Here is a 55,269-nt window from a genome sequence, read left to right on the forward strand (position 1 = left end):
CGGAAACCCGCCGTGCTTCTCGTACCGGGACCCGTCCACCGCACTCCGGTCGATAACCCGTTTCACTCGCTCGCTCATACTTGCACGGTAACGCGTAGTTTTACACCGTCAAATCGAAGGTGCGCACAGTCGGCAATCGCCGACCACAGGTCGCCCCGACGACCAGCCCTCCGCCCGCGCACCCGATGCCGTGAACTCGACTACCAACGCACCCGGCGCACCCCAACCCCAGCTTTCGAGCGAAACGAGACCGAGCCTCCGCCATTCACGACCCGGCTCCCAGCAAAGCGACCGACGATTCACCGCTCGACCTACCGATCAACCGCTCCAAACCGCGTGCGCTCTGTTGTGCGCTCGACTACCCACGCGCCCAGCGCACCCCAACCCCAGGTTTCGAGCGAAGCGAGACCGAGCATCCGCCGTTCGCGGCCCGGCTCGCGTCCGAGCGGCCGCCGCGTACGCGACGAAGGAGCAAGCGGCGGTCGCTCGGACGCGAGCCATAAGGGGGCCGCGAACACGCCGCGCGAAGGCGCGGCAATCCCACCCAGCAATAATCACAAGGGTGACGTTCAATCCGAAGCTGTGGCGGCCCGTTCCGGGATTCGAGAATCTGACCGACATCACCTATCACCGGCATGTCGAGCAGGGCACCGTGCGTGTCGCTTTCGATCGGCCGGAGGTGCGCAATGCGTTCCGGCCGCATACGGTCGACGAGCTCTACCGGGCTCTCGACCACGCCCGGATGACCCCGGACGTCGGCGCGGTCCTGCTCACCGGCAACGGTCCCAGCCCCAAGGACGGCGGCTGGGCCTTCTGCTCCGGCGGTGACCAGCGCATCCGTGGCCGCAGCGGCTACCAGTACGCCAGCGGCGACACCGCGGACACGGTCGATCAGGCCCGTGCGGGCCGGCTGCACATTCTCGAGGTGCAGCGGCTGATCCGCTTCATGCCGAAGGTGGTGATCGCGCTGGTGAACGGCTGGGCCGCGGGCGGGGGTCACAGCCTGCATGTGGTCTGCGATCTCACCCTGGCCAGCCGCGAGCACGCCCGCTTCAAGCAGACCGACGCCGACGTGGGCAGCTTCGACGGCGGCTACGGCAGCGCGTACCTGGCCAAGATGGTCGGCCAGAAGTTCGCCCGCGAGATCTTCTTCCTCGGCCGCCCGTATACCGCCGAGCAGATGCACCAGATGGGCGCGGTGAACAAGGTCGTCGACCACGCCGAGTTGGAGGACGTCGCCCTGGAGTGGACCGCCGACATCAACGGCAAGTCCCCGCAGGCCCAGCGGATGCTCAAGTACGCGTTCAATTTGCTGGACGACGGACTGGTCGGCCAGCAACTGTTCGCGGGCGAGGCGACGCGGATGGCCTACATGACCGACGAGGCCGTCGAAGGCCGCGACGCGTTCCTGCAGAAACGCGAGCCGGACTGGACCCCCTACCCCTGGCATTTCTGACATGGACATCCTCAGCAGCCGGATCATCCTGCGGCCCGCCGACTACGAGGTCACGCTCGCGTTCTATCGGGAGGGGCTGGGGCTGGCCATCGCGCGGGAGTATCCCGGCGGGACGGTCTTCTTCGCCGGACAGTCGCTGGTCGAGGTGGCCGCGCACGGCGGTTCGGGAAGATCGTCGTCTTTCGAGGGCGCCATCTGGCTCCAGGTGCGCGATGTGTCCGACGCCGCGGCCGAGCTGGCGCTGAAGGGCATCAGGATCGAACGCGCCCCGGTCGAGGAGCCGTGGGGCCTGCACGAGATGTGGGTGCGCGACCCAGACGGTGTGCCGATCGTGCTCGTCGAGGTGCCGCCGTCACATCCGATCAGGCGAGATTCGCGCTGGTCACCTGCGGAGTGACCGTTCCGTTCGGTAGTTCGGCGAGCCGCGCCGAGTTGCCAACGCGACACCCGGCGAGGACGATAACGCTCGGACGGCCACCCGACCGCCGACGTCCGGGCCGGCTGTGTCCGTGTCCCGTCCGACGAGTGAATCGCAGTCTCGATGCCTGTCGTACTTGAGCCCCGATCCGTCCGGGTGGCCGCTGCGTGGTTGCGCGGCTCCGGCACACCGACCCGTTCCGCGCGCGGCGGCGCGGGCATGACACGATCCCTACCGTGAGGGAGCGCACCGAGCGAGCCATGGGCACAGCGGCTCTGGGCACGACCGAGCCGGGCGAACGGCGAGGCACGGCATGAGTAAGACACTGCGAACGTTGGTGATGCCGACGGGGTCCGGTCTCGGCGACGTCATGCCCCACCTGAGGGGGGCGCTGGAAGGTAACGGGGCCGCCTGGCTGCCCATTCCCGCCAGCGACCGGCGCGAGGCGAGACGACTGAGCGACGCCCTCTCGCCCGGCGAGCCGATCGATGACGAGATCGCTCTGGTGGTGACCACCTCCGGCACCACGGGCGTGCCGAAGGGCGCGATGCTCAGCACGGCGGCCCTGCGCGCGAGCGGCACCGCCACGCACGAGCGGCTCGGCGGCCCCGGCAACTGGTTGCTGGCCCTGCCGACCCATCACATCGCCGGTATCCAGGTGCTGCTGCGCAGCATCCTGGCCGGGACCGAACCCACGGTGCTGGACGTGTCCGGCGGATTCCTGCCCGAGGCCCTGGCGGGCGCCATCACGGGCATGCGCGGTGAACGGCGCTACACGGCCCTGGTGCCGACCCAGTTGATCAAAGCGCTCGAATCGCCGGTCGCCACCACCGCGCTGGCCCAGCTGGACGCCGTGCTGGTCGGCGGCGCGGCCACGCCGCTGCCGGTCTACGAGCGCGCGCGAGCCGCCGGCATCACCGTGGTGCGCACCTATGGCATGAGCGAGACCTGCGGCGGTTGCGTATACGACGGCGTGCCGCTGGAGGGCGCAAAGGTCCGGATCGAAGAGGGCCGGGTCGTGCTGGGCGGTGCGATGATCGCCTCGGGCTACCGCAATCAGCCCGACCATCCCGCTTTCGCCGAACCGGGCTGGTTCCGCACCGAGGACGCGGGCGCCTTCGACGACGGCGTGCTGAGCATCACCGGACGGCTCGATGAGGCGATCACGACCGGCGGCTTGCTGGTGATCCCGCAGGTCGTGGAGGCCGTGCTGATCAACCACCCGGCGATCAGCGAGGTGGTGGTCCTCGGCCTGCCGGACGAACGACTCGGCCAGCGCGTCGCCGTCGCGGTGATCCCCGCCCCCGGCGCGACGCCCGACCTGGCCGAGCTACGCGAATACGTGTCCGCCGAACTGGACTCCATCGCCGCCCCCCGCGAACTCGCCGTCCTGGCCGAGTTCCCCCTCCGCGGCCCGGGCAAGCCCGACCGCGCCAAACTCCGCGAATACCTATTGGCCGAATCGGCCCACTAGCACTAGCCCGGCAGGCGCGATACCTTTCTCCGCCACCACCCCCTGGCCCTGACGCCGCGTATACGCGGCGAAGCAGCGACCACTCGGACGCGAGCCCTGAAGGTGCCGCGAACGCCCGACACTGAGGCGTTGGCCTCCAACACGGCCTGTCTCGCGTCCGAGCGACCATGCGCAGGCCGCGAACACCGGCCGACTCGACCGTCAGCGGCTCCGGGCGACGTGCACTATGCCCGAGCCCGGCTACGACAGGCCCACGCTCACCCCCAACACCAGTTTCCGAGGGAATCAAGACCGAGCCCCGGCCCGGCTCACCTCCGTGCGGCCACCGCGCGGGCCGTAACCACTGACAACCACCGCTCGCCCCGGCAATCAACCTACCGGCTCCGTGGGCGATGCCCTCAGCTCGACTACACCCGACTCACACCCCCAACCCCGGATATTGAGCCGAACAAGACCGAGCATCCGCCGCGGCCCGGCTCACCTCCGAACCGCCGCCGCGCAGGCCGTAACCACCGACAACCGCTCGCTGACGATCGGCCCTCTGCCTGCGTGCCCGATGCCCTGAGCTCACCTACCGACGCGCCCGGCGCACCCCAGCCCAGGTTTCGAGCGAAGCGAGACCGAGCATGCGCCGTTCGCGGCCCGGCTCGCGTCCGAGCGGCCGCCGCGTCCGCGACGAAGGAGCAAGCGGCGGTCGCTCGGACGCGAGCCACAAAGGGGGCCGCGAACACGCCGCGACGAAGTCGCGGCCAAGGACAGAGCTGTGCAAGAGCCGTGCAAGTCCGGGCGACCACAGTTGTCGGCATGACTTCATTCGCACCAACGTCAGCGCTCGCCGTCGAGGCGGACGGCTTGGTCAAGGTGTTCGGGGAACAGCGGGCCGTCGATGGCGTGAGCCTGGCGGTGCCGCAGGGCTCGGTGTACGGCGTGCTCGGTCCGAACGGCGCAGGCAAGACCACGACCATCCGCATGCTGGCGACACTCTTGCGACCGGACGGCGGCAGCGGCCGGATCTTCGGCCACGACGTGGTGGCGGAGCCGACAGCGGTCCGCTCGCTGATCGGCGTCACGGGCCAGTACGCCTCGGTGGACGAGGACCTGACCGCCACCGAGAATCTGATCGTCTTCTCCCGCTTGCTCGGCCTGAGCCGGATCGATGCCCGCCGCAAGGCGGTCGAGCTGCTGGAGGAGTTCGATCTCACCGAGGCGTCGAACAAGCCGCTGCGCAACTTCTCCGGCGGTATGCGCCGCCGCCTCGACCTGGCGGCCAGCCTGATCGCGACGCCGCCGCTGCTGTTCCTGGACGAACCGACCACCGGCCTGGATCCGCGCACCCGCGCGCAGATGTGGGAGACCATCCGCCGCTTGGTGCGTGAGGGCGCGACGGTGCTGCTCACCACGCAGTATCTGGACGAGGCCGACCAGCTGGCCGACCGGATCGCGGTGATCGACCGCGGCAAGGTGATCGCCGACGGCACCGCCGACGAGCTGAAGGCCTCGGTGGGCGGTTCCTCCCTGCATCTGACTCTCGTCGATCGCGAGCAGCTGGCCGAGGCACGCCGCATCATCGGCGATTTCCTCGGTGTCGAAGCGCAGATCACCCCGGAGGCCGGGCGGCTCACCGCACCGTTGGCCGACGCGGGCGTCACCGCCGATCTGCTGATCCGCCTGCGGGAGTGGGAGATCGGCGTGGACGAGATCACCGTGACCAAGCCGAGCCTGGACGAGGTCTTCCTCACCATCACCGGTCACCCGGCCGAAGACACCACCGACGAGTCCGAGCAGAGCGCGGCATGAGCGTCAGGCCCGGAGGCGGCAGCTTGCGTGACCACGGAGGGCCCGCTCATGCCGACAACGAACACAGCATGAGCGTCCGGCCCGCAGGGGGCAGCCCACGTGACCACAAAGGGCCCGAGCAGGCCGACAAGGAACACAGCGTGAGCCTCAGGCCCGCAAGCGGCAGCCCGCATGACCACGAAGGGCCCGCGCAAGCCGAAAGGAACAGAGCATGACCACCATCACCGCGACCGAGGCGCGCCGTGCGACGCCGAAGGCGATTCCCGAAGCGAGCAATCGCATACCGCTCGGCCAGACCGTGTCGAATTCGTTCACCATGGCCTACCGCGGCCTGTTGAAGATCAAGCACAAGCCCGAGCAGCTGTTCGACGTGACGATCCAGCCGATCCTGTTCACCGCTTTGTTCGCCTACATCTTCGGTGGCGCCATCGGCGGCAGCGTGCGAGACTACCTGCCGGTCCTGATTCCCGGCATCCTGGTGCAGACCGTGGTGCTCACGTCGGTCGTCACCGGCACCCAGTTGCGCGAGGACATGGACAAGGGTGTCTTCGACCGATTCAAATCCCTGCCGATCGCGCGGATCTCGGCGCTGGCGGGCGCGCTGCTGGCCGATATGGCGCGCTACGTCATCGCGACCGTGCTGACCATCGTCGTCGGCCTCGCCATCGGCTACCGCCCGGAGGGCGGCGTGCTCGGGGTCGTCGCGGCGGGCCTGGTCATCGTGGTCTGCTCGTTCGCGATCAGCTGGATCTGGGCGCTGGTCGGCGTCACCGGCAAGAGCGCGGCGGGCGTGCAGGGCATCTCGATGATGATCATGTTCCCGCTGACCTTCATGTCCGGCGCCTTCGCGCTGGTGAGCACGATGCCGGGGTGGATGCAGGGGCTCAATCACGTGAATCCCGTGTACTACATGGTGAACTCCTGCCGGGGACTGATGAACGGCACGTCCTTCGGCGGTGACCTGGCCTGGTCACTGATCGGCTCGCTGGTCGTCATCGCGATCTTCGCACCGCTCACGGTCAAGGCTTATATGCGGCGGGCGTGAGGCGCATGCGAAGCGGCGGCACGGCGGGTGACGAGTGGTCACCCGGCGTGCCGCCGTCATGTTCGCGGACCCGAGGAGCCGCGACCGGATCGGTGACTGTCGTCCAGTTCCTGCAGCATTCGCAGGATGCGATCGGCGGAGTCGTTCCGGCGCAGGTGACCGAGGCGGCGGCGGGCTTCGGCGACCTGGCCGGCGCCGAGCTTCGCGACGGCCGCGTCCAGGTGCCGTTGCCAGCGCAGCGAGGGGTAATCCTGACGGCAGAAGACGTTCGCAGCGAGCACCAGCAAGTCGAGACCGAGGCCGGCCCGTCGGTCGACCGCGATGAGATACGAGCCGATCGCGCAGGCCACGCCGCCGATCTGCGGCAGGTCCCGATACTGGGCCATCATCGGCACGGTGAGTTCGGCCAGCTGCGCACACAGTGCCGCGCCGGTGTCGGCGGAGCCGTGGATCACCTGCGCGGCGAGCGCCGCCGCGCCCAGCATCAGGGCTCCCGGGCCGGGGCCTAGCGCGCCGTCCGGCCAGCCGAACAGGTCGAGCGCTCGCTCGTAGCGAGCGAAACCGTCCGCCGCGTCACCCTCCGCGAACGCCAGCTCGGCCGAGCTCTGCATCACGGTGGACAGCAGTCGATTCTGTCCGAAGGACGAGCTGTCCAGGTCCGGCGTGCCGAACGCGAGGTCGAGTTCGCGGCGCGCCTGCTCGAACTCACCGCTGCCGACCAGCGAGGCCACCAGCAGGCTGCGGGTCTCCACGGTGTCCTCGTAAGCGCCGAGACGCTGTAGCACGTCGAGCGCCCGGCGGTAATAGGTCACCGACTCGGCGTAACGGGCGGTCTGTCCACAGGCCTGTCCGAGGTGCCTGGACACCATGGCCCCGCTCCAGACATTCTCGTGCCCGAAAGCCTCCAGCGCCTTGATCGCGTCGATGCTGGAGCCGCGCACGTCGCCGCCGTTCTCCCGGATGTTGGCCCGCAGCAACAGCGCCGCGGCCCTGGTCTCCGGATCGGCCGAATGCGCCGCCTCGGCGAACAGTCTGCTGAGCCCGCGTCCGTCGGCTCTGGTGAGCACGACCCGGCCGACGAACAGGTTTCGCTCACTGATTTCGGCGTGGTGCCGGAGCAATCGGCGCACGCGCAGGCGCAGCTGCGCAAGTTCCCGCATGCTGCCGTTGGTGTAAGCGAGATGCAGGAACATCATCTGGTAGGTGACGAGCACGAGGTCCGGATGCGGGCCGTCCGTGCCGAAGCCGACCGCCGGAATTTCGATGACCCGCTCGGCCCAGGCGATCACTTCCAGGTGCGATCCGCGGATCATCCACAGCGTCGCTACGACCGGGAACACCGTGTACGCCGTCGCGGCGTCCCGTCGTTCGATGCCACAGCGCAGCGCGGCGAGCAAGTTGTCCAGCTCCGCCGCCACGGAGAGCGCGAGGTGGACTTGATCGCCGGTCGCATACCGGCTCGCCGCGTCATCGGCGTAGTTCCTGGCCCACCACATCATCCGGGTGTCGACCGAGTCCGGCTCGCCCGCGACAGCGGCCAGCTGTTCCTCCCCGAATTCCCGCACAGTCTCGAGCATGCGATAGCGGGTGCCGTGCATTTCGTCGTCCAGCACGGTGAGCAGCGATTGGTTGACCAGACCGTCGACGGCGGCGGCGACATCGGTCACGTCGGCTCCACTCGCGACCGCCTCCGCGGCCGACAGCGTGAAACCGGCTGGGAAGCGGCACAACCGGCGCAGTGTCGCCTGCTGCTCGGTGTCCAGCAGGTTCCAGCTCCAGTCGATCACCGCGTGCAGGGTGCGGTGCCGTTCGGGCGAACTGCGATCGCCGTGGCGCAGCAGCGCGAACCGATCGGCCAGCCGCTCGTTGATCTCCTCGACGCTCATCACCCGGACGCGGGCGGCGGCCAGCTCGATGGCCAGCGGCAGCCCGTCGAGCGTGTGGCAGAGCTGGGCGACGACCTCCGGGTCCAGCCGGACCGCGGGGCGAACCGCTCTGGCGCGCGCGGCGAACAACTCGGTGGCGGGTGAGCCTGCCGGATCGACGGTCAGCGGCGGCAAGGGATACACGGTTTCGGCGGTGATCGCCAGCGGCGAGCGGCTCGTGGTGAGCACGGTCAGCCGGTGCGCTACCCCGATCAAGTCGGCGACCACCACGGCGACGGCGTCGATCAGGTGCTCGCAATTGTCCAGGATCAGCAGCATCGAGCGCGCCGACACCGCGTCACGCAACCGCTTGCGCAGGTCGACGGTGTGCCCGGAGCGCAGCGCCGCCGTGTCGAAGGCAACCTCGCTGAGCCCGAGCACCGCGGCGATCGCCGCCTCGATCTCCACTCGGGCGTCGCCGCCCTCCGCACGTACCGACGCCAGCTCGACCAGCGCCACCGGGCGGGTGCCCGCCACCCGCGCGCCGAGTTCGTTGGCGACCCTGGTCTTGCCCGCGCCGCCCGGGCCGAGCACGGTCACCACCCGGGACTCGCGCAGCAGGGCGGTGAGCGCGGCGAGATCGTCCGTCCGGCCGAGCAGCGCGTTGGGCGCGGCACGCAGGCCGATCGCGGCGAGCTGCGGTTCCGCCGCGACGGTGGCACCGGCCGGCGGCGCCGAATCGGCCGCGAACCCGCTCCGCGACCCTCCCTTCGCCAACGGCGGCGCGGCGCCACCCGAGGCGGGTCGCGGCGGCGCGAGGCGCCCGATCGGCTCTCCGCGCAGGATCGCCGTGTGCGCCGCGGTAAGCGCCGGTCCCGGATCGGCGCCGAGCTGGTCAGCCAATCGGGAGCGGAAGGCCGCGAAGGATTCCAGCGCCTCGTTGGGCAGTCCCGCCGCGGCGAGCAGCCGCAGCAGGGCCAGCTGCGCGGGCTCGTCCAAGAAATCGGCGCTGGCACGCCGGCGAGCCAGGCGCAGCGCACCGTCGATATCGCCGCCGTCCTCGCGTGCGGCGAGTTCGAGCTCGTCGAGTTCGGCCAGCCGCCGCCCGGCCGCGGCGCGCAGCTCGTCGGCGAGATCGCCCGGGGGCAGATCGGCGCCGGGGTCGCCGCGCCACAGCGCGCGCGCCCGCGCGATCTCCGCCAGGCACCCGGGAAGGTCGGCCGCGGAGTGCAATCCGCGCGCCCGCGACACCAGCTCGCCTACCCAGGCCAGGTCGACCTGGTCTGCGCCGAGGGTCAGCCGGTAACCCGCCGGGCCGATTTCCAGCGCACCCAGCGGCAGCGCCGAGCGGAGCCGGGAGACCTGGGTATGCAACGCGTTCATCGGCGACCGCGGCGGCTGTTCGCCCCAGACCTCCTCGATCAGGGCGTCCGCGCCACGGCTGCGGCCGGGTCGCAGTGCGAGGGCGGTGAGCAACAGCCGGGAGCGCGCCCCTGGCAGCGGTGTCAGGGCACCCTCGCGGCGCAGCGCGACCTCGCCCAGCAAGGCCACCACGACCGATTCGCCTGCGGGCGTCGTCACTGCTCGACTGTGGCCGTGCGGGCCGTTGTGCTCCGGAAACATCCCGCGGTCATCGTAGGCGAGCAGGCCCGACGAGGCCGACACGATTTCTTTGCCGCGGTCAGGAGCGGTCGGTCGCATAGTCTGACCCCCATGGCTGAGTTCGAGGTGGTCCGGTCGGCCGTAATCACGGCCGCTCCCGCGCGCGTGCACGGGCTGATCAACGATTTCCGCGAGTGGGTCAAGTGGTCGCCGTGGGAGGACCTCGACCCACAGCTGCAACGCAGCTATTCCGGGGCGGACTCCGGTGTCGGCGCGCGCTATGCCTGGAGCGGCAATCGCAAGGCCGGGGCGGGCAGCATGGAGATCATCGGCAGCGCCGACCGCGAGATCGGCGTGCGCCTGGAGTTCCTGAAGCCGATGAAGGCGACCAACATGGTGACCTTCACCCTGGACCCGGTCGAGACCGGCACCGAAGTGACCTGGCAGATGACCGGACAGCAGACCGGCCTGATGGGCTTCATCGGCAAGATCATCCCGATGGACCGATTCATCGGCCGGGATTTCGAGAAGGGGCTCGCGCGGTTGCAGGAGGCGGCGACGGCCTGACCGAACTGAAGACGGACTCCGTCCGACCGCGCCCACTAAGGCGTACCTCCGCCTCCGCTGCGGCCATGCGCGAACTGAAGACGGACTCCGTCCGACTGCGCCCATTAAGCTGCGGGCATGGCTACTGCAGCGCAATGGATCGAGGGCGCGCGACCCCGTACCCTGCCGAACGCGATCGCCCCGGTGCTCGCCGGGACCGGCGCCGCCGCGTCCGTCGACGGTGCGGTGTGGTGGAAAGCGATTCTCGCGCTGCTCGTTTCCCTGGCGCTGATCATCGGCGTGAACTACGCCAACGACTATTCCGACGGCATCCGCGGCACCGATGACGTCCGAGTCGGCCCGTTGCGCTTGGTCGGGCAGAAACTGGCCTCGCCCGCCGCGGTGAAGACCGCCGCGATCGTCAGTCTGGTGATCGCCGCCGTCCTGGGTCTGGTGCTGGTGTTCACCAGCGCGTGGTGGCTGCTGCTCGTCGGCGCGGCCTGCCTGGCCGGGGCCTGGTACTACACCGGCGGCAGCAACCCGTACGGCTACAGCGGATTCGGTGAAGTGGCGGTGTTCGTCTTCTTCGGCCTGGTCGCCGTGCTCGGCACCCAGTTCGTGCAGGCGGGCCGGATCGACTGGGTGGGTGTGCTGCTCGCGGTCTCGGTGGGCGCGTTCTCCAGCGCCGTGCTCGTCGCGAACAACCTGCGCGACATCCCCACCGACACCGACTCCGGGAAGGTCACGCTCGCCGTGAAACTCGGCGACCCGCGCACCCGCACCCTGCACCTGGCGCTGCTGACGGTGCCGTTCCTCGCGACGCTGGTGCTGGTGGCCCGCACGCCGTGGGCGCTGGCCGGGCTGCTGGCGATCCCGCTCGCCGTGCGCGCCAACGCGCCGGTGCGCGGCGGCAAGGGCGGCCTGGAACTGATTCCGGCCCTGCGGGATTCCGGCTTGGCCCTGCTGGTGTGGTCGGCGGTCACCGCGCTGGCGGTCGGGCTGGGTTAACGTAGGCGAGTCCGGCCTTCGACCGACGCGACCGCCTCGGCCCGAACGCGGCTTTCGCGCGAAGCGAGACCGAGCGTGGTCCGCGGCGTGGGGAATCAGTCCGCGTCCGGCACCAGGATGCCCAGCACCCAGTTCACGATCGAGACGATGATGCCGCCGAGCACCGCGGCCCAGAAGCCCTCGACGCGCAGGCCGTAATCGGTGAACGCGTCGGTGATCTCGGCGGTCAGCCACAGCATGAACGCGTTGATCAGCAGCAGGAACAGGCCGAGCGTCACGATCACCAGCGGTAGTGACAGCAACTTCACGATCGGCTTGACCAGCGCGTTCACCACCGTGAACACCGCGGCCACCGCGAGGACGACGGCGATCTTGGCGCCGGTGCCGCCTTCGGGCGCGAGGATGTCGATCTTGTCGACCCAGAAGGCGGCCAGCCAGATGGCCGCCGCGTTGATGATCAACCGAATCACGAGCTGCATGGGCCAATGCTAGGCCCAGAATGCGGGCAGGCGCCGCCGGAAAGACCGACTGGGACAGCGCATGCCCGCTCACTCAGGCCGCGCGGTCGAGCAAAGTGTGCACTTCGGGGCGCAACCGGTCGATCGCGGCGGCTCCGCCGAGCAGGCGCTCGGTGGTCTGGTTGGGCGCCCGCAGGATGCCGAGCAGGATGTGCCCGGATTCGATGGTCTTGTCCTTGCGGCCGAGCGCCTCGCGCAGCGAGAGCTCGAGCACCTTCTTCGCGTCTCTGGTGAACGGGATGTGCCGGTAGTCCCCGGCGCGCCCCCAGCCGAACAGCCCGCGCCGCGGCTCGGGTGCGGCGCGCTCGAGCGCGTCCTCGCCGAAGTGGGCCTCCAGCGACTCCCGCACCGCGTCGAGGTCGATCCCGATGGACCGCAACGCCTCGGCGTCCTCGGCGCCGAGCGGATCACCCTTGCCCTGCTCGGCGAGCGTGCGCAGCACGCCTTCATGGGTGAGTCCCGCGTCGGCGAGCAGTGCCGCGAGCTCCGGCTCGCCCTGCGCGAGCAACCCGAGCAGCACGTGCTCCACATCGATGGTGGACGAGCGCAGTTCCCGCGCGTCCTCCTGGGCGACCACGATCGCCGTGCGCGCCGACCTGGTGAACCGTTCGAACATCAGCGGCTCCTGTCTCTCCGGTTGTATTTCTGGTGGACCGCCTGCTTGCTGACCTCGAGCGCTTCCGCGATCGCCTGCCACGACCAGCCCTGGGCACGGGCGTTGGCGACCTGGATCGCTTCGAGACGTTCGAGCAGCCTGCGCAGCGCGAGCACCGCGCGCAGCCCGACCTTGGGATCGGGGCTGCCCGCGGCCGCCGCCAGAGTGGTTGCTTCCGTCATGACGTCAATTTTGATTGACGCACAGGCCTCGTGTCAACAAAAATTGACGAACGAGGACGCGGCCCAGCGTGATTCCACGATCCGCGAACGAAGAAGACGCGCCTGCGCGCGGCAGGTCAGCCGTCCCAGACGCCGGTCGCCAGGAACTTCTCCAAGATCGCCGTCGGCCCGGCGAGGTCCAGCCCTTGCGAGGCGACCCACTCGTCATCGAAATACGTTCCGGCATACCGATCGCCGCCATCGCACAGCAGCGTGACCACGCTGCCGCTGCGGCCTTCGGCGATCATCTCGGCGATCAGGGCGAACACACCCCACAGGTTGGTTCCGGTCGATCCGCCTACCCGCCGGCCCAGCCGCGTGCTGGCGAACCTGGCGGCGGCGATGGACGCCGCGTCGGGCACCTCGAGCATGCGGTCCACCACCTGGCCGACGAACGACGGCTCCACCCGCGGGCGGCCGATGCCCTCGATCCGGGAGGACATTCCGGTCTGATAGGCCGCGTCCCCCGTCTCGTATCCGCCGAAGAAGGCGGAATTCTCCGGATCGACCACAGCCAGCTTCGTCGCGTGCCTGCGGTAGCGGATATAGCGGCCGATGGTGGCGCTGGTGCCGCCGGTGCCCGCCCCGACCACGATCCACTCCGGCACCGGATCGGTCTCCAACGCCATCTGATGGAAGATCGATTCGGCGATGTTGTTGTTGCCGCGCCAGTCGGTGGCGCGCTCGGCGTGGGTGAACTGGTCCATGTAGTGGCCGCCGCATTCGGCCGCCAGCCGCGCCGCCTCGGTGTACATGTCCGGCGGGCGCCGCACGAAATGACAGCGTCCGCCCTGCGCCTCGATCAGCGCGATCTTCTGCGGGGAGGTGCTCGCCGGCATCACCGCGACGAAGTCGAGGCCGAGCAGGTTCGCGAAATACGCCTCGCTGACCGCGGTGGAACCGGAGGACGCCTCCACCACCGTCGTCCCCTCGGTGACCCAGCCGTTGCAGATCGCGTAGAGGAACAGCGAGCGGGCCAGGCGGTGCTTGAGGCTGCCGGTGATGTGGGTGGACTCGTCCTTGAGATACAGCTGAACGTTCCACTCGGCGGGCAGCGGGTAGCGCAGCAGGTGCGTATCGGCGCTGCGCTGGGCGTCGGCGTCGATCAACCGCACCGCGTTGTCGACCCAGTCGCGCGGGGCGGCGTGATCGCAGGATTTCACGAAGGCGTGCCCGAGCCGGGCGGGGTGGGCGGCTGATCACCACGCAGCCGCGCGCGCAGCTCCGCCTTGTCGCGCCGTCTGCGCTCGTCGACCAGGGCGATGTCCTCGTTGACCTTGACCCGCAGCCGCTTGAACAGGGTCAGCGACAGCGGCATCGCGATGATCAGAGCGAACAGGGCGGCGACCACCAGCGGGATCTCCACCGACACCAGTCGCGCGGCCAGCACGATCACCGCGGTGAGCACCACCACGAGACCCAACCTGGCGACGGTGTACAGCGCTAGATTGCGGGCCAGCCTGCGTCCTGCGCCAGGGGTTTGCTGTCCGGAAGCACCTTTTGGTGGAGTTGCGTCACGCACATCCCTCAGCCTATGCGAAGCTGTTGCCCGCCCCCGGTGCACGCCCATAGCCGGGGGTGGGGCGCACATCCGTTTTGTCTATTACCTCCCCTTTACCAACTGTAGGTGGTTCGAGTACCTAGGGGTTTCAGTGCGACGATGGCGCCATCTGATGAGGGAACTGTCGAGAACGGAGAGGTTTGCTATGACTGCGATCACCGTCGGCGGCCAGGACACCCTGCTGACTCCGGGCCAGGTTGCTGCCCTGTTCCACGTCGACCCCAAGACCGTGACGCGCTGGGCTCATGCCGGGCGCCTCGGGTCGTTGCGCACACCGGGCGGACATCGCCGGTTCCGCGAATCGGAAGTACTCCAGCTGCTCAAGTCGCTGACCACCGAGGCGACCGCACGCTGATCGCAGGCCGCGCGGGCCCGTCGTGCTCGGGTCCGCGCTCGCCCGCAGACCATTTTCGCGTCTGCGGTGTGCTGGAGTCACGTCCGCGACTACCCTCGTAACCAGGAGGTGAGCGACGTGACGTACCTGTTGGCACTCATCGCGGTGGTGGCAATAGCGGTGTTGTGCTGGAAGGCGTTCGGCCCCGAGCGGACTGGACCCACTGCCCCGCAAACGCGTTCACCACAGCGCAAGCGCGTCATCGGACCCGACGACGACCCGGAGTTCCTCTGGCGACTATCTCGCCAGCACCGAGACGGCGAGTCCGGTTCCGCCGAGCGCTGATCGTTCGGCATTACCCGCGCGAAAGCACGCGCCCAGCGGCATCGGGCGCTCGCGCGTTTCTCGCTGCTCAGCACGTTGTGCCGAGCATCAGCCGTGGCGCCGTCCTGGCGGCACGGCGATCGACAACCGGTACGTGTGGGGCAGGCGCGCTGCGGTGCGCCTGCCCCACACGATCCGCGAGCTATCGATCAGGGCTCGCCGTTGACGACCGCCATCAGCGCGTCCATGAACGGCTGCCCGCCCTGGATGGCTCCACCCGCGATACCACCGACGACCAAGCCGATCGGGCCGGTGATGATGCTGAAGAAGCCCAGACCGATCAGAGCGCCCAGCAGACCGCCCAGTAGCGCACCGCCGACCACGCCGACGACGTTCTTGTTCAGTTCGGCGATCAGCCGGTTCATCGAGCTGATCGGCTGCATCTCGCCGATCTCCTTGGCGTCGGCCACCGGAGTGAGCGCGAGACGACGTCCGCTGTCGCTGATTTCGTGCGCGACCGACAGCTTGCTGCCGGAAACCTCGAAGGTCAGCGGCACTTCCGCGACCACGGCTCCGGTGTCGGAAGTCAGCTTGATCTTGGTGCCGTCGTCGACCACCGCGAAGCTGCCGTGCTCGACGGCGGTGCTGATCGCCCCGGTCTCGCGGGAGACCGTGGTGCGGTAGTCGACTCCTTGCTCGACACCAGCTGTGGTGATCTCTCGATCCGGTTCTACGGGTTTCGCGTTCGCGGCGCCCGCGGTGATGCCCACTGCGGCAACCGCACCGAGCGTAATGGCGGCAATAGTGCCGAACTTCATTCTGGAATTCCTTCTCAGCAGACACCCGGCTCCGGAGGCCGGATGGCGTGTGACTGTACAGCGCCCGTGACTTGTTTCCAGACCTGGCGGCCGGCACACATGATCGAGAAGGTTCGTTATCCGATTGTGATCACTCCTGTCGATGGCGGGGCCACGCAGGTGCATTTCCGGGACGGATCACCGGTTCCGGGAAGGAGAACTCGACGCGGACGCGCCCCGTAGTGTATGCATGGCGTGGTCTTCAATCCGCAAGATTCACAACTTCGGGTCGCTAGGTGGGTTCGAAGGGTTACAGCTCTGGAGGACGTGACGTGTCGCGCCAACGTGTCCGTGCCGGTATCACCCTGGCCGCCTTCATGGTCGGGACCGGGCTCGCGGCCGCCCTCGTGGTCTTCGCCGCGGTATCGATGAGCGGTCCCGCCGACGAGCCGGCCAAGGCCGCCCAGACCGCTGACGCGCCACTCGCATCGGCGCCCCCCTCGACCACCGAGGAGCCACTGCCGACCACCACGGAGGCGCTGCCGACCACGTCGGCGATGCGCGGCGCGTCGAACAAGAGCGCCACCAGCCTGCAGGTGAACATCGGCGACTGCGTGTCGTTCGGCGGCGCGGGCGGGATCGACAAAACCGCTTGTGGCAGTGGCAACTCCCTGTACAAGGTCATCGAGAAGGCGCCCGCGAACAGCACGTGTCCCGCCGACGCCGACCGCACCTACAACGACACCTTGCACGGCGCCGTGCAGGCAGCGCTGTGCCTGGATATCGATTGGGTGGTCGGCGGCTGCATGGAGCTGACCCCCGACAATCCCAAGCGACTGGACTGCGCGGCCCCCGCCCCCGGCGCGGTCCGGGTGATCGACGTCAAGCAGAACACGGTCGACGTCAACGCCTGCGGCTCGGCCGACAGCGGGATCGTCTACCAACAGCGCCATTTCGTCGTCTGCGTCGCCCGGCTCTGACCTTGTCGAGGACTCGTTCGCACACGCCGTTTCCAGCCACGGAGGCGAGGTGCCGTACGACGCCCTTAACAGGCTTGCGAAGCCCGCGGCCCGCCGAGGGTCCGCGCGACAGACTCACGGCCGCAGGGTTTTTCGGCGTGTAATCGGCATGCTCATTGCCGTGTCCGATCGCGGCGCGGATCGATGGCACTGTCGCGGCCGAATTCCGAAGCGTAGCCCGATAACGCTCGCGCCGATCACTTTTGACGCCCTTCCACTGATAAAAATCAAATAGTTCCGCCAAATAACGTTCCGCACGTGCCGAGGCGGCATCAGCTGTCCGTTTCCGGTCGTGTCGTCGGGTGGGTTGGTCGATACTGGAAGCGTGCGGAACAAGCTGTGGGGTGGGGTTCTGATCGTTCTCGGCGTCACCGGGATCGGGCTGGGGATCTGGCTGTTCTTGTCGCTCGGCTTGGACGAGGGTGACAAGCTGGCCAGCGTCGTCGGGATGTTCGTCGGGATCGCGGCGCTGGGCATTTCGATCTATGGCGTGGTCCTGGCACGCCGCGATGCCGGCGCAGCGGCAGCCGGTTCGACCGGCGGGACCTCCATCACCGGATCCGTCATCGGGGGCGGCGTTTCCACGATCACCGACGTCGCGGGGCCGGTCACCATCCGCCGCCGCACACCTGCGCCCGGAGCGGTACCGCCGCCTGCTTCCCGCGCGCCAGGCCGCCCGAGGAGGCAACCGGCTACCGATCTGACGATCACCGACAGCACGGTGGCTGGACGGGTCGACCGTATCCGTGGCGCGGGTTCGGTCGAAATAGACGAATGAAGTTGCGCTGGTGGCGCGATCGTCACCCGGGGCCACAGCTCGCCAACAGCAGCGTCGGCGGCAGCGTCATCGCCATCCGGCACGTCGTCGGTGATGTCACCGTCACCGATCGCGCCGTCGACTCCGGTCACCGGTACTGGTGTGAGCCGTTTCCCCGTGCGGAGAAGCTGCCGGTCGACCAGGCGCGGGCCCAGCCGTCGCTGCTGTTGCAGCCACGCTACAGCGTGGTCCGGTTCCTCGGCCGCGACAGCGAACTCACCGAACTCGACCACTGGCTGGCCACAGCCGAGCCCATCGCGGTACATCTGGTGCACGCCGCGGGCGGAGAGGGAAAGTCCCGGCTGGCCGGTCGATTCTGCGAGAACGCCACCGCCACCGGGTGGGCCGCGTGGCGGGCGATCCACACCACCGAGGCGAGCGGCCTGCCCGGCACCATCGCGTTGACCGACCGCAACGCGGTGCTCCTGGTCGTCGATGACGCACACCGCTGGCCGGTCGCCCACCTGGACTCGCTGGTCACCAATCTGCGCGCGGTCACCGCCACCGGCGGTGTGAAGGCGCGGGTGCTGTTGCTGGCACGCGCCACCGGGTACTGGTGGTCGACCCTGTCTTCTCGCTTGCTCGAACTCGGCGTCGCCACCAGCGTGACGGCACTCGCGCCCTTGGGGTTACGGTTCGACCGCGCGTCGGTCTTCGACAGCGCGGTCACCGGATTCTCCCGGGCGTTGCAGCTGCGCGACTTGCCCGCCAATCGCTACCGGGTCGGCATCGATCTCGGTGACCCCCGGTTCGATTCGGTGTTGTCCATCCATATGGCGGGTCTGGCGGCCATCCATTCCCGCATCCGCAACGTCTCCCCCGGCCACGACCCCGCAGCGGTCTCGGCCTACCTGCTGGGTCTTGAATACACCGACTGGGCCGACCGATTCGAGCGGAAACTCATCACCACCAGCCCCGAGGTCATGCGCCGCGTGGTTCATCTGGCGACCATCACCGGCGGTATGTCCCACTCCGACGCCCGCGCCCTGCTCACCTCGGTCGGGCTGGCGGTCGATGAAGCTCACGCCGGGCGGATCGTCGACGACCACAGCCTCTGTTATCCCCCGACCACGACCAGCGTGCTCACCCCGCTGCAACCCGACCGGCTCGGCGAAGACTTCCTCGCGCTCAACACCCCGGGTAAGCCGGACCGCACCGGCGACGCACTACCGGCCGACCCCTGGACCGTCGACGCCGCACACCAGCTCATCCGGCGCGATGGCGGCGCGACAACACCTTGGGTGAGCGCCGGGATCGTCCGTCTGGTCGAAGCCGCGGGCCGCTGGCCCCACCTCGCACCCACACTGCTGTACCCGAGCCTGCACCGCGACCCCACCCTAGCCGCCGTGACCGGAGGCGCGACGCTGACCCGGCTGGCCGACCTCCCCGGCATCACACCCGACATCCTGACCGCCATCCAGCAGTACCTCACCGACAACCCCGGCCTCGACACCACCACCGCCGCACGAGCACTCGACATCGCGCTGCTTCCGCACCGCATCACCTCGACCACCGACCCGGCCGAGCGAGCCGACCTCTACCGCCGGTACTCCTGGCAGCTGCGCGCCGCCCATCGTTACCACGAGGCACTCAGCGCCGCCGAGCAGGCCGCCGAACTCTACCGATCGCTGAACGACACCGACCCCGACCGCTACGCGCCGTCCCTCGCCGCAGCGCTCGCAATTCTCGGGACCCGGCTGGGCGATGTGGGTCGCCAACATCAGGCACTCGGCCCGGCGCAGGAAGCTGTCGCCCTTTACCGGCAACTGGCGGAAACCCGTGCCGAGACCTACCTGCCCGAACTCGGGAACGCGCTCACCCAGCTCGGGATCCGCTTGGGTCGGTTGGGGCGCAACCACCAAGCACTCGGTGCCGCACAGGAAGGCGTCGACCTCTACCGACGCTTGGCCGAGGCCGATCCCGGCCGCCACCTGCCCCACCTCGCCAGTCCGCTGAACAACCTCGCTTCCCGGTTGGGTGCGCTCGGCCGCCACTACGAGGCACTCGACGCGGTTCAGGAAGCCACCACGCTCTACCGGCAACTCGCCGAGGCCGACCCCGACACCCACTTGCTCAATTTCGCCAGGTCGCTGAACAACCTCGGGATCCGGTTGGGCGAACTGGGCCGACATCAGGAGGCACTCGACGCGGCACAAGAATCCGTTTCCCTCTACCGGCAGCTGGTCGAAGCCGATTTCGACGCCCACCTGCCCGGCCTCGCAGAGACGTTGATGCAACTCGGAATCCGGTTGAGCAGGCTGGGCCACCACCACGAGGGGCTCGAAGCCTCGCAGGAAGGCGTCGGTCTGTACCGGCGCCTGGCGAAAGCCAACCCGGACACCCACCTCGCCAAACTCGCGGAAGCCCTGACAGAGCACAGCTTGGGTTTGGGACGGCTGGGCCGCCATCAAGAAGCACTCGAGACCGCGCAGGAAGGGGTCGTCATCTACCGACGCCTCGCGGAATCCAGCCCGGACACCCACCTGGCGGATCTGACCAGCGCGCTCAACAACCTCGGAATCCGGCTGGGCGAACTCGGCCGCCGCCACGAGGCACTCGAAGCCGTCCGGGATGCCGTCGCCCACTACCGACAACTGGCCGCGGCCAACCCCGAGACCTACTCGCAGAATTTCGCCAGGTCACTGAACAATCTCGGAATCCGGTTGGGCGAACTCGGCCACCACCACGAGGCACTCGAAGCCACACAGGAAGCCGTCTCCCTCAACAGGCGCCTGGCCGAAGCCAATCCGGACACTCACCTACTCGAACTGGCCAAGTCGCTGACCAACCTCGGTGTCCGGTTGAGCAGGCTCGGCCGTCACTACGACGCACTCGAGACCGCGCAGGAAGCCGTCTCCATCAACAGGCGCCTGGCCGAGGTCAACCCGGACACTCACCTGCCGGAACTCGCCGAATCACTTCTGTTCTTCGCCGAGAACACGATCAGAGCCAAAGAGCAGCTACAGCACGGGCTCACCGCCGTCCAGGAAGCGGTCACACTGCTCGAGGCTCAGGTCGATCAGGTGCCCGAGGCATACCGATTCCGGCTCGTGCAAGCCCGCCGGGCCCGCAGCGACCTGCTCCAGCAGCTCTCCACCGAATGGCGCGCGCCGTAACCGTCGGAAGACACGCCGCGCGGCCTCGATCGGTTTGTCCTTGATGGACAAAACCGTTGTGGCTCAGCTCATAACGTCTCCCCCGGCCCCGACGCCGGGGTGAGCGGGCCGATTCCTCATTCTCGGCCGCGCCAGCGCAGTACGGACCGCTGGCTGGGGTTGACGCCCTCGGCGTCGGGTGCTTTCCAATCAGATGGCAGGGAGGCGCAGGGGAATGAATGCCGGTAGGGGGCAAGGATTGTATTCGGCGGGGATGTCCGATCTGGAACGGATGGCGGCGTTCCTGAAAGACGAGTCGACACCCTTGCGGGGGGCGTTGACGGACGCGCGAGATCCGCTGGCGATCGGGTTGCGGTGCTCGGCGGTCGCGGATGCCGATGCGGTGGGCAATCAGGCGACGATCGAGACATTGGCGCGGCAGCACGGGTACACCCTGGCTTCTACGTATGTATCTGCCCCGCAAACGGTGCCGTTGGTTGTGATCGCGAGTGTGCTGGAAATGGTGCACGTGGCCCGCGCGGGCGCGGTGATCGTTCCGGGGATGGCGCATCTGGGCGGGTCGGTCCCGGTCGAGTTCACGCGGGTGTGCAGTGTGATCATGCCGGGGCATGTGATGCTCGGCCGAACTTTGTACCCGCCTCCACCAACGTCCGGCGACAACACGGACGCGGAGGCGCAGAGGTGAGCGCGGCAGGCGTAGGGAGCTTCGATCTGACGACCCCGCACGGGCGATGCGCTTTCCACAAGATGGTCTGTCAGCTCCCGGCCGAGATCGAACCCGAAGCCCTCGGCCGAATCGTCGTGCGGGCGGGTTCGATTGTCTGGGGTGTGTCGGCGCCCGAGCCACCAGCAGCCACCCGAATCGCGGTGTCATGAGCGGCCACACCCGATCTCCGCACCCAGAGGAACCCGACGTACACCTGTCGGTTTATCTGCACGACCAGCGAATGGACTTCGCAGCATGCCTGACCGCCGCACTCGTATTCGTCCAAGACTGGAACGCCCGCCACCGCCCCGGCGCGGTAACCGTCCTCCCCGGCAACCCGACCGGCCTCCCCCGCCTCCCCAACGAACGGCTGTACCTCGAATCCTGACCAGCCCAGTCCGAGGCGGCCCTCGGTTCATCCCATTCGTCTCATCGCGGCCTTGCGCCTTTGGTGCCCACAGCGGCGGAGCGAAGTGGCCGGAGTCACTCGAGAAAGCCGATCGAGGTGGAACCGAAATCGTGACCGATCCGTCGAAGGATGTTGAGAAGCAATGAAGTTGGGCTCGAGGGTCGCACACTTCCACTCCGAGCCGCATAGGGCGCTGATGCGCCGTAACTGGGGAAGCAACAGAGTTGCAAGTAGGCACCGATCCGGTGCGGCGACGTGGGGAGTCGAGTTGAAGATACGCGCATTGGTAATCACCACGGCAGCGGTGGTCACCCTGATCGTTGGTGTGGTCCAGGGTCCGCTCGCTTACGCCTCTTTTCCCTGGGGAGCGTGCGGAGTCAGCTCGCCCGCGGACAAGGTGGTCACAACCTTCGGCAATTGGAAACTGTTGTGTGGGGACGAAGGCTCAGGTTATCGGCACATCCAGCAGAGGCACATGAGCGAGTGGGAAGGCCTCGCGGCGATCGAAGGTCGCAATTGGAGGGACATCGCCGACATGGCTATCGCCAAATCCCATGACGCACCTGACTGGCATGGCCCGGTCGGCGGCGGCAAGTACTGTTACACGGGGCAGATCTATCTCGTCAACCGCACCACCGGTGCGATAGCCAAGACGGTTCAGCCCACTGTGGTCGTGAACGAGGAAGGCAGGGTCATCACCGCCTACCCTGGAGGAGCCTGTGGTGGAAAAGCCTGAGCCCAGCTTGGATGAACTCACCGATTCGGTGATTCGTGCCGGTACCGAGTGGGGATACCAGTTCGGCCGCGACGATGCCGGTCGGTTGCAACTTACGTCTGTCGGCGAATCGCCGGTGGTGCCCCCTATCGAGTTCCGGTTCACCGACCAGGAACTCCGCGGCTACTACTCGCGCCTCGCGGCGAAGGCGGGCACCCCCAATGGCGAGAGCACACCGTGGAAGACGTGGATGGTCCTGATGTCGACTCACCTCAGCGAGGCCGTCTACAAGGCGGGGGTACTGGACCAGCCGTGCGCCATCGTGATCGATAAGGCTGGATTTTGGGCCGAACCAGCGTAGCCGGACGGGTGTCACGCTTTTCGCCGATCACCCGCATGCGCCGCGGCTGTTGGCTTCCGATCCTGATGTGCCTGGCCGTGCTCGGCACCAGCGGATGTCTCGGCGCGGTTGATCGTGCGGACTTCGAGAAGCAGATACGCACACGCGGCGGTGGACTCGTCAACACACTGCCACGCGATGCCATCGCCGCACTCACCAAGCGGCTGGGCACCGCCGATCCGCAAGCGAACGTCGTCCTCCTCACCGCACCGAACTCGACCCAGTTCCGGCTGGTCGCGCAATACTCAAGATGAGGAAAGGCCCACCAGCACGGGTTCGGGCATGAACATCGGCGACGATAGGCCCCTACGGCGGAGTAGGGCGGCGTCCTGCTCGCGATTCGGCTTCACTTCGATCGCACGCACGTGTCCATAGCGACCGCTGGTCTCGTCGCGGAACTGGTAGGTCGGCACTACCTGGAGATCATCCGCGGTTGCGAATGTCGTACCGCCCCAGCTCAGAACGACGAGATCGGTTTCCCCGACGGTTCCCTCGACCCGGTACAGCGGCGCGAACCTGTGGGCGAACATACCCCGCCGAACGGACACCGACGTGATTTCGAACAGGCCGGCGGCCCGACCGCTGTCGATGGTGGATAGCGCGGCGGGCCACGGCTCAGTAGCGCCGATGGGCGTGAAGTCGTGGTTCTGCCGGAAATCATGCCTGTGGTCGAACTCCGCGAGGGACGCCTGCCTATCGACCACGCCACAAATCTGCGTCAGGTCGGGACGGGTGAATCCACGTGCGGCCATGTAGAAACCGATCAGGTTCGACGGTAGATCCTCCTGGGCATACGACGACTGTCCCAGCAGGTCGGTCCACGCCTGCTGAGCCTCGAAGTCGACCGACAGCCGCTTGAATATCGCCAGCGCGACCTGCAGCACTTCTTCACCGGAGAGTGCGCGCAGCAACCGCACCTGCACCGAGGCGCTCGAAAGTACCGTTCCGAATTCGGACACCATGGTGGGGCTGGCGAATTCTCCCCGGGATGCGGTGCCGAACGCGTCCGAGGCTTGGCGTACTCGGCTGATCAGATCGACTGCCAGGTGCGGTGATGCGTGGTCCCAGTCGATCCACCCGCACCGCGTCGAGAAGTCGTACCGGCCTTGTTCGACCCCGGTTCGGCGCGGCACTCGCTGCACTACCGGCACCGCTGCGCTGAACAGGCCGGCGGTGGCCCGGTTACCAACGGCACGCTGAAGCCCGGTCACCCAGTGCTGCCGGCCGACGGGTTCCCGTGCGACATGAGGATCGGTCAAGCGATCAGACCGCCGCATCGCACGCTCATGGGTCACGGATGAAATGTATGTGCATCCGCTCATCGCCGCAGGTACCCGATAGCCATGCGCGCGGACAACGATCTCTGCCCGATCGGGCAACGCTGATCGACGTTCACGAAAGCTGCCTGGAGGGGACGGACCCAGCTCCATCAAAATTCGAGTTCGGTCCAGGGGATGGTGATCGGGAACGGGAAGTCGAACTCGATTCCCTCCGGGTTCTGGTGCGTCCACTCGGCGGCGAGGATGTAGTTGGCGGCGCGGAGTGGGGGGACCCCGTCCGGGAGCTGAGCATGGCCGACGTCGAGGCCGTAAGCGCGAACGGTGGCGATCGCGCTGATCTCGCGGGCCAACGTCACCTCCCAGTACCACGGGATGCCCGCGCCGGCGTAGCGCCCTTTCTTCGCCTCGATGTCCGTCTGCGTATTGGACGGGGACAACACTTCGCCGACCAGCAGGACATCACTCCCGCGCACGTCCTGATAGGGGGAATCGAGGCAGCGGTGGACCAGGAAGTCCGGCGTCAGGAAGTTCGATTTCCCGGTGCGACCCAGGAATACGTCGGTTTCGAAGTTGACACGCCAGCACTGTTCCGGCTCGTCCGACATCGACTTTCGTGCGCAACGTTCGATCGAATTCGTCAGCCGACGTGTGAAGACCTGGTGTTCGCCGGGCCCACGCCGTACCCAGACCACATGACCGTCCCACAACTCGATCTGCTCCGCGATCTCCTCGGGGAGCCGCTCCAACTCCTCCCACGTCATCGACTGGGGAAGGTCGGGCCGTTCGAAGCGCGGCAGCGACATGCCGCAATGGTAGTAGCCGGCACCGCCCATACGGCTGCCTGTTTCTCGGCCAGACCCCGAAGAGGTACAAAGCCGAGCGGCCCGAGCGAACAGCTCCCCAGAGGGGAACGCAAGGGTCCGAGCGGGTCAGTTCAACCCCGCGTACGAATGCAACCCGCTGATCACCATGTTGATGATGAACAAGTTGAACAGCATGGCGACGAAGGCGGCGATGTTGATCCAGGCGGCCTTGGTGTCGCGCCAACCCGAGGTGGCGCGGGCGTGCAGGTAGGCGGCGTAGAGAACCCAGGCGATGAAGGAGCAGGTTTCCTTCGGGTCCCAGCCCCAGAAGCGGCCCCAGGCGGCCTCGGCCCAGATGGCGCCGAGGATGACGCCGGCGCCGAACAGCGGGAAACCGATGATGGTGGTCTTGTAGGCCAACCGGTCCAGGGTGCGGGCGTCGGGCAGGCGGCGGGCGATGGCGCCGAGGATGTTGTCGGACTCCTCGCCGTCGGGCTGGCGCAGGCGGTACAGGAAGAGCATGCTCGCCACGCCCGCGAACAGGAACACGCCGCTGCCGATCGCGACGATGGTGACGTGCAGCGGCAGCCAGAACGACCGCAGCGCGGGCACCACCGGCGCGGCGTCCGCGTAGAGCACGGTGCCCGCGAGGAACAGCAGGAGCAGCACCGGCACCAGCACGAACGCCCAGATACCGCGGTAGCGCTGATCGCGCAGGAACACCAGACCCACCAGCACGGCGGCGGCAGTGGCCATGGTGACGAACTCGTACATGTTGCCCAGGGGGAAGCGGTCGGTCGCGAAGCCGCGCAACACGATCGCGCCCACGTGCAGCGCGATCGCGACGATCAGCACCGAGAACGCCATGTTGCCCAGCCGCTCCGACAGCGGCCGCCGCGCGGGCTCGACGATGCGTCCCGGCCCCTGCGGTGTCGATCCGCCGCCCACCGTCACCAGCTCGCGCTCGGCGACCTGGCGGCTGCGCGCCGTCGCGTACTGCCAGATCAGCAGCACCAGCACCAGCGCGTACACCACGATCGCCGTTTTGAACGCGAAATCGCTGTACCTGGCGATGGTCTCGTCGATCGGCATGGTCACTCTCCCGTGGTCTCGGCGCGCCGCGCCGCGGTGGTCTCTGCGCCGGTGTCGAGCAGGCGGGCGCGCAGCCGGTCGAACTCGCCGCCCCAACCCGCCTGGTCGGTCCTGGCGAGCCCACCCATCTCTACTACAGTGCGTCGTTGGTCAACGGTACCGGCTGCGTTCTCGGCCGGGTACACCCGCACCCAGATCCGGCGGCGCTTGACCAGCAGCGAGACCAGCAGGCCCGCCATCATCAGCAACGCGCTCACCAGCACCCACTGCTGGGCGGGGTCGTGCGAGACCTGGAGATTCACGAACTCTTGCGCGCCGTCGAAGGTGACCTTGGTGCCGTTCGGCAGGGTGGCCGACTCGCCCGGACGCAGATTGACCCTGGCCTCCTTGGCCAAGCGCCCCTGTTTGACCTGCTCCGGATCGAGGGCGAACAACGACTGCGGCTTTCCGGTGTCCAAGCCGGTGTCACCGCGATAGATGTCGACCGCGACGGCCGGATCGTTCATCGCGGGAAACGCCGAGGTCAGCAGAGATCCGTGGAACATCGCGGTGGGCGCGAACAGCCCCTCGATCGCGATCTGGTTCTTGCGGCGCTCCTCGTCGGTGGCGTACATGCCGCCGGGCGGGTCGATCCGCAGCACTCCGCTGGACAGGAACGTCGACGCGTCGTCGGGACGCCACTGGATGGACTCGGTGCGGGTCTGGCCGTTCGGGAAGGTGACCGTGAAGGTCGGTGCGTAGCCGTGGCCTTGCAGGTAGAGCCGGTCGCCCGCGACGCGCAGCGGGTGGTTGACCTGCACCCGGGTGTCGCGCCAAGTGTTGTCGCGCAGGTCGTCGCCCGCCTGGTAGGCGAGGTTCGCGGTGAACATCTCGGCTTGCCCGTTGGGCAGGTAGTCGGCCTGGAAATCCTTGACTCGCACGCAGATCGGCGTCATGCCGGTGCCGTCGTTGACGTTGCCCGCCTTGAACGAGTCGAACACCGCGGGCGATGTGGTGCAGAAGCCGGGTCCGTTGTTCGCCAGCACGATGACGCTGCCCTCGTAGCCGAACAGCTTGCCCGCCGCGATGGCGACCAGCAGTCCGACCAGTGCGAGGTGGAACACCAGGTTGCCGAGTTCGCGGGTGTAGCCCTTCTCCGCCGACAGCGCCACTTCGTCCTCGCGGGTGCCGGGACGCACCTCGGTGCGCCAGCCGCGCAGCTGCGCGCGGGCGTGATCGATCACTGCCCCGGGCGACTGCTCGACGCGGCCCGAGTAGTGGTGCGGCAGTCTGGTCAGATTGCGCGGCGCCCGCACCGGCGGCGTGCGCAGGGCGCGGTAGTGGTCGACCGTGCGCGGCAGGATGCAACCGACCAGGGAGATGAACAACAGCACGTAGACGGCCGTGAACCAGAAACTGGAGAACACGTCGAACAGTTCGAAGCGGTCCATCCACGGGCCGAGCGTGGGCCGGTCGGCGATGTACTGCTCGACCTTCTGCTCGTTCAAGTTCCGCTGCGGCAGCAGCGCGCCGGGAATCGCGGCCAGGGCGAGCAGGAACAGCAGCACCAAAGCGGTGCGCATGCTGGTGAGCCCGCGCCATGTGTTGCGCAGGAACGCCCAGGCCCGTCGGGCAAGCGATGGGCGCGGAGGCCGCGCGGGCGTGTCGATCGGCGGCTGGTCGGTCACGGTCATATCGGCAAGGTCACCTCGGAGACGAACGCATCGCGCACCCAGGCGACGAACTGGTCCCATGCCCCGGTGACCAGCGCGGCGCCGACCGCGACGAGCAGCATGCCCCCGATGATCTGGATGGTGCGGGAATTGCGGCGCAGCCAGCCGACCCCGCGCAGCGCGCTCGCCGACCCGAACGCGAGCACGACGAACGGCAGACCCAGGCCGAGGCAGTAGGCGACGATCAGGGCGACCCCGCGCACGGCCGTCGTCCCGTCGGTGCCCGCGGCCACCGCCATGACGCCCGACAGGGTCGGGCCGAGACAGGGCGTCCAGCCCAGTGCGAACACCCCGCCCAGCAGCGGCGCGCCCACGAGGCTGGTGAGCCTGCGCGGCTCCATCCGGGTGTCGCGCTGCAAGGCGGGCACCAGGCCGATGAACACCAAGCCCATCAGGATCGTCACCACGCCGCCGATGCGTTGCAGCAGTTCCCGATTCACGTTGAGGGTCTGGATGACGCCGAATACCGTCGCGGTGGCGAGCACGAAGACCACGGTGAAACCGGCGACGAACAGCCCGGCCGCACCCGCGACCCGCATCCGTCCGGTGCGCAGCGATGGGGCGGCGGTCACCGTACCCGCCCGCGCGGAGCCGGTTGCGGTGGCCTCGGCGACGGTGACGGGCGGCGCCTCCGCACCGACCAATCCGGCCAGGTAGGACAGGTATCCGGGCACCAGCGGCACCACACACGGCGAGGCGAACGACACCAGACCCGCGAGCAGGCACGCGCCGAGCGCCAGCAGCAGCGGCCCGGAGGCCGCTGTCTGCTGGAACGAATCACCGACTCCGGCGAGCACCATCACAGGTCCTCACCGGTACCGGGCGCGGTGTGCTCGAAGCTCACACCGATTCCTCCCGCGTGTCCTCCGCCGATCGGGCGGCGCGGCGCAGCGAGACCTTCCGCTCGGTGGCGGCGGGCTCCTCGGCTCCGTCGAACACGGCGAAGTCCAGCAGGGATTCGGCGGCGACGCTGCGCGGCACGGTGGCGATACCCGCCCACCGGTCGTCGACGGCCCATCCGCCGCCGATACGTCGGGCGCCCTGCCGTGGCCGACAGGCACGCAGGTGGCGGGTACGGCGGTCGCGATTCACTGTGATTCCTCCGCGGCGATGCTTTCGATTACCGGTTGTAGATCCTCGGCGAGCAGGGACCGCAGGAAGACCGCGGCGACCCGGTGTTGCCGGTCGAGGACGAGCGTGGTGGGGATGACACTGGTCGGGAAGTTCCCGCCGAGCGCCAAGAGCGTGCGCATCGACGGGTCGTAGATGGACGGGTAGCCGACCTTGTTGTCGACCACGAAGTCTTGGGCCTTGTCCTGTTGCGGATCGCGGACGTTGATCCCGAGGAAGGCGACACCCTTGTCCTTGGTCGCCTCGTAGACCTTCTCCAGGGCGGGCGCCTCTGCGCGGCACGGACCGCACCACTGGCCCCACAGGTTGAGGACGACGACCTTGCCCGGGTAGTCCGCGACCGAAATCGTCTTACCGGCCGTCATCAGGTCCGGACCGGCCAGTTCACCGATGGTGCCGCGCGCGGCGGGCGGGTCGTAGCGGATGTCGGTCTTGCCCCCGGGCGAGACGAATTCGAAGGTGCCGCCCGAGGCCACCGCGTCCGAACCGGTCGAGCAACCCGCGAGCGCGGCGACGAGCGCCACGCACACGAGCAGCACCGGCAGCACCCGCCCGGTGCGTTTCGCGGGCGGGTCACAGAACGCGGTGGAGCGGATCATGCGCCGTGTACCGAGGGGTCCGAGCCGCCTGCGGGCTCGGAGTAGACGATGTCGACGAGGGTGTCGCCCTGGTAGACCAGCGAGGTCAGCGACGCGAGGGAGCACTGCCGCTGGCGCGGGTCGTGCCAGAGGCGCTGCCCCTGGAGGAACCGCCGCAGCGTCCACACCGGCAGCTGATGCGACACCAGCACCGCCTCGCGCCCGGCCGCTTCGACGCGGGCTTTGTTCACCGCCGCGAGCATGCGATGCGCGATCTGCAGATAGGGCTCGCCCCAGGACGGGGTGAAGGGGTCGCGCAGCTTCCACCAGTGCCGCGGCTTGCGCAGCGCGCCGTCGCCGACCGAGACGCGCAGGCCCTCGAAGGTGTTGCCCGCCTCGATGAGGTTCTCGTCGGTGCGCACGATCACGTCGTGCTGGGCGGCGATCGGCTCGGCGGTCTCCTGGGCGCGCTGCAGCGGGGAGGCGATGACCAGCGCGATGTCGTGATCGGCCAGGGTCCGCGCGACGGCGGCGGCCTGCGCCCGCCCGGCCACCGAAAGGCTGAAGCCGGGCAGGCGGCCGTAGAGGATGCCGTTCGGGTTGTGCACCTCGCCGTGCCGCAGCACGTGCACGATGGTCTCGACCGGTGCGGTGCCGCCGTCGTGCACCCGCTCGGTGGTGTGGGTCCGGCCGTCGGCGCGTTCGACCGGCTCGGTCCCGTTGGCCTCGTCCCCGGCAGAGGCGGTATTGCCTCCCTTGTCCCCCTTGCGCGCCGCCACGACCTGCGCGTCCGACGACGCGGCGGCCGCGGCGAACTGGGCGCCCGCGTCGACCAGGGTCGATGCCGCGGGCTCGGCGGTCGCGGTCTGCGCCCCGGCGCTCGCGGCGGCGAATTGCTCACCCGCGTCGATCACGGTGGCTTCCGCGCCGGGATCGACGGCCGGCGCGGCGGCCACGGCGGTCGCGCCGTTCGTCACGGGCGCGTCCGGCTCGGCGGATGGCTTGGTTAGCTCGCGCCGGGCGGCATCGGGCTGATCGAGGTCGGAGGTCACGCGCGGGATCCTTCGGGGGTGGCGGCCGCCGCCGCGTGCGCGGCGGCGGGCAAGGCGGCAGCGATACGGTCGAACGCGTCCTCGTCGAGCGCCGCGGAGACGAACCATGCTTCGAACGCGCTCGGCGGCGCGTACACGCCGCCGTCGAGCAGGGCGTGGAAGAACGCTGGGTAGCGCCAGGTCTCGCTCGACTTGGCGGCGGCGTAGTCGGTGACCGGGCGTTCGGCGAAGAACACGCTCACCATATTGCCCGCGAACTGGACCTGGTGCTCGACCCCTGCGGTGGTCAGGGCGGAGGTGAACAGATCGCCGAGCCGCTGCGCGTTGCGATCCAGCGCCGCGTACACCGCGTCGTCGGCCGCGCGCAGCGTGGCGAGGCCCGCGGCCACCGCCACCGGGTTACCGGACAGCGTGCCGGCCTGGTAGACGGGCCCGAGCGGCGCGAGATGGTTCATGATCTCGGCGCGTCCGCCGAACGCCGCGGCGGGCAGGCCGCCGCTCATCACCTTGCCGAAGGTGTAGAGATCGCCCGCGACGCCTTCCCGGCCGAACCAGCCCGCACTGCTGACGCGGAAGCCGGTCATCACCTCGTCCATGATGAGCAGCGCACCGTGCTCGGCGGTGAGCGCGCGCAGGCCGGCGTTGAATCCGGGCAGCGGCGCGACCGCACCCATGTTCCCCGCCGCCGCCTCGGTGATCACGCAGGCGATCGCACCGGGGTTCGCGGCGAACGCGGCGGCGACGGCGTCCAAGTCGTTGTAGGGCAGCACGATGGTGTCGGCCGCCTGCGCGCCCGTCACGCCGGGTGAGGTGGGCAGTCCGAGGGTGGCGACGCCGGAGCCCGCGTCGGCGAGCAGCGCGTCGACGTGGCCGTGATAGCACCCCGCGAACTTGATGATCTTGGTGCGGCCGGTGTAGCCACGGGCCAGCCGGACCGCGCTCATGGTGGCCTCGGTACCGGAGTTCACCAGCCGGACCCGTTCCACCGGCGCGACCCGCCGCACGATCGCCTCGGCGAGTTCGATCTCGGCCTCGGTCGGCGCGCCGAAGGACAGGCCGCCACCCGCCGCGCGACGCACCGCCTCCACGACCGCGGGGTGCGCGTGGCCGAGGATCATCGGCCCCCAGGAGCAGACCAGGTCGACGTACTCGTTGCCGTCGGCGTCGACGAGTGTGCAGCCGGCGGCCGATGCGATGAATCGCGGTGTGCCGCCGACGGATCGAAATGCCCGCACCGGAGAGTTGACGCCGCCCGGAATCACCGAGCTCGCCCGGTCGAAGAGCTGAGCGGAAACCGGCACCGCTGCACTGGTCACGCGCGGAGAAGAACTCACGCGTTCCAGTCTCGCAGCACCTGGAAATCGATTCGACGACAGGGTGTAGTGCAGTGACGCAGGCCGCAGCCGCCCGGCAACACGCCGAGGTGAGGTTCGCGCGAATTTCGATCGCTGAACGGTTGCCGGTGCGTAGTCTCAGCACACATTCGTCCATCGTTCGGGAGGGTCTGCATGCGGATTGCCATCGTCAGCGCGGGTGTGCTCACCGTCGTCGCGGGGGCCATCGCGGCTCTCGGCGCCGGGTCCGCCGCCGCGCAGCCGTTCGATCAACTCGATCAGGCGCGGCTGGCCATCCCGCTGGATCACACGGCGACCACCGCGCTGGCAGGCGGACCCATTCCGGCGCTGGTCACCATGGTGGTCCCGCCCAACCGGATCGGCGCCGGGCTGAAAAGCGATTCCGCGATCTACCGCGACGAGCGCGGAGCGGTGTACGCCACATTGCGCCAAGTGGTCCTCGAAGCGGCCAGCCATCCCGACGGGACGGTCACCGTCTATCTGAACGCGCCCGGCGCCCGCAACGGCCGTGTGCTGGATATCTACCAGCACTGGAACTGAGCGGGCGCCGCGCCGCAGTCGTCAGGCGTACATGCAGGGGACCTGCGCCGACATGGTGTGCAGGAAGCACATGAACCCGTTGTAGGGGCCGGCGGAACCGGTATCGGGCACGAGGATCGGCGCGTCGACCGGGCTCGCGTCCTCCAGTGGCAGTCCCGGGCTCGCGCCGGCGGGCCCGGCCCCCATCCCGAGGGCGGCGGCCACGGCAAACGCGGCACAGATCTTCACGGCGAACCGGTTCATCAAACACTTTCCTTCATCGACGCACGTTCCAACTACGGCCGAAATACTAACGGCCCCAGGGCCATTCCAGCCAAAGCGCGCGGTCGACGGGCGTCGGGCACCGGACGCCGCGCGGTTGCACGGTAACCCGTCGGCGCGCCGGACGCAGCGGTTCGCAGGCAATCCGTGGCTACGTGATGCCCAGGCAGAACATGGCGAACCCGGTGGTCACCAGGCACGCCAGCGGCGTGGGCAGCGCGTGCAGCAACGGCGCGGGCGGCGTGGCGGCGAAGACCGGTGTCACCGGGACAGGCTCTGCCGCAACGGCTTCGGCGGACGCGGGGGCGGGGGCGAGCGCTGCCGCGCCGACCACACCGGCCGCCAACGCGCCGAAAAGTGTTCGCTGGACAGTTGGTTTCATGTGATCGGCGTTCCCGCGATCCGCAGGATCAAACGGCCGCGGGAGAACTCGCGCCGACCCGCGCACCGAGTGGACGTCCGCCGATCAGGCGGCAGCCCGGGCGCCACGCAGACCGCGCACGAGCCGCGCCACTGCGTCGATGGCCAGGACCCCGGCCACCGCGACGAGTACGGCGGCCAGCAGCCACCAGGGCGCGATGTAGCGGGTGGCGGTGAAACCAGGCGCGTCGCCCAGCGGCGGGAAATCGGTGGTGCGCACACCGGCGCGCGCGCCGAGTACCGCGCCCACGAGGGCGAGCACGATCAGATCCAGTTCCACGAACACCGCGACGATCCAGCGTCTCAACGGTCCACTCCGTCCGCACTGCGCTCGAGGGCTTCGGTCAACGCCGTACGCAACGCCCGGTGGTCTTTCGCCCAGGCCTGCACCAGGCTGCCGTCGGCCAGCCGCAGCCCGATTCCGGTGCGGCGGCGCGGCACGCCGGTCAGCTCACCGAGCGCCCGCGCGGACTCCCACTCTTCGTCGTCCCAGGAGTCCTCGTCGCGCTCCGGGAGGACGTCGGCGATCGAACTCAGCGGCAGCGACTCGGTGCCCGAACGCAGCGTCTCCGGCGTCAGCTCGACGCTGACGTGCCGCTTGCCCGCCATCACCTGCAGCGCGACGAAACCCGCGATCAGCGCGGCACAGAACAGCAGGGCGAACCAGTGCAGGGCACCACCCGTGACGAGTTCGAGAGCGAGAACGGCCAGGCACAGCATCGGCCCATAGGCGACCGCGCGCCAGCGGGCGCCCGGTTCGGTGAACAAGACGGTCACGCCGGCCCCTTCGCGACAGCGGGCGGCAGCACGACGGAAAGCGAGATCAGCGAGTCAAGCCGGGCAGCAACAGCACGGCGACGGTCAGCACGGCGAACAGAATCAGCAGGCTCAAGACGGCCAGGTCCCGCCGAATGCTGTGCGGCTGCTGGATCACCACTCGCATCGATGCCTCCGATCCTCCGGAGCCATCTGCCGAGTTCCCGCACGTAATGCAAGACAACGCATGACAAACGACTACCGGTTCCCACGTCCACTGTGACAACCCTCACCATACATGCCGGACTGTCTCGGACAAACTGAGAACTCGTTCCATCCGCGGCTCAGGGCCTGCCCGGCAGGAAGTACTTGGTGGCCTCCGGCCGATGGGACAGATAGATGGCGCCGACCGCGAGCACGGCCTGCACGATCGAGGCGCCGCCCGCGACGAGCGAAGCCGTTCCGGTCACCGCGTCGATGGCGAACAGCGCGCCGACGCCGATCACCAGGACCCACGCGCCGACCACCGTGAGCACGGTGCGCGCCCATGGTTTGCCGCGCCCGAACTGGTACACCACGACCAGCGCGAGCGCCGCGACGCCCAGCCCGATCAGCACGACCACCACGTAGACCAGCGACACCATCAGCTCGGCGCTGGCCAAGGTGACCTGCGGATCCTGCGCCCTGGCCTGCTCGAAGACCTCCTCGGCGAACGCGCGCCGCCGATCCAGCGCGGCGAGGATCGAGGCGATCAACTGCACGACGCCGAACCCGATGACACCCCACCACAGCTGCCGCGCGGTCCCCACGTCCTCCGGCATCGGAGGCCGAACCGGGCCCGCGGCGAACGGTCCCGCCATATTCGTCACGACAGCCAGTGTGCGGCCTCGGTCGCCCAGTAGGTGAGCACGATGTCCGCGCCCGCCCGGCGGATACCCAGCAGCGATTCGAGGATGGCGCCACGGCGATCGATCCAGCCGCGCTCGGCGGCGGCGGTGATCATCGCGTACTCGCCCGAGATCTGGTAAGCGGCGACCGGGACCGTCGAGTGATCGGCGACCTCCCGCAGGATGTCCAGATACGACATGGCCGGCTTGACCATCACGATGTCCGCGCCCTGGGCCAAGTCCAACTCCAGCTCGCGGAGCGCCTCCCGGCGATTGGCCGGGTCCTGCTGGTAGGTGCGCCGGTCGCCTTCCAGCGAGGAGCCGACGGCCTCCCGGAACGGGCCGTAGAACGCCGAGGCGTATTTGGCGGAGTAGGCCAGGATGCCGGTGTCGATGCGACCGGCCGCGTCCAGGCCCTGCCGGATCGCGCCGACCTGGCCGTCCATCATGCCGCTGGTGCCGAGCAGGTCGGCGCCCGCCTCGGCCTGGGCCAGCGCCATCTCGACGTAGCGGTCCAGCGTCGCGTCGTTGTCGACCGCGCCGTCGGCGGCGAGTACGCCGCAGTGGCCGTGATCGGTGAACTCGTCCAGGCAGGTGTCGGCCATGACCACCGTCGAGTCGCCCACCTCTTCGGCGAGCGCGCGCAGGCCGCGGTTGAGGATGCCGTGCGGATCGGACGCGGCGCTGCCGACGGCGTCCTTGTCCTCCGGACGCGGCACGCCGAACAGCATGATGCCGCCGACACCCGCCGTGACCGCCTCGACAGCCGACTTGCGCAGCGAGTCCAGCGAGTGCTGCGCCACGCCCGGCATGGAGCCGATCGGGCGCGGCTCCGCCAAGCCGTCGGCCACGAACATCGGCAGCACCAATTGCCGTGGTTCCAGTGTGGTTTCGGCCACGAGACGACGCAAAGCCGGGGTGCGGCGCAACCGCCGCGGGCGGTCCATTCCGGTCATGAATCGCACGATACGCCCGGTCCGCACGGCTGTCGCGAGCACCCGGGGGCTGCGCCGGAGCCACCGCCCCAACCCTCTGGGACAGCTATCGCGCGGCTGGGCAGATATGGCGCTCGCCGCCTTCGTTCATCTGGACGCTTCCGTTGCCGGCCTGGTGCGCGTCGACACGTGAAACTCCGTCCGGCCCGGTGCGCAATTGCAGGGTGCCCGCCGCGCCGCCGTCGCCGATCGGTCATGCCATCCGAGTGATAACGGTGTGTGAAATCACACTTGATCCCCCGCCCGAAGGCGCATACTCCGACTAGGGGCGAGACCCGCTGGGGGACAGCATGACCGATCCGCACATCGATATCTCGCTCGCCAGAGCCGCCGACTTCGAGTCGTGGGTGGCGGTACTGCTGGCGGACTGGTGGCCGGTGCTGACCGCCGGTGTGCGCCCACCCCCGGCCGCGCTGCGCGCCTGGCGCGCCACCGATGCCACCGGGAGGAACTTCAGCGTGGAGTTCCTCGCGCGGCAATCGGCCGAGCCCGAGGTGATGCCCGGCGCGCACGTCGCCTTCGCCACGCTCGGCATCCGCCCCGACGAGCCGGAATGGATGCGCAGCCGGGGCACGCACCTGGTCGGCGGCACCGAGGACGCCGTCGTCCAACTGCGGTACTCCGACACCGCCCGCACCGTCTTCGTCCGCCTGCACAGCAGGCCGTGCCAGGTGACCGAAGAGGCGGGCCTACGGCTGCGCGGCGGGGCGCAGATCAGCGTGCCGTTCCCGAACACCACCTCGGGCCCCCTGGACGTGCGGGTGGCCCGCAACAGCGCGCGGCATCTGCTCGCACAGCACAGCGCACGGCATTCCACCCCCGCCGACCCCTTGCAGCTCGGGCCGCCGCAGCGGGTGGCCGACATCGGCTGGGCCTTCATCTTCCCGTGGTCGACCACCAGCTGGTATCTCGACGGCTCCGTTCCCGTCCTCCCGCCGGGCAGCCGTGGGCCGATCGTGGTCGTCAAGGACACCGGACACACCTGGCTGCTGGACAGCCTCCGCAACTATGACGCGCAGCTGACCGACTACGCGCACGAGCACGGTTACCGCGCACCGGTCGAGCAGGCGCGATGATGGGCAGCGTGATCGTCGCGGAGAGTCGCGAGGCGGTGTGCTGACATGACCGAGTCGCCGAACGAGATGGAACTGCTCGCCATGCAGCGGCGCGCCGAAGCGCTGTGGGACGCGGGCGACGCGGCGGGCGCCGAACACTGGCTGCGCCGGGCCGCGGCGGGCGGCAGCGTGCCCGCCATGGGGATGCTCGGAGCGCTGCTGGGGGCCGACGGCCGGGTCGGCGAGGGCATCCGCTGGCTGGAGACCGCCGCCGCGCGGGGCAACGAGCCCGCGGGTGTGCAGCTGGGGCTGCTGCACGTGGAGCGCGGCAATCTCGACGAGGCGGAGCGCTGGTTGCGGCCCGCCGCCGAGCGGGGGTTGCCCGAAGCCCTCTGCAATATGGGCGTTCTCGCCAATCGGCGCGGACGCGACGAGGAGGCCGAGCAGTGGTACGAGCGCGCGGCCCGCGCCGGAAACCCCACGGCCATGCGCAGTCTCGGCCTGTATCTGGCGCGCCGCGGCGAATTCGACCGCGCGATCGACCTGCTCACCGAGGCCGCGCGCCGTGGCAGAACGGACGCGATGGCGGTGCTCGGTGCGCTGCATCTGGACCGCGGCGAGCAGGCCGAGGGCGAGCGGTGGCTGCGCACCGGCGCCGAAGCCGGCGACCCGGACTCGATGTTCCACCTCGCGCTGTTGCTGCGCGCGACGAACACGCCCTACCTGGCAGGCGATTTGGCCGACCCCGAGGTGCTGCGCACCGCGGCCGCCATCGCGACCGGCCGTACGCCCGCGCAGCGGGAGGCCAGGCAGTGGCTCGAACGCGCCGCCGCACTCGGGCATCCGCAGTCGCTGCGGCTACTGCACGATCTGTGAACCGACGACCGCAGGGCAGGTGAAAACCTTTGTGGCCAGCCGAATTTGTCGGTGGTCCCGAGTAGAATCGAAGATACGTTCGAGGGGGCTCGCTCGCCCCCGATCGCCACGGGAGGGATGCCAATGCGCACACCGCAAACCGTTCTCATCGACCGCCCCTACGCCCCGCTGCAGAGGCGCCCGCTGCCCGCGGGCCGTCCCCGGGCGTGGTACGTCTTGCACAACCGGCGGCTCAAGGCGATGCGCCTGGCGATCGCGCTGCTCGACTCGGGCGTCTACGCGCCGAGCTACGCCACGAACAAGCGGATCAGGCACACCGCCGAGGTGATCGGCATCCGGCCGCCCTCCGACGCCACCTGCAGCATGGTCCGCACCTTGATGCGCAAGCGGTACTGAGAGCCGATGGGTCACGCTCGTCGCGTGCCACCCGAACGCGGACAGAGCCGCCGACACCTGGTCGGCGGCTCTGTCCGGGGCGTCCCGGGATTACCGGCTGCGGCGGCTCTTCTTGCGCGGCGGCGGCAGGAGCCCTTCGGCGCGCAGCCGGGCCGCGTGCTCGGCCAGCGCCTCGACCAGCGGACCGACTTGGGCCACCTCCGGCTGCACGTCCACGCGCAGGCCGAATTCGATGGCGGTCTCGGCGGTCTTGGGGCCGATGCACGCCACGATGGTGCGCGCGTGCGGCTTGCCCGCGATGCCGACCAGGTTGCGCACCGTGGAGGACGAGGTGAACAGGACCGCGTCGAAGCCGCCGGTCTTGATCATCTCGCGGGTCTCCGCGGGCGGCGGCGAGGCGCGCACCGTGCGGTAGGCCGTGACGTCGTCGATCTCCCAGCCGCGGTCGCGCAGCCCCTCGGCCAGCGTCTCGGTGGCGATGTCGGCGCGCGGCAGCAGCACCCGGTTCACCGGGTCGAACACGTCGTCGTAGGGCGGGAAGTCGGCCAGCAGGCCTTCGGAGGACTGTTCACCGCTCGGCACCAGTTCGGGGTTGATGCCGAACGAGCGCACCTTGTCCGCGGTGGCCTCGCCGACGCAGGCGATCTTCACGCCGGAGAAGGCCCGCGCGTCCAGACCGAACTCGGCGAACTTCTCCCACACCGCGCGCACCGCGTTGGTGGAGGTGAACACCACCCACTGGTAGCGCCCGTCGACCAGACCCTTGACCGCGCGCTCCATCTGAGCGGGGCTGCGCGGCGGCTCGACCGCGATGGTCGGCACCTCCATCGGGATGGCGCCGTGCGTGACCAGTCGCTCGCTCATCTCGGCGGCCTGGTCTTTGGTGCGCGGCACCAGCACGGTCCAGCCGTACAGTGCGCGCGACTCCCACCAGGACATCTTCGAGCGCTGCGCGACCACCTTGCCGATGGTCACCACCAGCGGGCCGACCAGCTCGGAGGCCGCGCTGTTCAGCGTGGCCAAGGTGGCCTCGATGGTGCGCTGCTGGCGGGTGGTGCCGCGCACCGTCACCGCCACCGGGGTCTGCGGCGCCATACCGTGCTCGACCAGGGCGCTCGCGGTCTCGGCGAGATGCCCCGAGGTCGCGTGCAAGACGAGCGGGCCGGGGGCGGCGGCCAGCGCCGCCCAGTCGACCTCGCCGCGCACGTCCGCCTCGGTGTGCCCGGAACCCAGCGCGATGCCCGCGTAGCTGGGCACCGCGGAGCCGTTGGGCAGGCCGGGCAGCACCTCGAAGACCATGTGCGATCGGGTGACGGCGTTGACCTCGGCGATCACCGAGTCGGTGGTCAGCGGATCGCCCGCGACCACGCGCACCACGTCGTGCCCGGCACGCGCCTCGGCGATCAGGGTCTTGGCCACCTCGGCGGGCTCGCCGAGCGCCGGGCGCACGTCGACGGGGCGCTCCCCGTCGGGCCCCGGCTCGACCGCGGTGCCGATCAGGGCGAGCACGCCCTTGTCGACGTCCGGATCGGTGAACGCCAGCGTCGCCCGTCCGATCACCTCACGGGCCCGGACCGTGAGCAGCGCCGGGTCACCCGGACCCGATCCGACGAAAAGGATGCGACCGGGGTGCTTCTTCGTCACTCGGCTCATGCCTGCACCTCGCTTGCGCTCGGCTCCGGCATGCCCGAGGGCACGGTGCCTGTGCTTCCGCTCATCGGCTGTTCTCCATTGGGCTGGGGTTGGGCAAGTCTGTGGCGGGCGAACTCACCGCCCGGGTGGGGGAACCGTCGTCCGGTTCGGCGGCGAGCAGCTCGCGCGCACCCATATCGAGCAACTCGCGGGCAAGCGCGCGGCCGAGCTCCGCGGCGTCGGCCGGGGCGCCGACCACCGACGCCCGCAGCACGTCGGATCCGTCGACCGCCGCCGCGCACGCGCGCAGCGACAGCTCGTCCACGATCCGCCCTTCGTCGTCGAGTGATTCGACCACTTCGGCGAGCGCACCGATCGGCGCGGTGCAGCCCGCTTCCAGTTCGGCCAGCAGCGACCGTTCGGCGATGACCGACGACCGGGTGGCCGCGTCGTCCAGGCCGGACAGGATCTGCACCAGCGCGGTGTGGTCGCTGCGGCATTCCACCGCGAGAGCGCCCTGGGCGGGTGCCGAGAGCATCTGCACCGGCTCCAGCGACTCGGTGACCGCGTCCAAGCGGTCGATGCGGGCCAAGCCGGCTCTGGCCACCACGACGGCGTCCAGTTCGCCCTCGCTGACCTTGCGCAGCCGGGTGTCCAGATTGCCGCGCAGCGGGACGACGTCCAAGCCGAGCCCGAGCGCCCGCAGCTGGGCCGCGCGGCGCGGCGCCGAGGTGCCGACCTTCGAGCCCGCGGGCAGTTCGCCGAGCACCAGCCCGTCGCGCGCCACCAGCGCGTCGCGCGGGTCCTCCCTGGGCGGGATGGCGGCGATGGTGAAGCGCGGGTCCTGCGCGGTGGGCAGATCTTTGTAGGAGTGCACGGCGATGTCGATCGCGCCCGCAGCGAGCTCGTCGCGTAGCGCGGAGGTGAACACGCCGACGCCGATCGTCTGCACCGGGTCCGACGAGAGGTCACCGGCGGTCTTGATCACGACCAGCTCGGCAGGCTGCCCGGCCGCGATCAACGCGTCGCGCACCGTGCCCGCCTGGGTGAGCGCGAGCAGGCTCCCCCGGGTGCCGATCCGCCACGGCGTACGGGTGCCGTCCGCGGTCGCGTTGCCTTCTTGGTGCAACATGGTCATGCCGTCTGCCCCTGTTCCTCGCCGCGATGGCCTGCGGTGAAGTCGTCCGCCAGCGCGATCTCTCCGTCGGCCAATGTGATCTCGGCGCGATCGCCCGTGAGCGCGGTGATCTCCATCGGCGCGGCGACCGCTTGGGCCGCACCGGGCTTCAGTTCGAACAATTCGCGCAGCGCCTCGGCGTAGCTGTCGCCGCCCGGCGTCGACGCGAGCTGCTTGACCCGCACCGTCGGCGCGTGCAGCAACTTGTCGACCACCCGGCGCACGGTGCGCGCCACCTCGTCGCGATCCGGGTCGGCCAAGCCGGGCAGCCGCGAATCCAGCCGGAGCAGCTCGGCCTCCACCACCTCCGCGGCCCGCTGGCGCAGCGCGGCCACCGTCGGGGTGACCTCGGCCATCCGCTGTCCGGCAAGATATTTGGCGAGTTCGTCGGCCACGATCGTCCGGGCGGCCGCGGTGTCGTCGGCGGCGGCGCCCGCCGCCGGATCCCGCTGCAACGTCTCGATGTCGATGAGCGTGACGCCCGGCAGCCCGGCCACGGCGTGCTCGACATCGCGCGGCAAGCCGAGATCACAGAACGCCAGCGGCCGCTCCACAGTGGCGAACTCCTCACCCCGCTCGCGCTCGGTGAGTGCGCGGTGGGTGTCGGCCAGCGTCACGACCGCGCCGACCGCGCCGGTACAGGTGACCACCACGTCGGAGGCGGACATCGCCTCGGTCAGGCGCGACAGCTCCATGGCCTCGGCCTCGACGCCGTGCGTCCGCGCGGTCTCCGCGAGTCTGCGCGCCCGCCCGATGGTGCGGTTCACCACGATGATCCGGCCGATCCCGGCGCGCGACAGATGCGCGACGGCGAGACCGCCCATCGCGCCCGCTCCGACCACCGCGGCGGTACGGCCGGCCAGCGGGCCGAGCACGTGCTGCGCACGATCCAGCGCGACCGACACCACCGACGCGCCCGCGCGGTCGATGCCGGTTTCGGCGTGCACCCGCTTGCCGACCCGCAGCGCGTGCTGCGCCAGTTCGTGCAAGGTCCGCCCGACCGCCTGCTGCGCGTCGGCGGAGGCGTAGGCGCCGCGAATCTGGCTGAGCACCTGCTGCTCGCCGATCACCATCGAGTCCAGTCCGCTGGCCACCGCGAACAGGTGCTCGGCGGCGGCCTCGGAGTAGCGGACGTAGGCGTGCTTGGTCAGGTCGGGCATCGGCAGCCCGGAGTGCTTGGTGAGCAGGTCACCGATTTCGGCGAGACCGCCGTGGAAGGCGTCCACCACCGCGTAGACCTCCACCCGGTTGCACGTGGAGACGATCATCGCCTCGGACACGTGACTGGAGGCGAGCAGACGGTCGATCAGCTTGGGCCGGTCGGCGTCGGTGACGGCCACCTTCTCCAGCACCGGTACCGGCGCGCTGCGGTGCGAGATGCCGACGAGGAGAACGCTCATGGTGTGACCACCGATCCCTTGCTGCTTGGCTCCGTTGCCGTATGCGGGGTTGTCGAGTGCTGGAGTGCCGGATGCGCGGGCGCGGCGTGCGGCGTCGGCAGCCGGTGCGCGATGCGACCCGAGCCTGCGTGCGCGACTTCCGGCAGCGGGGCCTGCTCCGCGTTGCGCACCCGCTCGAACGACAGCATCTGCATCTCCACGGCCAGGTCGACGCGACGGACCTCGACCGTCGCCGGTGCGACCAGCTCACAGGGGGCGAAGCTCAGGATCGACTGGAGCCCGGACGCGACGAGCCGGTCGCAGACGTCCTGGGCCGCGTCGTCGGGAACGGTGATGACCGCGATGGTCGGCTCCAGCTCGGCGACCGCGTCCGCCAGCTCGGCGACGTCGCGCACCACCAGACCGGCGACCGGCATGCCGATCACCTCGGGGTGGCTGTCGAACATGCCGACCACGGTGAAGCCGCGCCGCCGGAACCCGCCGTAGCCGACCAGGGCCCGGCCCAGATTCCCCGCGCCGACCAGCACGACGCGGTGCCCTTGCGACAGGCCGAGCACGTCTTCGATACGGGAGCGGAGCTTGGCCACGTCATAGCCGACGCCGCGAACGCCATTGGGGCCGAGGAAGGAAAGGTCCTTGCGCAATTTGGCCGAATTGACACCCGCCGCGACAGCCAGTTCCTCACTAGATACGATGGCAACACCGTCGTCGGCCAACATGGCGAGAACCCGAAGGTAGGTAGCCAGCCGCGCGACGGTGGCCTGCGGGATGTCCTTCTGCAGAGCCCTGCCGGAGACGCCGCCTGGCGCCTCATGCTGCTCTGTCACGTCGTCGGCTCCTCGTTCCGGGCCTCGGGCACCGGTTCGTCGTTCGACCCCTCTGACCCGCGGGCGGTCCGGTGCCATGGTGTCGAAGTTTCGGATTTCGGGGCGGCTCCGCAGCCTCGGCATGCGGGTCGCGTGCCACCACCGTAACTGCTTGTGAAGCCCTGCACAAAGTCGGTGAAATTGGCCTCATTTTCCGCTACGACCAGCACAGCGGCCGAATCGGACGGAAAACGCCGTACCTCAGCGCGTCAGGTCCACCCGCAATCGGGTCTCGTCGACATCGAAATAGCTGTGTTCGCGGCCGTCGAGCAGGACGACGGGAAGCCGGTCGCCGTACTCGGCGCGCAGGCCAGGGTCGGTGGCGGCGGCTTCGTCGACGTCGACGGTCCCCGGTTCGATACCGAATTCGGCGCAGATCACGCGCAGGCGTTCCAGTGCCGTCGCACACAGTCCGCAGCCCGCGCGAGTCAGCAATGTCACCGAATGTGTGGGATTGGTCATGACGGATATTTAATCCGGACCGCGGAGATCACACCGCCTCGGTCCGCGCCACGCGAATGTGTCGCGCGCCGCCTTCTGCCGTGACTGTCACCCGATCCGGCTACTGTTGACATGGTTCGCGCGACGGGCGGAGGTACTGGTGCCGGAACGATCGAAGGTGGCGAGGGCCGGATTCATCGCGGGACGATTCGGTGAGTTTCCGGCGCGATGGAATCTGAGCCAGATGGGCCAAGGTCTGCAAGACCAGCTCGCCCGTATCTCGCGCAGCCCCTTCGGCCCGAGTGAAGAGGAATTACGGGCCAATCTCGCCGGTGAGGCGAGCGCGGACGCCGCGCTGACTCTGCACGACGCGGAACTCGCCGCGGGCGAGGTGGCGCCCCCTGGCCCGGAAGCGCCGCGCGACTTGACCGCCGCCGCGTTCTTCGACGTCGACAACACGATGGTGCAGGGCGCGTCGATCGTGCATTTCGCCCGCGGTCTGGCGGCGCGCAAATACTTCAAGACCTCCGACCTGGTGGACGTCGCCTGGAAACAGGTGAAATTCCGGGTCACCGGCAAGGAGAGCAGCACCGATATGGCCAGCGGCAAGGAGAAGGCGCTGGCCTTCATCGCCGGGCGCTCGACCGCCGAGCTGGCCGCGCTGGGCGAGGAGATCTACGACGAGATCATCGCCGACAAGATCTGGCCAGGCACCCGCGCGCTCGCGCAGATGCATCTGGACGCGGGCCAGCAGGTGTGGCTGGTAACCGCCACCCCGGTGGAGTTGGCCCAGGTGATCGCGAAGCGCCTCGGCCTCACCGGCGCGCTGGGCACCGTGGCCGAGAGCGTGGACGGCACGTTCACCGGGCGGCTGGTCGGCGACATCCTGCACGGACTCGGCAAAGCGCACGCCGTGCGCACGCTGGCGATCCGTGAGGGCCTGAACCTCAAGCGGTGCACCGCGTACTCCGACAGCCACAACGATGTGCCGATGCTCTCGCTGGTCGGCACCGCCGTGGCGATCAACCCGGACTCGGACCTACGCGAAGTCGCCAAGAATCGCGGCTGGGAAATCCGCGACTTCCGAACCGGCCGCAAAGCCGCCAAGATCGGCGTACCCACCGCTCTGGCCCTGGGCGCGGCAGGCGGCGCGGTCGCAGCCGCAGTCACTCGCCGCCGCGACGGCCACTGACCGGACGGCCCCAGCAACCGAGCGTGCGCCCGTTCGCGGCCAAAAACACCGCTCACCCGGTGAAGACGTTGCGGCGCTTGGTGAGCAGCTTGTAGAGCGTCTGCTGGATCGTCTCGCGCACCTGATCCGTGATCTCGAACATGGTCATCGGATCGTCGGCGGCCTCAGGCTCGTAGGGTGTGGTGGGGATCGGGGTGCCGAACTCGATGTACCACTTGGACGGCAGCGGTACCGCGCCGAGCACGCCCAGGTGCGGGAACAGCGGCGTCACCGGGAAGTACGGGAGGCCGAGCAGCCGGGCCAGCGGCTTCAGGTCGGCCAGCTTCGGGTAGATCTCCTCGGAGCCGACGATGGAGCACGGGATGATCGGCGCGCCGGTGCGCACCGCGGCGGCGACGAAACCGCCGCGACCGAAGCGCTGCAGCTTGTAGCGATCGGTGTACTGCTTGCCGACGCCCTTGAATCCTTCCGGGAACACCCCGGTCAGCTCGCCGGAGCGCAGCAGCCGTTCGGCGTCCTCCCGGCAGGCCAGCGTGTGGCCCGCGCGACGCGCGAGCACGCCGAGCACCGGCGTCTCGAAGATCAGATCGGCGGCGAGCAAGCGCAGCGCGCGCTGTTCGGGGTGCCGGTCGTGCACGGCCAGCTGCAGCATCAGCCCGTCCAGCGGCACGGTGCCCGCGTGGTTGGCGACGATCAGCGCGCCGCCCGCTTCGGGGATGTTTTCCATCCCACTGACCTCCGCCCGGAACCACAGCTCCGACAGCGGACGCAGCGCGGGCAGGATGACCGACTCGAGCAGGTGCTCGTCGAAACCGAATTCGTCGACCTGGTAGTCGCCGGTGAGCCGGCGGCGCGCGAAATCGGCGGTCTTGGTGATCTGCTTGCCCAGCGCGCCGCGCAGCATTCCCGACAGCGACTGCGGCGGGGCGGGCGCTACCGCCGCGCGCCGTTCCGTCAGCGAGGTCACCGGACTCGGGACGGCCAGGCGGCGTGGCATCGGCCGCTGGCGCGCCTCGATCTGCAGATCGTGGAGTTGGATGACTTTCGCTACGTCGTTCATTGGTGTGCTCCCGTATCGGCCCCGAGCAGGCCGAGCAGTTTGTGTTCTGCGGCGTCGATCCACGCTGGATCGACCACGGGCCGCAACGCTGCGCCCCCTATGAAGTCGTCGAACGCCTGCACCGTCGTCCAGCGCGGCTCGAACCCGAGCTCGGTCCGCATGCGCGTGGTGTCCAGGCCACATCCGAAGTGGAAATAGTCGAGCTGTTCGGCGGAGAACTCCCGCATGACGGGGCCCATGAGCAGGCGCCCCGCGGTGCGGAACACCGTGAAGGGAACCGGCAGCTCGATCCGGCCTGCGCGCCGGACCGCCTGCGACAACGACAGCGCGCCGTCACCCGCGATGTTGTACGTGCCGCTCGCCGCGGTTCGTGCCGCGTGCGTCAGGGCGGCCACCGCGTCCTCCTCGTGCAGCAGCTGCATCCTGGCGTCCCGGCCGAATACGGTAGGGGTTACCGGCGAACGCAGATATTGCACGCCGCGCGCGGCCAGCCGGGGGCCCACGATCGGCGCGAATCGCAGAATTGAGGTGGCGATATCGGGACGTCGCCGGGCGAGGCTACGAACGTAACCCTCTATATCGATCATGTCGCGCGCAAAGCCACCGCGCGGTGGTGTGCGCGCGCTCATTTCCTCACTGAATTTCGCGGGGTCCTTCGCACTGCAACCGTACACCGCCGAGGAGGAGCGCAGCACGACCCGGCGCACCGAAGCCACCTTCTGGCACACCGCGAACAGCTGCATCGCGCCGAGGACGTTGTGATCCTTCATCACGGGGCGGCCGCCACCCGCGGGTGGACGCGCCAGCACGGCGGTGTGCACCACGGTGTCCACCTCGCCACCATCGATCACCTTACGGATCAACGGGTTTCGGATATCCGCTCGCACGAACTCCGCGCGGCCCATGCGCCGCTGTAACTCTCGCCCCGGCGTCATCGTGTCGACGGCGAGGATGCGCTCGATCCCGGGCTCCTGAGCGAGCCGGGCGACGACCGTGCCACCGAAGAAGCGGCTGGCTCCGGTGACCAGCACGACCCTCGGTGTGTGACCTTCCCGACCCTCAGAACCCACCGGCACCCGCTTTCCCTTGCCAGCCGCCTTTGTGATTATTCCCAGTGCCCAGCGTAGCGGGTGCCTACCCGCCCACCGAGAGTATTAACCAGGATCTAACGATGACTTCAGTCACGCGATACAAATGAAGATTTTCGAAGATTCAAGTTTCGAACAAAAGGCCCGTCACCTATTGGTGACGGGCCTCCGCGGCTAACACGCAGCTATGCCTTACTTGCCGAGTTTGCGCCGCTGAACACGCGTGCGGCGAAGCAGCTTGCGGTGCTTCTTCTTCGACATGCGCTTGCGGCGCTTCTTGATCACAGAACCCATAGGGTTGTCCTCGCGTTCTCTCTACTCGGCGCGCACGCTGCCCGTGCGCGATTGCCGGACGCCCGTCGGCCGGTACCCCGGCCGACCGGCCGGGGTCGCTCGGCTGGCCTCACGTCCCGTGCTCGCGCCGCCGGATACCACGGGGCAACCAACAGCGATGCCACCGGCGGGCGAACACGAACCGATGGACTATCGTACCGGCACGACCCTGCGGTCTCGAAACCGCCTCATCCAGCGTCGAAATAAGACGTTTCCAGATAGTCGTGCACCGCCTTGGCGTGTACCCGGAACGATCGGCCGACGCGCACCGCGGGCAGCTCGCCCGAGTGCACGAGCCGGTAGACCGTCATCTTGGACACCCGCATCAAACTCGCCACTTCGGCGACGGTGAGAAACTGGGTGCCGCCGCCGAACACAGGTTGCCCCTGCGTCGCGGCCTCACGCTGTACCCGGGAATTCCCCCGATCAGCTGCGGGACCGGAGCCGCCGGACGCTCCGGAATTCGCAGACATCTTGTTCGAAGACATCATTGCACCATTGACCTCCGGCACGTCCGCGCCACCGGCTTCCCCACCGGCGGAACAGACACGCACGTGCTCCTTGAAGCTTAGCGGGACCAGTGGTGTTACTGCGACGGGAGTGAGAAATCGGGTTTTCCGATTTGAAACAGACCGGTCACTCCGCTGACGCGCCCTGTTCGGCGGACCTTTGCTTCGCTGCGAAAAGGCCCTCCCAGAACGCCGAGCGTAGTCCTCCGCGCTCCAGCTCGCGGATCGCGGCCGCGGTGGTGCCCGCGGGCGAGGTGACCGCAGCGCGCAGTTCCGCGGGGGTCTGGCTGGAACCGTCCAGCAGGGCGGCCGAGCCGACCATGGTCTGCACGACGAGCCGGGTGGCTACGTCCCTGGTGAGCCCGAGCCCGACGCCCGCGTCCACCATGGCCTCGACGACCAGGAAGAAGTAGGCGGGACCGGAGCCGGACACCGCGGTGACGGCGTCCATCTGGCTCTCCGCCACGGCGACCACCTTGCCGACCGCGCCGAGCACTTCGGTCACCAGTTCCAGATGCTGCTGGCGCGCGTAGCGGCCCGGCGCGATGACGCTCATCCCCTGCCCCACCAGCATGGGCGTATTCGGCATCACCCGGACCACCGGGAATCCGGCGGGCAACTTGCCCTCCAGCCGCGCGGTCGGCACACCGGCCGCCAGCGAGACCAGCACCTGATCGCGATCGCTGCCGATCTCCGCCTTACCCAGCGGTGCCAGCACGGCGTCCACGTCGCCCGGTTTCACCGCGATCACCAGCAGGTCGGCGCCGACCGCGGCATCCGCCACGTCGTCGGTGACCCGGATGCCGAAGCGATCGGCGATCTGATGGGCCCGTTCCCGGTGGGTCTCCACGACGACCAGATCCTTGGTCAGCCGCCCCGACTCCAGCAACCCGGCGACCAACGCCTCCCCGATGCGCCCGCCACCGATCACCGCAATTCTCGTCATGGGGCTCAAGGCTAGACGGCGCGCGCCGACGCTCAGCGCTGGGGAACGAGCGCCAACTGACGACTCTGCGCGACGACCGCGCCGGTCGAGTCGAGCACCAGCTGGTCCTCGTCGAACATCCGCCCGCCCACCTCGTGGGTGGTGGCGATGATCCGCAGCCAGCCCGGCGCGGGCCTGCGGCGCAGGTAGGTGGTCATCTGCACGGTGGGGGCCCAGCCGAAGTGGCCGAGGTTCATCGGCACCGGCGGACTCATGTCGGCGCTCATCATGGCGAAGTACATCGCGACGTCGGGATCCTGCTCGTCACCCGGGCGCGGCCGCATCCACAGCCGCAGGCGCGGTTCCCCCTTCGCGCCCTCGAGGAAACGGGCCCACTCGCGGTCGAGATAGATCTCGGCGCCTCGGCCCACGTGCACGATGTCGCCCATCGCGGAGCCGGGCTCGTAGCCGATCGCGTCGGCGGGCGGCTGGGCGGGCATGTCGGCGTGCTCCGGCGCGTAGATCGGGTCGGCGTCGTCGAGGCGGCTGAAGGTCAGCGCCGTGCGCACCAGGACGCGGCCGTCCTGGACGAGGTCGGCGTCGGCCAGGCAGATCTGGCGGCCGATCTTGCGGACCCGCACCTCGTATTCGACCTCCCCGGGGTTGGGGGCGCCGAGGAAATCGGAGCTCGCGGCGATCGGGGCCAGGCCGACCAGGGCGGGATCGGACGCGCGCAGCCAATTGGTCGCCGCCGCCGCGCTGGCCGCGACCATCGTCCCGCCGTGCACCTTCGGGCCGATGGTCCAGATGTCGTCGATGACGCCGAGATAGCGGCCGATTCCCTGGGTCGAGGAGCGTGCTTCGGTCAGCGCGCAGACCTGGCTGAACGGTGCGTCGGTCGTGGCGGCCCGGCCGAGGTCGGTCAGCTCCGTCGTCATCCTCACTCCTGTCCTTCGTCGGCCGCCTCCGATGGCAGCGTTCGCGGCGGTGTCGCACGCGGCTGCCGAGCGGCGTTCGTACAGCGTACAACGCACCGCTCGGACAATCGCATCTCGCCGTAGCGGAGGAGCGACCAGCGTCACATCGGCGGCTCGGACGCCCCGCGGTGCGCGCCGCTGGGCGTGGGCGCGGCAGCGACGGTCAGATGCCTGCGGGCGAAGGCCAGCGTGCGGTGCAGCATGGCGGCCCGGTCCTTGGTGGTGCGCGCGTTCTGCGTATTGACCTCGGCGACGGCCTGGCCGGAGAAGCCGGTATCCAGCAGGTTCGCGCACACTTCCACGCAGGGCTGGGTGCCCTCGCCGGGAACGAGATGTTCGTCGTGCGCGGCGCCCCGTCCGTCGGCAAGGTGCAGATGGGCCAGGCCAGGGCCCATGCGGGCAGCCAGAGCCAGCGGATCGGCGCCCGCGGTCGCGGTGTGCGACAGGTCGAGGGTGTAGTGGCGGAAGCCCGTCTCGGTCGGGTCGTAGGACGGGCTGAACGCCGTGAGCGCCGGACCGGGACCGCCCCGGCGCTCCAGCCGCTTCACCGCGCCTTCGCGCCGGCCGAACAGCGTGTCCGCACGCATCGGGAACATGTTCTCCACCGCGACGATCACGGGGCTGTTCTCTTCCAGCTCAGCCACCTGCTCGGCGAACCCCGCCGCGTAGCGGCGCTGCCAGCGGAACGGCGGATGCACCACCACCGTGCTCGCGCCGAACGCCTCGGCGGTGCGCACACTGCGCGCCAGTTTGGCCACCGGGTCCGAGCCCCACACCCGCTGCGAGATCAGCAGACACGGCGCGTGCACGGCGAGCACCGGGACGTCGTACCGGCGCGAGTATGCCTGCACGGTGGCGATGCTCTGACTGGCCGGCTCGGCCCAGACCATCAATTCGACGCCGTCGTAGCCGAGCTCGGCGGCATAGCGGAACGCCGCCTCCGTGTTCTGCGGATACACCGAGGCCGTCGAGAGGCCGACCTTGATGGGTTTCGGATCGGGCGCGCTCTCCCGGTCTCCCGGCAAGCCCGCGCCCGTGCGCGACTCCGCCTCCGGCGTGTGCCGCACTCCGGTCTCGTTCGCCTGCCCGATGTTCCCCACAGCCGCTCCCTACTCAGTTCGTACTGAGAAGAAAGGCTAGTGGCCCCAGCGTGACGAAGATGCCCACGACGACGGCGATCACAGTGCTGAGGATGTCGTCGGTCCTGCGCAGAATCCGCACAAGGGCCACCAAGCCCAGAATCACTATCATCGCCAGCGCCAGCGCCACCCAGGGGAGCATCTCCCACATGCGCTCGAAGCCCTTGAACAGCAACATGCCCGCGACGGCGGCGCCGGTGCTCTGACCGCCGAGGATCATCCACTGGCGCCGGTTGGCGTCGTCCTCCGCCTTCTTGGCCGCCCGCGACCGGCGCGACGCGGTGGCCCTGGTCGCGGCGCGCGGCTCGTCATCGATGTCGTCATCGTCGTCCTCGTCCAGCGCGATCGGCTCGTAGACGTCGGTGACGCCGTCCAGGTCGGCGACGTCGGCGGCGGCCCGCCCACCGCGCCTGCGCTGCGCTGCCCCGCGCTCGGCGCGGTCGACGCCGTCGCGCAGCAGGTCGCCCGCGACCGTCTGGCCGGAGAGCAACTGCTGGTCCTGGCTGGCCAGCGACCACGCGGAGGTGGGGATGCCGCCGGATTCCGGCGCCGGATCGGCCTGCGTCTTGTGCCGCCGGGCCGACCAGGCGGGCAGGCCGTTCTCGCCCGTGCCGTTGCGCCGGGCTGGTCCTCGCTGCGCGTCCGGCTGGGGCTCGGGTGGAACGGGCCTGCCGGGTTTCGGTCTCGGATCGGGCGGCGGCGGGAGTGGAAGCGGCGCCGACTCCGGAGCGAAACCGCCGGTGGACGGGGACCAGGCCGCGGTGGACGGACCGAGATCCTCGGCCGCTTCCGCGGCCTCCGCCGCCCTGCGCCTGGCCGCGCGACCGCCTCGGGCGCCGTTGCGCTCGGGAAGCGGCGAGTGGCCGAAGGCGGGCTCGTCGGGTTCCGCGTGGCCGTTGCGGCCCGGTTCGGCGACCCGGCGATCGGACAGCGCGTCCCGGCCGAACGGCTCGGGCTGGACTTCGTGCCAGGACCGTACCTCGGTGGCCTCCTCGTCGGGCTCCTCGCGCCTGCGCCTGCGCCCCGAACGCGGGGGCGTCTCCGCGACGCCGCCACCCAGCGGGTCCGGCACATACGGGCCGGACGCGGCCGAAAACAGGTCCGACACCGGGGTATCCGGCGAGAGCGGATCGTAGGTGCCGTGCCGCGAGGAAGGCATCTCGCGGCCGGGCATGACGCGGCTGGATCGCCCCGGCGGCGGATCGGCCCGCGGCGGGTCGGGCTGCGCGTAACCGGCCAGCGGGTCGTACATCGAGATCGGGCCCGACATGGGCGAATACGACGACGGGTCGGGCTGCGGCTCCGGCGCGTAGGAAACCGGCTCCGGGGCCGGAGGATCGAACGAGGGCGGCGCGTAGGCCTGCTCCTGTCCGTCGGAATCGGGCGCGGCGTGCGCGGAATGGCCACCGCCCTCCCGGATGACCGGCAGGTCACCGGTCAGCTCGGCGACGGAGATGCCCCGGCCACCGCGGCGGCGCCTGCCGCCACCGGAGGAGCCGCTCTGCTGGCCGTTACGCGCCAGCAGTTCCGCCACCGACAGCTGTTTGGAGTCCTCACTCATGACGACACCGTCCCGATCGAGCCAGGCAGCGGCGCGCCACCGCCGGGCGCGGGCCTACCGTCGCCGGTCGCCGCGCCCGCTGAGTACGTTGCTTCGGGTCCACCATTCATATCGGTATCCAGTTTGCGCAGGATCAGCCCTTCGCGCAGCGCCCATGGACAAATCTCCAAGGATTCCAGCGAAAGTGCCCGCATACTCGCCTCCGCGACCAATGCGCCGGCCACCAATTGCTGTGACCGATCGGAACTTACGCCTTCCAATTCTGCACGGTCCGACGCCGTCATCCGCGAGATGAACGCAATCAGTTGGCGCAGGCCCGAGCCCGTGAGTGTACGGCGCACCCGCGGACCGGCCCCCGAGGGCGCCGCTCCGGTCAGCCGGGCCAGGGATCGGAATGTCTTGGATGTGCCGACGGCCAGATCGGGCTTGCCCGGTTCGAGCAGCTTCTTCGCCGGAACCACCAGCTCGGCGTCGAGCCAGTCGCGCAGCACGGCCACCCGGCGCTTGCCCGGCGGGTCCTCGCGCAGCCACTCCCTGGTCAACCGGCCCGCGCCCAGCTGCAAGGACAGCGCGACGTCGGGCTCCTCGTCGCCGCCGTTGGTCATTTCCAGCGATCCGCCGCCGATGTCCAGATTGAGAATGCGCCCGGCGCTCCAGCCGTACCAGCGGCGCACCGCGAGGAAGGTCAGTCGCGCCTCGTCCACGCCGGTCAGCACCCGCAGGTCGACGCCGGTCGCCGCGCGCACGCGGCCGAGGACCTCTTCGGAGTTGGCCGCCTCGCGCAGGGCCGAGGTGGCGAACGGCATCAGCTCGACGCACTTGGACGTCTCGGCGATGCTGGCGAACTCGGTCACGGTATCGATCAGCTTCCGCGCGCCCGCCTCGGTGATGCAACCCGCCTCATCGATGTTCTCCGCCAAGCGCAAGGTGGCTTTCGTCGAGCTCATCGGCAAGGGGTGACCGCCACGATGCGCGTCCACCACGAGCAGGTGAACGGTATTGCTTCCGACATCGAGTACCCCAAGCCGCACATGAACACGGTACTGGGTGATGCGGCACTTCAGCCCAGGCGACTGAACTGTTAGCGTCCTATTTCGTGACGGTAGGCGCATCCCCGAGCAGCCCGACCCGGCCCCGACCAGCGGCGAAGATCGACCCGGCCCCGGAAGTGGATCCCGACTTCCCCCGCGAGTGGATCGAGTTCGTCGATCCGGCAAACGACGAGCATTTGATCGTCGCGGATCTGACCTGGCTACTGTCCCGATGGACGTGCGTGTTCGGCACGCCTGCCTGTCAGGGGATCCTGTCCGACCGGCCGGATGACGGCTGCTGCTCGCACGGCGCGTTCCTCTCCGACGACGACGACCGCAAACGCCTGGGCCGCGCTGTGAAAATGCTCACACCGCAGGATTGGCAGCTGCGCGGCGAGGCCGTCAACGAGCAGGGCAAGATCACCAAGAGCGGCTATCTGGAGCTCGATGAGCTGGACGACGAGCCTGCCCTGCGCACGCGCCGGTTCGAGGGGGCGTGCATCTTCCTCAACCGTCCCGGTTTCGCGGGCGGCGTCGGCTGCGCCCTGCACACGATGGCCCTGCGGCGTGGCATCGAGCCGCTGGAGGTGAAGCCGGATGTGTGCTGGCAGCTGCCGATCCGCCGCACCCAGGACTGGGTGGACCGGCCCGACGGCGTGCAGATCCTGCGCACCGTGATCACCGAATACGACCGCCGCGGCTGGGGGCCGGGCGGGGCCGATCTGGACTGGTACTGCTCCGGTTCCCCGGACGCCCACGTCGGCAGCAAGCCGGTCTGGCAGTCCTACGGCCCCGAGCTGACCGAACTGCTCGGCGCGCCCGCCTACGCGGAGCTGGCCCGGCACTGCAAACGCCGCGAGGGCCTCGGCCTGATCGCCGTCCACCCGGCGACCGTGCACGCCGACCGGATGCGGGATTCCGCGGATCCGGTCGCCTGAGCGTTTGCTGGTCGAGCGCCCAGTCCGGTCGCCGCTCGTCACCCGGTCGGGCGGGGGTTCACCCGCTCGCCATGCGAGCTTCACCCGGATCGGGTTTGATGTGCCGTTATGTCCAAGAAAGTTCTCGCGGCGGCGACCATCGCACTGGGCGCTGCTCTCTCGCTGACCGGAGTAGCCCACGCCGAGCCGAACGGCGACCCGCACAAGTTCTACGACTTCACCACGGAATTCGTCGCGGCCACCGATCCGGCCGCGGTCAACGCCAAGGCCGCAGGCAAGCTCCTGATCGCGAGCCCGTACGGCACCTCGCACACCATCGCCTGCCGTGGCACCAACACCGCGGACCTTTACGACTGCATGCAGGAAGACGATCTGGGCTGGATCACCCTGCAGAAGACCGAGACCCCGCTCGGCACCACCTGGATCTACTTCCCCTGACGTACGCCGACAAAACGGCCGAGAGCACCGCAGTGCTCTCGGCCGTTCGTGTCCTCCGCGCCGGGCGCGGCGGTCATGCCTCCAGTTTGTAGCCCAGCCCGCGCACGGTGACCAGGTGTTCCGGCTTGGCCGGGTCCGCCTCGATCTTCGAGCGCAGCCGCTTGACGTGCACGTCCAGGGTCTTGGTGTCGCCGACGTAATCGGCGCCCCACACCCGGTCGATCAGCTGCCCGCGGGTGAGCACCCGCCCGGAATTGCGCAGCAGGTATTCGAGCAGGTCGAACTCCTTGAGCGGCAGCGTGACCGGCTTGCCGTTCACCATCACGGTGTGCCGGTCGACGTCCATCCGGACCGGACCGGCTTCCAGCACGCCGCTCTCGTTGGAGCCGTCCAGCTCGTCGCCCGCGCCGCGACGCAGCACGGCGCGGATGCGCGCGATGAGCTCGCGAGCGGAATACGGCTTGGTGACGTAGTCGTCGGCGCCCAGTTCCAGGCCGACCACCTTGTCGATCTCGCTGTCGCGCGCGGTGACCATGATCACCGGGACGCCGCTGCGGGTCCGCAACTGCT

62 protein-coding genes (2 of these 62 running past the window's edge) are annotated in these 55,269 nt (G+C 69.3%); 24 read left to right on the forward strand and 38 right to left on the reverse strand.

Features of this window, described 5'->3' with window-relative positions:
• Window positions 1-78, reverse strand: the start of a protein-coding gene (locus tag LTT66_RS08560) for a PaaI family thioesterase (RefSeq protein ID WP_233065720.1). The gene continues 579 nt to the left of window position 1, outside the view; only the first 78 of its 657 coding nucleotides appear in the window; the start codon lies at window positions 76-78; its stop codon lies off the left edge, out of view.
• Between the two features lie 484 nt (window positions 79-562).
• On the opposite strand from LTT66_RS08560, the gene LTT66_RS08565 reads away from it, so the two are divergent.
• The 5 genes from LTT66_RS08565 (at window position 563) to LTT66_RS08585 (ending at window position 6,190) form a co-directional block, all read left to right on the forward strand.
• Window positions 563-1,456 carry a 1,4-dihydroxy-2-naphthoyl-CoA synthase gene (locus LTT66_RS08565; protein WP_233065721.1) on the forward strand — a complete coding sequence of 298 codons (894 nt, stop codon included), beginning with the start codon at window positions 563-565 and terminating at the stop codon, window positions 1,454-1,456.
• 1 nt (window position 1,457) lies between these two features.
• Window positions 1,458-1,853 carry a VOC family protein gene (locus LTT66_RS08570; RefSeq protein ID WP_233065723.1) on the forward strand — a complete coding sequence of 132 codons (396 nt, stop codon included), beginning with the start codon at window positions 1,458-1,460 and terminating at the stop codon, window positions 1,851-1,853.
• A gap of 334 nt (window positions 1,854-2,187) precedes the next feature.
• Window positions 2,188-3,348, forward strand: coding sequence for an o-succinylbenzoate--CoA ligase (gene menE, locus LTT66_RS08575; RefSeq protein ID WP_233065725.1), 1,161 nt, complete (start codon window positions 2,188-2,190; stop codon window positions 3,346-3,348).
• A gap of 804 nt (window positions 3,349-4,152) precedes the next feature.
• Window positions 4,153-5,145: an ATP-binding cassette domain-containing protein gene (locus LTT66_RS08580; protein ID WP_233065727.1), complete on the forward strand. Its 993-nt coding sequence runs from the start codon at window positions 4,153-4,155 to the stop codon at window positions 5,143-5,145.
• Window positions 5,146-5,356: 211 nt separating this feature from the next.
• On the forward strand, window positions 5,357-6,190 hold the full coding sequence (locus LTT66_RS08585; RefSeq protein WP_195066478.1) for an ABC transporter permease: 834 nt from the start codon (window positions 5,357-5,359) through the stop codon (window positions 6,188-6,190).
• Window positions 6,191-6,246: 56 nt separating this feature from the next.
• Here LTT66_RS08585 and LTT66_RS08590 read toward each other — a convergent pair whose 3' ends face one another.
• Window positions 6,247-9,636, reverse strand: coding sequence for an AfsR/SARP family transcriptional regulator (locus tag LTT66_RS08590; RefSeq protein ID WP_233065729.1), 3,390 nt, complete (start codon window positions 9,634-9,636; stop codon window positions 6,247-6,249).
• A 132-nt stretch (window positions 9,637-9,768) separates the two neighbouring features.
• Between LTT66_RS08590 and LTT66_RS08595 the strand changes: the two genes are divergently transcribed.
• Complete coding sequence (locus LTT66_RS08595; protein ID WP_233065732.1) at window positions 9,769-10,224, forward strand: SRPBCC family protein; 456 nt, start codon at window positions 9,769-9,771, stop codon at window positions 10,222-10,224.
• A gap of 117 nt (window positions 10,225-10,341) precedes the next feature.
• Window positions 10,342-11,211, forward strand: coding sequence for a 1,4-dihydroxy-2-naphthoate polyprenyltransferase (locus LTT66_RS08600; RefSeq protein ID WP_233065734.1), 870 nt, complete (start codon window positions 10,342-10,344; stop codon window positions 11,209-11,211).
• A 95-nt stretch (window positions 11,212-11,306) separates the two neighbouring features.
• Here LTT66_RS08600 and LTT66_RS08605 read toward each other — a convergent pair whose 3' ends face one another.
• The 5 genes from LTT66_RS08605 to LTT66_RS08625 form a co-directional block, all read right to left on the reverse strand.
• Complete coding sequence (locus LTT66_RS08605; RefSeq protein ID WP_195066476.1) at window positions 11,307-11,690, reverse strand: phage holin family protein; 384 nt, start codon at window positions 11,688-11,690, stop codon at window positions 11,307-11,309.
• Between the two features lie 73 nt (window positions 11,691-11,763).
• The gene (locus tag LTT66_RS08610; RefSeq protein ID WP_181721476.1) at window positions 11,764-12,345 is read right to left on the reverse strand and encodes a Clp protease N-terminal domain-containing protein; all 582 of its coding nucleotides are present in this window, start codon (window positions 12,343-12,345) and stop codon (window positions 11,764-11,766) included.
• Window positions 12,345-12,566 (reverse strand): hypothetical protein, encoded by a 222-nt coding sequence (locus LTT66_RS08615; protein WP_043699011.1) that lies wholly within the window; start codon window positions 12,564-12,566, stop codon window positions 12,345-12,347. The genes LTT66_RS08610 and LTT66_RS08615 overlap by 1 nt, the downstream gene beginning before the upstream one ends.
• Before the next feature lie 116 nt (window positions 12,567-12,682).
• Entirely contained in the window at window positions 12,683-13,768 is a 1,086-nt protein-coding gene (gene cds1 / locus LTT66_RS08620; RefSeq protein ID WP_233065736.1) for an L-cysteine desulfhydrase Cds1, read from the reverse strand.
• Entirely contained in the window at window positions 13,765-14,127 is a 363-nt protein-coding gene (locus LTT66_RS08625) for a DUF4229 domain-containing protein (protein WP_233065738.1), read from the reverse strand. The genes cds1 and LTT66_RS08625 overlap by 4 nt, the downstream gene beginning before the upstream one ends.
• 184 nt (window positions 14,128-14,311) lie before the next feature.
• Between LTT66_RS08625 and LTT66_RS08630 the strand changes: the two genes are divergently transcribed.
• Both LTT66_RS08630 and LTT66_RS08635 read left to right on the forward strand, forming a co-directional pair.
• On the forward strand, window positions 14,312-14,521 hold the full coding sequence (locus LTT66_RS08630; protein WP_040783886.1) for a BldC family transcriptional regulator: 210 nt from the start codon (window positions 14,312-14,314) through the stop codon (window positions 14,519-14,521).
• A 117-nt stretch (window positions 14,522-14,638) separates the two neighbouring features.
• A complete protein-coding gene (locus LTT66_RS08635; protein ID WP_043733248.1) occupies window positions 14,639-14,845 on the forward strand; it encodes a hypothetical protein in 207 nt (68 codons plus the stop codon).
• A gap of 188 nt (window positions 14,846-15,033) precedes the next feature.
• Here LTT66_RS08635 and LTT66_RS08640 read toward each other — a convergent pair whose 3' ends face one another.
• A complete protein-coding gene (locus LTT66_RS08640) occupies window positions 15,034-15,642 on the reverse strand; it encodes a hypothetical protein (RefSeq protein ID WP_233065740.1) in 609 nt (202 codons plus the stop codon).
• 311 nt (window positions 15,643-15,953) lie between these two features.
• Between LTT66_RS08640 and lppU the strand changes: the two genes are divergently transcribed.
• The 8 genes from lppU to LTT66_RS08680 all read left to right on the forward strand — a co-directional run bounded on the left by lppU (window position 15,954) and on the right by LTT66_RS08680 (window position 23,057).
• A complete protein-coding gene (gene lppU, locus LTT66_RS08645; RefSeq protein ID WP_233065742.1) occupies window positions 15,954-16,601 on the forward strand; it encodes an LppU family putative lipoprotein in 648 nt (215 codons plus the stop codon).
• Between the two features lie 364 nt (window positions 16,602-16,965).
• On the forward strand, window positions 16,966-17,418 hold the full coding sequence (locus tag LTT66_RS08650; RefSeq protein WP_233065744.1) for a hypothetical protein: 453 nt from the start codon (window positions 16,966-16,968) through the stop codon (window positions 17,416-17,418).
• On the forward strand, window positions 17,415-20,573 hold the full coding sequence (locus LTT66_RS08655; RefSeq protein ID WP_233065746.1) for a tetratricopeptide repeat protein: 3,159 nt from the start codon (window positions 17,415-17,417) through the stop codon (window positions 20,571-20,573). The genes LTT66_RS08650 and LTT66_RS08655 overlap by 4 nt, the downstream gene beginning before the upstream one ends.
• A 253-nt stretch (window positions 20,574-20,826) precedes the next feature.
• The gene (locus LTT66_RS08660) at window positions 20,827-21,258 is read left to right on the forward strand and encodes a hypothetical protein (RefSeq protein ID WP_233065748.1); all 432 of its coding nucleotides are present in this window, start codon (window positions 20,827-20,829) and stop codon (window positions 21,256-21,258) included.
• A gap of 262 nt (window positions 21,259-21,520) precedes the next feature.
• Window positions 21,521-21,667, forward strand: a complete 147-nt coding sequence (locus tag LTT66_RS08665; protein WP_195147795.1) for a hypothetical protein — start codon at window positions 21,521-21,523, stop codon at window positions 21,665-21,667.
• Window positions 21,668-21,956: 289 nt separating this feature from the next.
• On the forward strand, window positions 21,957-22,424 hold the full coding sequence (locus LTT66_RS08670; protein ID WP_233065750.1) for a hypothetical protein: 468 nt from the start codon (window positions 21,957-21,959) through the stop codon (window positions 22,422-22,424).
• The gene (locus tag LTT66_RS08675) at window positions 22,411-22,764 is read left to right on the forward strand and encodes a hypothetical protein (RefSeq protein WP_233065752.1); all 354 of its coding nucleotides are present in this window, start codon (window positions 22,411-22,413) and stop codon (window positions 22,762-22,764) included. The genes LTT66_RS08670 and LTT66_RS08675 overlap by 14 nt, the downstream gene beginning before the upstream one ends.
• 77 nt (window positions 22,765-22,841) lie before the next feature.
• On the forward strand, window positions 22,842-23,057 hold the full coding sequence (locus LTT66_RS08680) for a hypothetical protein (RefSeq protein ID WP_233065754.1): 216 nt from the start codon (window positions 22,842-22,844) through the stop codon (window positions 23,055-23,057).
• Here the strand turns inward: LTT66_RS08680 and LTT66_RS08685 are convergent.
• The 9 genes from LTT66_RS08685 to hemL form a co-directional block, all read right to left on the reverse strand.
• A complete protein-coding gene (locus LTT66_RS08685; RefSeq protein ID WP_233065756.1) occupies window positions 23,049-24,098 on the reverse strand; it encodes a hypothetical protein in 1,050 nt (349 codons plus the stop codon). The genes LTT66_RS08680 and LTT66_RS08685 overlap by 9 nt on opposite strands.
• Before the next feature lie 134 nt (window positions 24,099-24,232).
• Complete coding sequence (locus LTT66_RS08690) at window positions 24,233-24,886, reverse strand: Uma2 family endonuclease (RefSeq protein ID WP_233065758.1); 654 nt, start codon at window positions 24,884-24,886, stop codon at window positions 24,233-24,235.
• A gap of 126 nt (window positions 24,887-25,012) precedes the next feature.
• The gene (gene ccsB, locus LTT66_RS08695) at window positions 25,013-25,978 is read right to left on the reverse strand and encodes a c-type cytochrome biogenesis protein CcsB (RefSeq protein ID WP_233065762.1); all 966 of its coding nucleotides are present in this window, start codon (window positions 25,976-25,978) and stop codon (window positions 25,013-25,015) included.
• Between the two features lie 2 nt (window positions 25,979-25,980).
• Entirely contained in the window at window positions 25,981-27,651 is a 1,671-nt protein-coding gene (gene resB / locus LTT66_RS08700) for a cytochrome c biogenesis protein ResB (protein WP_233065763.1), read from the reverse strand.
• Entirely contained in the window at window positions 27,648-28,490 is an 843-nt protein-coding gene (locus LTT66_RS08705; RefSeq protein WP_269821999.1) for a cytochrome c biogenesis CcdA family protein, read from the reverse strand. The genes resB and LTT66_RS08705 overlap by 4 nt, the downstream gene beginning before the upstream one ends.
• 40 nt (window positions 28,491-28,530) lie before the next feature.
• Window positions 28,531-28,782, reverse strand: coding sequence for a hypothetical protein (locus LTT66_RS08710; RefSeq protein ID WP_181721493.1), 252 nt, complete (start codon window positions 28,780-28,782; stop codon window positions 28,531-28,533).
• Window positions 28,779-29,420, reverse strand: coding sequence for a TlpA disulfide reductase family protein (locus LTT66_RS08715; RefSeq protein ID WP_233065765.1), 642 nt, complete (start codon window positions 29,418-29,420; stop codon window positions 28,779-28,781). The genes LTT66_RS08710 and LTT66_RS08715 overlap by 4 nt, the downstream gene beginning before the upstream one ends.
• Window positions 29,417-30,067, reverse strand: a complete 651-nt coding sequence (locus LTT66_RS08720; protein WP_181721560.1) for a histidine phosphatase family protein — start codon at window positions 30,065-30,067, stop codon at window positions 29,417-29,419. The genes LTT66_RS08715 and LTT66_RS08720 overlap by 4 nt, the downstream gene beginning before the upstream one ends.
• Before the next feature lie 380 nt (window positions 30,068-30,447).
• Window positions 30,448-31,767, reverse strand: a complete 1,320-nt coding sequence (gene hemL / locus LTT66_RS08725; protein ID WP_408638760.1) for a glutamate-1-semialdehyde 2,1-aminomutase — start codon at window positions 31,765-31,767, stop codon at window positions 30,448-30,450.
• A gap of 192 nt (window positions 31,768-31,959) precedes the next feature.
• On the opposite strand from hemL, the gene LTT66_RS08730 reads away from it, so the two are divergent.
• The gene (locus tag LTT66_RS08730; RefSeq protein ID WP_195097077.1) at window positions 31,960-32,346 is read left to right on the forward strand and encodes a hypothetical protein; all 387 of its coding nucleotides are present in this window, start codon (window positions 31,960-31,962) and stop codon (window positions 32,344-32,346) included.
• A 21-nt stretch (window positions 32,347-32,367) separates the two neighbouring features.
• On the opposite strand, the gene LTT66_RS08735 is transcribed toward LTT66_RS08730, so the two are convergent.
• From LTT66_RS08735 to hemB, 6 genes are all read right to left on the reverse strand, one after another.
• Entirely contained in the window at window positions 32,368-32,589 is a 222-nt protein-coding gene (locus LTT66_RS08735) for a hypothetical protein (protein WP_233065769.1), read from the reverse strand.
• Window positions 32,590-32,758: 169 nt separating this feature from the next.
• A complete protein-coding gene (locus LTT66_RS08740; protein WP_233065771.1) occupies window positions 32,759-32,989 on the reverse strand; it encodes a hypothetical protein in 231 nt (76 codons plus the stop codon).
• An 84-nt stretch (window positions 32,990-33,073) separates the two neighbouring features.
• Window positions 33,074-33,334, reverse strand: coding sequence for a hypothetical protein (locus LTT66_RS08745; protein WP_233065774.1), 261 nt, complete (start codon window positions 33,332-33,334; stop codon window positions 33,074-33,076).
• Window positions 33,331-33,747 carry a hypothetical protein gene (locus LTT66_RS08750; protein WP_228820203.1) on the reverse strand — a complete coding sequence of 139 codons (417 nt, stop codon included), beginning with the start codon at window positions 33,745-33,747 and terminating at the stop codon, window positions 33,331-33,333. The genes LTT66_RS08745 and LTT66_RS08750 overlap by 4 nt, the downstream gene beginning before the upstream one ends.
• 380 nt (window positions 33,748-34,127) lie before the next feature.
• Window positions 34,128-34,643 carry a hypothetical protein gene (locus LTT66_RS08755; RefSeq protein ID WP_233069077.1) on the reverse strand — a complete coding sequence of 172 codons (516 nt, stop codon included), beginning with the start codon at window positions 34,641-34,643 and terminating at the stop codon, window positions 34,128-34,130.
• Window positions 34,644-34,648: 5 nt separating this feature from the next.
• Window positions 34,649-35,626: a porphobilinogen synthase gene (gene hemB, locus LTT66_RS08760; RefSeq protein ID WP_181721501.1), complete on the reverse strand. Its 978-nt coding sequence runs from the start codon at window positions 35,624-35,626 to the stop codon at window positions 34,649-34,651.
• A gap of 329 nt (window positions 35,627-35,955) precedes the next feature.
• Here hemB and LTT66_RS08765 point away from each other — a divergent pair, with 329 nt between their 5' ends.
• From LTT66_RS08765 to LTT66_RS08775, 3 genes are all read left to right on the forward strand, one after another.
• Window positions 35,956-36,741: a hypothetical protein gene (locus tag LTT66_RS08765; RefSeq protein ID WP_233065776.1), complete on the forward strand. Its 786-nt coding sequence runs from the start codon at window positions 35,956-35,958 to the stop codon at window positions 36,739-36,741.
• A 45-nt stretch (window positions 36,742-36,786) separates the two neighbouring features.
• The gene (locus LTT66_RS08770; RefSeq protein ID WP_233065778.1) at window positions 36,787-37,596 is read left to right on the forward strand and encodes a tetratricopeptide repeat protein; all 810 of its coding nucleotides are present in this window, start codon (window positions 36,787-36,789) and stop codon (window positions 37,594-37,596) included.
• Between the two features lie 123 nt (window positions 37,597-37,719).
• Entirely contained in the window at window positions 37,720-37,992 is a 273-nt protein-coding gene (locus tag LTT66_RS08775) for a hypothetical protein (RefSeq protein WP_195097083.1), read from the forward strand.
• A 90-nt stretch (window positions 37,993-38,082) separates the two neighbouring features.
• Here LTT66_RS08775 and LTT66_RS08780 read toward each other — a convergent pair whose 3' ends face one another.
• From LTT66_RS08780 to LTT66_RS08800, 5 genes are all read right to left on the reverse strand, one after another.
• On the reverse strand, window positions 38,083-39,645 hold the full coding sequence (locus tag LTT66_RS08780; RefSeq protein ID WP_195066449.1) for a bifunctional uroporphyrinogen-III C-methyltransferase/uroporphyrinogen-III synthase: 1,563 nt from the start codon (window positions 39,643-39,645) through the stop codon (window positions 38,083-38,085).
• 61 nt (window positions 39,646-39,706) lie between these two features.
• Window positions 39,707-40,762 (reverse strand): hydroxymethylbilane synthase, encoded by a 1,056-nt coding sequence (gene hemC, locus LTT66_RS08785; RefSeq protein WP_233065780.1) that lies wholly within the window; start codon window positions 40,760-40,762, stop codon window positions 39,707-39,709.
• Window positions 40,759-42,201 carry a glutamyl-tRNA reductase gene (locus tag LTT66_RS08790; protein WP_233065782.1) on the reverse strand — a complete coding sequence of 481 codons (1,443 nt, stop codon included), beginning with the start codon at window positions 42,199-42,201 and terminating at the stop codon, window positions 40,759-40,761. Before LTT66_RS08790 ends, hemC begins: the two co-directional genes overlap by 4 nt.
• Window positions 42,198-43,028, reverse strand: a complete 831-nt coding sequence (locus tag LTT66_RS08795; protein ID WP_233065784.1) for a redox-sensing transcriptional repressor Rex — start codon at window positions 43,026-43,028, stop codon at window positions 42,198-42,200. The genes LTT66_RS08790 and LTT66_RS08795 overlap by 4 nt, the downstream gene beginning before the upstream one ends.
• Window positions 43,029-43,268: 240 nt before the next feature.
• The gene (locus LTT66_RS08800; protein WP_043699048.1) at window positions 43,269-43,529 is read right to left on the reverse strand and encodes a glutaredoxin family protein; all 261 of its coding nucleotides are present in this window, start codon (window positions 43,527-43,529) and stop codon (window positions 43,269-43,271) included.
• Between the two features lie 223 nt (window positions 43,530-43,752).
• Here LTT66_RS08800 and LTT66_RS08805 point away from each other — a divergent pair, with 223 nt between their 5' ends.
• Window positions 43,753-44,700, forward strand: coding sequence for an HAD family hydrolase (locus tag LTT66_RS08805; RefSeq protein WP_228825870.1), 948 nt, complete (start codon window positions 43,753-43,755; stop codon window positions 44,698-44,700).
• A gap of 52 nt (window positions 44,701-44,752) precedes the next feature.
• Here the strand turns inward: LTT66_RS08805 and LTT66_RS08810 are convergent, their stop codons facing one another.
• The 9 genes from LTT66_RS08810 to LTT66_RS08850 form a co-directional block, all read right to left on the reverse strand.
• A complete protein-coding gene (locus LTT66_RS08810) occupies window positions 44,753-45,760 on the reverse strand; it encodes a lysophospholipid acyltransferase family protein (RefSeq protein ID WP_195066447.1) in 1,008 nt (335 codons plus the stop codon).
• Complete coding sequence (locus tag LTT66_RS08815; protein WP_324193202.1) at window positions 45,757-46,830, reverse strand: NAD-dependent epimerase/dehydratase family protein; 1,074 nt, start codon at window positions 46,828-46,830, stop codon at window positions 45,757-45,759. The genes LTT66_RS08810 and LTT66_RS08815 overlap by 4 nt, the downstream gene beginning before the upstream one ends.
• Window positions 46,831-47,040: 210 nt before the next feature.
• The gene (locus LTT66_RS08820) at window positions 47,041-47,142 is read right to left on the reverse strand and encodes a 30S ribosomal protein bS22 (protein WP_003402602.1); all 102 of its coding nucleotides are present in this window, start codon (window positions 47,140-47,142) and stop codon (window positions 47,041-47,043) included.
• Between the two features lie 227 nt (window positions 47,143-47,369).
• On the reverse strand, window positions 47,370-47,558 hold the full coding sequence (locus LTT66_RS08825) for a helix-turn-helix domain-containing protein (RefSeq protein WP_408638829.1): 189 nt from the start codon (window positions 47,556-47,558) through the stop codon (window positions 47,370-47,372).
• A gap of 259 nt (window positions 47,559-47,817) precedes the next feature.
• Window positions 47,818-48,636 (reverse strand): pyrroline-5-carboxylate reductase, encoded by an 819-nt coding sequence (proC, locus tag LTT66_RS08830; RefSeq protein WP_181721509.1) that lies wholly within the window; start codon window positions 48,634-48,636, stop codon window positions 47,818-47,820.
• A gap of 32 nt (window positions 48,637-48,668) precedes the next feature.
• Complete coding sequence (locus tag LTT66_RS08835; RefSeq protein ID WP_233065789.1) at window positions 48,669-49,553, reverse strand: thioesterase family protein; 885 nt, start codon at window positions 49,551-49,553, stop codon at window positions 48,669-48,671.
• 140 nt (window positions 49,554-49,693) lie between these two features.
• Window positions 49,694-50,617 carry a sugar phosphate isomerase/epimerase family protein gene (locus LTT66_RS08840; protein WP_233069078.1) on the reverse strand — a complete coding sequence of 308 codons (924 nt, stop codon included), beginning with the start codon at window positions 50,615-50,617 and terminating at the stop codon, window positions 49,694-49,696.
• Between the two features lie 88 nt (window positions 50,618-50,705).
• The gene (locus LTT66_RS08845) at window positions 50,706-52,292 is read right to left on the reverse strand and encodes an ABC transporter permease (RefSeq protein ID WP_233065790.1); all 1,587 of its coding nucleotides are present in this window, start codon (window positions 52,290-52,292) and stop codon (window positions 50,706-50,708) included.
• Window positions 52,289-53,323 (reverse strand): Ppx/GppA phosphatase family protein, encoded by a 1,035-nt coding sequence (locus LTT66_RS08850; RefSeq protein WP_195097090.1) that lies wholly within the window; start codon window positions 53,321-53,323, stop codon window positions 52,289-52,291. The genes LTT66_RS08845 and LTT66_RS08850 overlap by 4 nt, the downstream gene beginning before the upstream one ends.
• A gap of 65 nt (window positions 53,324-53,388) precedes the next feature.
• On the opposite strand from LTT66_RS08850, the gene LTT66_RS08855 reads away from it, so the two are divergent.
• Entirely contained in the window at window positions 53,389-54,261 is an 873-nt protein-coding gene (locus LTT66_RS08855; RefSeq protein ID WP_233065792.1) for a hypothetical protein, read from the forward strand.
• A gap of 108 nt (window positions 54,262-54,369) precedes the next feature.
• Window positions 54,370-54,699, forward strand: coding sequence for a hypothetical protein (locus LTT66_RS08860; protein WP_181721513.1), 330 nt, complete (start codon window positions 54,370-54,372; stop codon window positions 54,697-54,699).
• Window positions 54,700-54,772: 73 nt separating this feature from the next.
• Here LTT66_RS08860 and LTT66_RS08865 read toward each other — a convergent pair whose 3' ends face one another.
• On the reverse strand, window positions 54,773-55,269 hold the 3' portion of the coding sequence (locus LTT66_RS08865; RefSeq protein WP_174183472.1) for a response regulator transcription factor. 193 nt of this gene lie beyond the right edge of the window; the window shows 497 of its 690 coding nt (coding positions 194-690); the start codon falls outside the window, past its right edge; its stop codon occupies window positions 54,773-54,775.

The sequence above is a fragment of the Nocardia gipuzkoensis genome, assembly GCF_021183645.1.
Lineage (GTDB): Bacteria > Actinomycetota > Actinomycetes > Mycobacteriales > Mycobacteriaceae > Nocardia > Nocardia abscessus.

What these genes read in the sequence shown, in the direction of transcription:
- LTT66_RS08570 (WP_233065723.1), top strand. Translation starts at nt 1,458, where the DNA reads ATGGACATCCTCAGCAGCCGGATCATCCTGCGGCCCGCCGACTACGAG.
- menE (WP_233065725.1), top strand. Translation starts at nt 2,188, where the DNA reads ATGAGTAAGACACTGCGAACGTTGGTGATGCCGACGGGGTCCGGTCTC.
- LTT66_RS08580 (WP_233065727.1), top strand. Translation starts at nt 4,153, where the DNA reads ATGACTTCATTCGCACCAACGTCAGCGCTCGCCGTCGAGGCGGACGGC.
- LTT66_RS08585 (WP_195066478.1), top strand. Translation starts at nt 5,357, where the DNA reads ATGACCACCATCACCGCGACCGAGGCGCGCCGTGCGACGCCGAAGGCG.
- LTT66_RS08595 (WP_233065732.1), top strand. Translation starts at nt 9,769, where the DNA reads ATGGCTGAGTTCGAGGTGGTCCGGTCGGCCGTAATCACGGCCGCTCCC.
- LTT66_RS08600 (WP_233065734.1), top strand. Translation starts at nt 10,342, where the DNA reads ATGGCTACTGCAGCGCAATGGATCGAGGGCGCGCGACCCCGTACCCTG.
- LTT66_RS08605 (WP_195066476.1), bottom strand. Translation starts at nt 11,690, where the DNA reads ATGCAGCTCGTGATTCGGTTGATCATCAACGCGGCGGCCATCTGGCTG.
- LTT66_RS08610 (WP_181721476.1), bottom strand. Translation starts at nt 12,345, where the DNA reads ATGTTCGAACGGTTCACCAGGTCGGCGCGCACGGCGATCGTGGTCGCC.
- LTT66_RS08615 (WP_043699011.1), bottom strand. Translation starts at nt 12,566, where the DNA reads ATGACGGAAGCAACCACTCTGGCGGCGGCCGCGGGCAGCCCCGATCCC.
- LTT66_RS08630 (WP_040783886.1), top strand. Translation starts at nt 14,312, where the DNA reads ATGACTGCGATCACCGTCGGCGGCCAGGACACCCTGCTGACTCCGGGC.
- LTT66_RS08640 (WP_233065740.1), bottom strand. Translation starts at nt 15,642, where the DNA reads ATGAAGTTCGGCACTATTGCCGCCATTACGCTCGGTGCGGTTGCCGCA.
- LTT66_RS08655 (WP_233065746.1), top strand. Translation starts at nt 17,415, where the DNA reads ATGAAGTTGCGCTGGTGGCGCGATCGTCACCCGGGGCCACAGCTCGCC.
- LTT66_RS08660 (WP_233065748.1), top strand. Translation starts at nt 20,827, where the DNA reads ATGTCCGATCTGGAACGGATGGCGGCGTTCCTGAAAGACGAGTCGACA.
- LTT66_RS08665 (WP_195147795.1), top strand. Translation starts at nt 21,521, where the DNA reads ATGGACTTCGCAGCATGCCTGACCGCCGCACTCGTATTCGTCCAAGAC.
- LTT66_RS08690 (WP_233065758.1), bottom strand. Translation starts at nt 24,886, where the DNA reads ATGTCGCTGCCGCGCTTCGAACGGCCCGACCTTCCCCAGTCGATGACG.
- ccsB (WP_233065762.1), bottom strand. Translation starts at nt 25,978, where the DNA reads ATGCCGATCGACGAGACCATCGCCAGGTACAGCGATTTCGCGTTCAAA.
- resB (WP_233065763.1), bottom strand. Translation starts at nt 27,651, where the DNA reads ATGACCGTGACCGACCAGCCGCCGATCGACACGCCCGCGCGGCCTCCG.
- LTT66_RS08705 (WP_269821999.1), bottom strand. Translation starts at nt 28,490, where the DNA reads ATGGTGCTCGCCGGAGTCGGTGATTCGTTCCAGCAGACAGCGGCCTCC.
- LTT66_RS08715 (WP_233065765.1), bottom strand. Translation starts at nt 29,420, where the DNA reads ATGATCCGCTCCACCGCGTTCTGTGACCCGCCCGCGAAACGCACCGGG.
- LTT66_RS08730 (WP_195097077.1), top strand. Translation starts at nt 31,960, where the DNA reads ATGCGGATTGCCATCGTCAGCGCGGGTGTGCTCACCGTCGTCGCGGGG.
- LTT66_RS08735 (WP_233065769.1), bottom strand. Translation starts at nt 32,589, where the DNA reads ATGAACCGGTTCGCCGTGAAGATCTGTGCCGCGTTTGCCGTGGCCGCC.
- LTT66_RS08740 (WP_233065771.1), bottom strand. Translation starts at nt 32,989, where the DNA reads ATGAAACCAACTGTCCAGCGAACACTTTTCGGCGCGTTGGCGGCCGGT.
- LTT66_RS08750 (WP_228820203.1), bottom strand. Translation starts at nt 33,747, where the DNA reads ATGCTGTGCCTGGCCGTTCTCGCTCTCGAACTCGTCACGGGTGGTGCC.
- LTT66_RS08755 (WP_233069077.1), bottom strand. Translation starts at nt 34,643, where the DNA reads ATGGCGGGACCGTTCGCCGCGGGCCCGGTTCGGCCTCCGATGCCGGAG.
- hemB (WP_181721501.1), bottom strand. Translation starts at nt 35,626, where the DNA reads ATGACCGGAATGGACCGCCCGCGGCGGTTGCGCCGCACCCCGGCTTTG.
- LTT66_RS08765 (WP_233065776.1), top strand. Translation starts at nt 35,956, where the DNA reads ATGACCGATCCGCACATCGATATCTCGCTCGCCAGAGCCGCCGACTTC.
- LTT66_RS08770 (WP_233065778.1), top strand. Translation starts at nt 36,787, where the DNA reads ATGACCGAGTCGCCGAACGAGATGGAACTGCTCGCCATGCAGCGGCGC.
- LTT66_RS08775 (WP_195097083.1), top strand. Translation starts at nt 37,720, where the DNA reads ATGCGCACACCGCAAACCGTTCTCATCGACCGCCCCTACGCCCCGCTG.
- LTT66_RS08780 (WP_195066449.1), bottom strand. Translation starts at nt 39,645, where the DNA reads ATGAGCCGAGTGACGAAGAAGCACCCCGGTCGCATCCTTTTCGTCGGA.
- hemC (WP_233065780.1), bottom strand. Translation starts at nt 40,762, where the DNA reads ATGACCATGTTGCACCAAGAAGGCAACGCGACCGCGGACGGCACCCGT.
- LTT66_RS08790 (WP_233065782.1), bottom strand. Translation starts at nt 42,201, where the DNA reads ATGAGCGTTCTCCTCGTCGGCATCTCGCACCGCAGCGCGCCGGTACCG.
- LTT66_RS08800 (WP_043699048.1), bottom strand. Translation starts at nt 43,529, where the DNA reads ATGACCAATCCCACACATTCGGTGACATTGCTGACTCGCGCGGGCTGC.
- LTT66_RS08805 (WP_228825870.1), top strand. Translation starts at nt 43,753, where the DNA reads ATGGGCCAAGGTCTGCAAGACCAGCTCGCCCGTATCTCGCGCAGCCCC.
- LTT66_RS08810 (WP_195066447.1), bottom strand. Translation starts at nt 45,760, where the DNA reads ATGAACGACGTAGCGAAAGTCATCCAACTCCACGATCTGCAGATCGAG.
- LTT66_RS08820 (WP_003402602.1), bottom strand. Translation starts at nt 47,142, where the DNA reads ATGGGTTCTGTGATCAAGAAGCGCCGCAAGCGCATGTCGAAGAAGAAG.
- proC (WP_181721509.1), bottom strand. Translation starts at nt 48,636, where the DNA reads ATGACGAGAATTGCGGTGATCGGTGGCGGGCGCATCGGGGAGGCGTTG.
- LTT66_RS08835 (WP_233065789.1), bottom strand. Translation starts at nt 49,553, where the DNA reads ATGACGACGGAGCTGACCGACCTCGGCCGGGCCGCCACGACCGACGCA.
- LTT66_RS08845 (WP_233065790.1), bottom strand. Translation starts at nt 52,292, where the DNA reads ATGAGTGAGGACTCCAAACAGCTGTCGGTGGCGGAACTGCTGGCGCGT.
- LTT66_RS08860 (WP_181721513.1), top strand. Translation starts at nt 54,370, where the DNA reads ATGTCCAAGAAAGTTCTCGCGGCGGCGACCATCGCACTGGGCGCTGCT.